This window comes from Lelliottia jeotgali (assembly GCF_016771845.1).
In the GTDB taxonomy this organism is placed as follows: domain Bacteria; phylum Pseudomonadota; class Gammaproteobacteria; order Enterobacterales; family Enterobacteriaceae; genus Enterobacter; species Enterobacter jeotgali.
The window spans coordinates 345,203-402,873 of record NZ_JAENMQ010000001.1; the positions used below are offsets into that span (position 1 = coordinate 345,203).

At 56.0% G+C, this 57,671-nt stretch carries 50 protein-coding genes and 1 pseudogene (2 of these 51 running past the window's edge); 24 read left to right on the forward strand and 27 right to left on the reverse strand.

Translation table 11 applies throughout. The features are described 5' to 3' along the window. The 7 genes in view from JBO43_RS01620 to JBO43_RS01650 are tightly spaced (at most 28 nt apart) and all read left to right on the forward strand, a layout consistent with a single transcriptional unit that may run on beyond the window. Positions 1 to 313: the 3' portion of a branched-chain amino acid ABC transporter permease gene (locus JBO43_RS01620; protein ID WP_202673570.1), read on the forward strand. It extends 638 nt beyond the left edge of the window; the window shows 313 of its 951 coding nt (coding positions 639-951); its start codon lies beyond the left edge, outside the window; the stop codon is at positions 311 to 313. 8 nt (positions 314 to 321) lie between these two features. Then, positions 322 to 1,428, forward strand: a complete 1,107-nt coding sequence (locus JBO43_RS01625; protein ID WP_095282070.1) for a branched-chain amino acid ABC transporter permease — start codon at positions 322 to 324, stop codon at positions 1,426 to 1,428. Then, positions 1,425 to 2,192 carry an ABC transporter ATP-binding protein gene (locus tag JBO43_RS01630; RefSeq protein WP_202673571.1) on the forward strand — a complete coding sequence of 256 codons (768 nt, stop codon included), beginning with the start codon at positions 1,425 to 1,427 and terminating at the stop codon, positions 2,190 to 2,192. Before JBO43_RS01625 ends, JBO43_RS01630 begins: the two co-directional genes overlap by 4 nt. After that, on the forward strand, positions 2,185 to 2,904 hold the full coding sequence (locus JBO43_RS01635) for an ABC transporter ATP-binding protein (RefSeq protein ID WP_095282072.1): 720 nt from the start codon (positions 2,185 to 2,187) through the stop codon (positions 2,902 to 2,904). Before JBO43_RS01630 ends, JBO43_RS01635 begins: the two co-directional genes overlap by 8 nt. A gap of 28 nt (positions 2,905 to 2,932) precedes the next feature. Beyond that, a complete protein-coding gene (locus JBO43_RS01640; protein WP_202673572.1) occupies positions 2,933 to 4,090 on the forward strand; it encodes a branched-chain amino acid ABC transporter substrate-binding protein in 1,158 nt (385 codons plus the stop codon). Between the two features lie 17 nt (positions 4,091 to 4,107). After that, a complete protein-coding gene (locus JBO43_RS01645) occupies positions 4,108 to 4,590 on the forward strand; it encodes an L-2-amino-thiazoline-4-carboxylic acid hydrolase (protein WP_095282074.1) in 483 nt (160 codons plus the stop codon). Next, positions 4,587 to 5,813 carry a Zn-dependent hydrolase gene (locus tag JBO43_RS01650; RefSeq protein WP_202673573.1) on the forward strand — a complete coding sequence of 409 codons (1,227 nt, stop codon included), beginning with the start codon at positions 4,587 to 4,589 and terminating at the stop codon, positions 5,811 to 5,813. Before JBO43_RS01645 ends, JBO43_RS01650 begins: the two co-directional genes overlap by 4 nt. Before the next feature lie 81 nt (positions 5,814 to 5,894). Here the strand turns inward: JBO43_RS01650 and JBO43_RS01655 are convergent, their stop codons facing one another. Continuing rightward, positions 5,895 to 7,382 carry an MFS transporter gene (locus JBO43_RS01655; RefSeq protein WP_202673574.1) on the reverse strand — a complete coding sequence of 496 codons (1,488 nt, stop codon included), beginning with the start codon at positions 7,380 to 7,382 and terminating at the stop codon, positions 5,895 to 5,897. A gap of 115 nt (positions 7,383 to 7,497) precedes the next feature. On the opposite strand from JBO43_RS01655, the gene JBO43_RS01660 reads away from it, so the two are divergent. From JBO43_RS01660 to narI, 6 genes are all read left to right on the forward strand, one after another. After that, complete coding sequence (locus JBO43_RS01660; protein ID WP_202673575.1) at positions 7,498 to 8,073, forward strand: TetR family transcriptional regulator; 576 nt, start codon at positions 7,498 to 7,500, stop codon at positions 8,071 to 8,073. 210 nt (positions 8,074 to 8,283) lie between these two features. After that, positions 8,284 to 9,675: a NarK family nitrate/nitrite MFS transporter gene (locus tag JBO43_RS01665; RefSeq protein WP_095282078.1), complete on the forward strand. Its 1,392-nt coding sequence runs from the start codon at positions 8,284 to 8,286 to the stop codon at positions 9,673 to 9,675. Between the two features lie 69 nt (positions 9,676 to 9,744). Continuing rightward, positions 9,745 to 13,485, forward strand: coding sequence for a nitrate reductase subunit alpha (locus tag JBO43_RS01670; protein ID WP_202673576.1), 3,741 nt, complete (start codon positions 9,745 to 9,747; stop codon positions 13,483 to 13,485). Beyond that, positions 13,482 to 15,026, forward strand: coding sequence for a nitrate reductase subunit beta (narH, locus tag JBO43_RS01675; RefSeq protein ID WP_202673577.1), 1,545 nt, complete (start codon positions 13,482 to 13,484; stop codon positions 15,024 to 15,026). Before JBO43_RS01670 ends, narH begins: the two co-directional genes overlap by 4 nt. Further along, entirely contained in the window at positions 15,026 to 15,721 is a 696-nt protein-coding gene (gene narW, locus JBO43_RS01680) for a nitrate reductase molybdenum cofactor assembly chaperone (RefSeq protein WP_202673578.1), read from the forward strand. The genes narH and narW overlap by 1 nt, the downstream gene beginning before the upstream one ends. Next, complete coding sequence (narI, locus tag JBO43_RS01685; protein ID WP_095282082.1) at positions 15,718 to 16,398, forward strand: respiratory nitrate reductase subunit gamma; 681 nt, start codon at positions 15,718 to 15,720, stop codon at positions 16,396 to 16,398. The genes narW and narI overlap by 4 nt, the downstream gene beginning before the upstream one ends. 108 nt (positions 16,399 to 16,506) lie before the next feature. Here the strand turns inward: narI and nhoA are convergent, their stop codons facing one another. From nhoA to JBO43_RS01705, 4 genes are all read right to left on the reverse strand, one after another. Then, entirely contained in the window at positions 16,507 to 17,352 is an 846-nt protein-coding gene (gene nhoA, locus JBO43_RS01690; RefSeq protein WP_202673579.1) for an N-hydroxyarylamine O-acetyltransferase, read from the reverse strand. A gap of 72 nt (positions 17,353 to 17,424) precedes the next feature. Beyond that, on the reverse strand, positions 17,425 to 19,080 hold the full coding sequence (locus JBO43_RS01695) for an ABC transporter permease (protein ID WP_202673580.1): 1,656 nt from the start codon (positions 19,078 to 19,080) through the stop codon (positions 17,425 to 17,427). 39 nt (positions 19,081 to 19,119) lie between these two features. Then, positions 19,120 to 20,088 carry an ABC transporter substrate-binding protein gene (locus JBO43_RS01700; RefSeq protein WP_202673581.1) on the reverse strand — a complete coding sequence of 323 codons (969 nt, stop codon included), beginning with the start codon at positions 20,086 to 20,088 and terminating at the stop codon, positions 19,120 to 19,122. After that, positions 20,085 to 20,777 carry an ABC transporter ATP-binding protein gene (locus JBO43_RS01705; RefSeq protein WP_202673582.1) on the reverse strand — a complete coding sequence of 231 codons (693 nt, stop codon included), beginning with the start codon at positions 20,775 to 20,777 and terminating at the stop codon, positions 20,085 to 20,087. The genes JBO43_RS01700 and JBO43_RS01705 overlap by 4 nt, the downstream gene beginning before the upstream one ends. 136 nt (positions 20,778 to 20,913) lie before the next feature. Here JBO43_RS01705 and JBO43_RS01710 point away from each other — a divergent pair, with 136 nt between their 5' ends. Further along, positions 20,914 to 21,486: a flavin reductase family protein gene (locus tag JBO43_RS01710; protein ID WP_103945956.1), complete on the forward strand. Its 573-nt coding sequence runs from the start codon at positions 20,914 to 20,916 to the stop codon at positions 21,484 to 21,486. 117 nt (positions 21,487 to 21,603) lie between these two features. On the opposite strand, the gene fusA is transcribed toward JBO43_RS01710, so the two are convergent. After that, on the reverse strand, positions 21,604 to 23,706 hold the full coding sequence (gene fusA, locus JBO43_RS01715; RefSeq protein ID WP_095282090.1) for an elongation factor G: 2,103 nt from the start codon (positions 23,704 to 23,706) through the stop codon (positions 21,604 to 21,606). Positions 23,707 to 23,866: 160 nt separating this feature from the next. Here fusA and JBO43_RS01720 point away from each other — a divergent pair, with 160 nt between their 5' ends. Continuing rightward, on the forward strand, positions 23,867 to 24,166 hold the full coding sequence (locus JBO43_RS01720) for an ArsR/SmtB family transcription factor (RefSeq protein ID WP_103945957.1): 300 nt from the start codon (positions 23,867 to 23,869) through the stop codon (positions 24,164 to 24,166). Positions 24,167 to 24,267: 101 nt separating this feature from the next. Here JBO43_RS01720 and JBO43_RS01725 read toward each other — a convergent pair whose 3' ends face one another. The 10 genes and pseudogenes from JBO43_RS01725 to JBO43_RS01775 form a co-directional block, all read right to left on the reverse strand. Continuing rightward, positions 24,268 to 25,113, reverse strand: coding sequence for an MBL fold metallo-hydrolase (locus JBO43_RS01725; protein ID WP_237729904.1), 846 nt, complete (start codon positions 25,111 to 25,113; stop codon positions 24,268 to 24,270). Positions 25,114 to 25,337: 224 nt separating this feature from the next. After that, positions 25,338 to 25,568 (reverse strand): tautomerase PptA, encoded by a 231-nt coding sequence (pptA, locus tag JBO43_RS01730; protein WP_095282093.1) that lies wholly within the window; start codon positions 25,566 to 25,568, stop codon positions 25,338 to 25,340. A gap of 34 nt (positions 25,569 to 25,602) precedes the next feature. Next, positions 25,603 to 26,220 (reverse strand): glutathione S-transferase family protein, encoded by a 618-nt coding sequence (locus JBO43_RS01735; protein WP_202673584.1) that lies wholly within the window; start codon positions 26,218 to 26,220, stop codon positions 25,603 to 25,605. Positions 26,221 to 26,257: 37 nt separating this feature from the next. Beyond that, positions 26,258 to 27,145, reverse strand: coding sequence for a transporter substrate-binding domain-containing protein (locus tag JBO43_RS01740; protein ID WP_202673585.1), 888 nt, complete (start codon positions 27,143 to 27,145; stop codon positions 26,258 to 26,260). Positions 27,146 to 27,154: 9 nt separating this feature from the next. Continuing rightward, positions 27,155 to 27,928, reverse strand: a complete 774-nt coding sequence (locus tag JBO43_RS01745) for an amino acid ABC transporter ATP-binding protein (RefSeq protein WP_095282096.1) — start codon at positions 27,926 to 27,928, stop codon at positions 27,155 to 27,157. Beyond that, the gene (locus JBO43_RS01750; protein WP_103945962.1) at positions 27,912 to 28,835 is read right to left on the reverse strand and encodes an amino acid ABC transporter permease; all 924 of its coding nucleotides are present in this window, start codon (positions 28,833 to 28,835) and stop codon (positions 27,912 to 27,914) included. Before JBO43_RS01750 ends, JBO43_RS01745 begins: the two co-directional genes overlap by 17 nt. A 9-nt stretch (positions 28,836 to 28,844) precedes the next feature. Continuing rightward, the gene (locus JBO43_RS01755) at positions 28,845 to 29,354 is read right to left on the reverse strand and encodes a GNAT family N-acetyltransferase (protein ID WP_202673586.1); all 510 of its coding nucleotides are present in this window, start codon (positions 29,352 to 29,354) and stop codon (positions 28,845 to 28,847) included. A 9-nt stretch (positions 29,355 to 29,363) separates the two neighbouring features. Further along, positions 29,364 to 31,626 (reverse strand): annotated as a pseudogene (locus JBO43_RS22880) (NtaA/DmoA family FMN-dependent monooxygenase). Positions 31,627 to 31,642: 16 nt separating this feature from the next. Further along, the gene (locus JBO43_RS01770) at positions 31,643 to 32,764 is read right to left on the reverse strand and encodes a M20 peptidase aminoacylase family protein (protein WP_202673589.1); all 1,122 of its coding nucleotides are present in this window, start codon (positions 32,762 to 32,764) and stop codon (positions 31,643 to 31,645) included. Continuing rightward, complete coding sequence (locus JBO43_RS01775; RefSeq protein WP_202673590.1) at positions 32,761 to 33,762, reverse strand: LLM class flavin-dependent oxidoreductase; 1,002 nt, start codon at positions 33,760 to 33,762, stop codon at positions 32,761 to 32,763. The genes JBO43_RS01770 and JBO43_RS01775 overlap by 4 nt, the downstream gene beginning before the upstream one ends. A gap of 457 nt (positions 33,763 to 34,219) precedes the next feature. Here JBO43_RS01775 and JBO43_RS01780 point away from each other — a divergent pair, with 457 nt between their 5' ends. Next, a complete protein-coding gene (locus tag JBO43_RS01780) occupies positions 34,220 to 35,755 on the forward strand; it encodes a methyl-accepting chemotaxis protein (protein ID WP_202673591.1) in 1,536 nt (511 codons plus the stop codon). Here JBO43_RS01780 and JBO43_RS01785 read toward each other — a convergent pair. Next, positions 35,752 to 36,150: a (R)-mandelonitrile lyase gene (locus tag JBO43_RS01785; RefSeq protein ID WP_095282104.1), complete on the reverse strand. Its 399-nt coding sequence runs from the start codon at positions 36,148 to 36,150 to the stop codon at positions 35,752 to 35,754. The genes JBO43_RS01780 and JBO43_RS01785 overlap by 4 nt on opposite strands. Positions 36,151 to 36,261: 111 nt before the next feature. On the opposite strand from JBO43_RS01785, the gene JBO43_RS01790 reads away from it, so the two are divergent. Beyond that, entirely contained in the window at positions 36,262 to 37,152 is an 891-nt protein-coding gene (locus tag JBO43_RS01790; RefSeq protein WP_202673592.1) for a LysR family transcriptional regulator, read from the forward strand. 1 nt (position 37,153) lies between these two features. Here the strand turns inward: JBO43_RS01790 and JBO43_RS01795 are convergent, their stop codons facing one another. Next, positions 37,154 to 38,137, reverse strand: a complete 984-nt coding sequence (locus tag JBO43_RS01795; RefSeq protein WP_202673593.1) for an aldo/keto reductase — start codon at positions 38,135 to 38,137, stop codon at positions 37,154 to 37,156. A 319-nt stretch (positions 38,138 to 38,456) separates the two neighbouring features. On the opposite strand from JBO43_RS01795, the gene ansP reads away from it, so the two are divergent. Beyond that, positions 38,457 to 39,953 (forward strand): L-asparagine permease, encoded by a 1,497-nt coding sequence (gene ansP, locus JBO43_RS01800; RefSeq protein ID WP_103945968.1) that lies wholly within the window; start codon positions 38,457 to 38,459, stop codon positions 39,951 to 39,953. A gap of 131 nt (positions 39,954 to 40,084) precedes the next feature. On the opposite strand, the gene yncE is transcribed toward ansP, so the two are convergent. Further along, positions 40,085 to 41,146, reverse strand: a complete 1,062-nt coding sequence (gene yncE / locus JBO43_RS01805) for a 7-bladed beta-propeller protein YncE (RefSeq protein WP_202673594.1) — start codon at positions 41,144 to 41,146, stop codon at positions 40,085 to 40,087. A gap of 232 nt (positions 41,147 to 41,378) precedes the next feature. On the opposite strand from yncE, the gene pqqU reads away from it, so the two are divergent. Beyond that, positions 41,379 to 43,493, forward strand: a complete 2,115-nt coding sequence (gene pqqU, locus JBO43_RS01810; protein WP_202673595.1) for a TonB-dependent receptor PqqU — start codon at positions 41,379 to 41,381, stop codon at positions 43,491 to 43,493. Between the two features lie 60 nt (positions 43,494 to 43,553). Here pqqU and JBO43_RS01815 read toward each other — a convergent pair whose 3' ends face one another. The 5 genes from JBO43_RS01815 to JBO43_RS01835 all read right to left on the reverse strand — a co-directional run bounded on the left by JBO43_RS01815 (position 43,554) and on the right by JBO43_RS01835 (position 47,182). Continuing rightward, positions 43,554 to 43,901, reverse strand: a complete 348-nt coding sequence (locus JBO43_RS01815; protein ID WP_133159901.1) for a hypothetical protein — start codon at positions 43,899 to 43,901, stop codon at positions 43,554 to 43,556. Further along, entirely contained in the window at positions 43,898 to 44,404 is a 507-nt protein-coding gene (locus JBO43_RS01820) for a hypothetical protein (protein WP_237729905.1), read from the reverse strand. The genes JBO43_RS01815 and JBO43_RS01820 overlap by 4 nt, the downstream gene beginning before the upstream one ends. A 172-nt stretch (positions 44,405 to 44,576) precedes the next feature. Then, positions 44,577 to 45,245 (reverse strand): GntR family transcriptional regulator, encoded by a 669-nt coding sequence (locus JBO43_RS01825; RefSeq protein ID WP_095284281.1) that lies wholly within the window; start codon positions 45,243 to 45,245, stop codon positions 44,577 to 44,579. 257 nt (positions 45,246 to 45,502) lie between these two features. Beyond that, on the reverse strand, positions 45,503 to 46,540 hold the full coding sequence (locus tag JBO43_RS01830; RefSeq protein ID WP_103945973.1) for an NADPH-dependent curcumin/dihydrocurcumin reductase: 1,038 nt from the start codon (positions 46,538 to 46,540) through the stop codon (positions 45,503 to 45,505). A gap of 66 nt (positions 46,541 to 46,606) precedes the next feature. Beyond that, complete coding sequence (locus JBO43_RS01835) at positions 46,607 to 47,182, reverse strand: helix-turn-helix domain-containing protein (RefSeq protein WP_095282113.1); 576 nt, start codon at positions 47,180 to 47,182, stop codon at positions 46,607 to 46,609. Between the two features lie 147 nt (positions 47,183 to 47,329). On the opposite strand from JBO43_RS01835, the gene JBO43_RS01840 reads away from it, so the two are divergent. Then, positions 47,330 to 47,845 (forward strand): GNAT family N-acetyltransferase, encoded by a 516-nt coding sequence (locus JBO43_RS01840; protein WP_202673596.1) that lies wholly within the window; start codon positions 47,330 to 47,332, stop codon positions 47,843 to 47,845. Continuing rightward, a complete protein-coding gene (locus JBO43_RS01845; RefSeq protein ID WP_202673597.1) occupies positions 47,845 to 48,294 on the forward strand; it encodes a DMT family transporter in 450 nt (149 codons plus the stop codon). The genes JBO43_RS01840 and JBO43_RS01845 overlap by 1 nt, the downstream gene beginning before the upstream one ends. Positions 48,295 to 48,297: 3 nt before the next feature. Here the strand turns inward: JBO43_RS01845 and JBO43_RS01850 are convergent, their stop codons facing one another. After that, positions 48,298 to 48,531, reverse strand: coding sequence for a DUF2526 family protein (locus JBO43_RS01850; RefSeq protein WP_095282116.1), 234 nt, complete (start codon positions 48,529 to 48,531; stop codon positions 48,298 to 48,300). 504 nt (positions 48,532 to 49,035) lie between these two features. Next, positions 49,036 to 50,646, reverse strand: a complete 1,611-nt coding sequence (locus JBO43_RS01855) for an ABC transporter substrate-binding protein (RefSeq protein ID WP_095282117.1) — start codon at positions 50,644 to 50,646, stop codon at positions 49,036 to 49,038. A gap of 282 nt (positions 50,647 to 50,928) precedes the next feature. On the opposite strand from JBO43_RS01855, the gene JBO43_RS01860 reads away from it, so the two are divergent. The 3 genes from JBO43_RS01860 to JBO43_RS01870 are packed head-to-tail and all read left to right on the forward strand — an operon-like array spanning position 50,929 to position 57,432. Then, positions 50,929 to 52,275 (forward strand): SrfA family protein, encoded by a 1,347-nt coding sequence (locus tag JBO43_RS01860; RefSeq protein ID WP_202673598.1) that lies wholly within the window; start codon positions 50,929 to 50,931, stop codon positions 52,273 to 52,275. 4 nt (positions 52,276 to 52,279) lie between these two features. Further along, the gene (locus tag JBO43_RS01865; RefSeq protein ID WP_095282119.1) at positions 52,280 to 55,261 is read left to right on the forward strand and encodes a virulence factor SrfB; all 2,982 of its coding nucleotides are present in this window, start codon (positions 52,280 to 52,282) and stop codon (positions 55,259 to 55,261) included. Next, positions 55,258 to 57,432: a virulence factor SrfC family protein gene (locus tag JBO43_RS01870; protein ID WP_202673599.1), complete on the forward strand. Its 2,175-nt coding sequence runs from the start codon at positions 55,258 to 55,260 to the stop codon at positions 57,430 to 57,432. The genes JBO43_RS01865 and JBO43_RS01870 overlap by 4 nt, the downstream gene beginning before the upstream one ends. Positions 57,433 to 57,463: 31 nt before the next feature. Here the strand turns inward: JBO43_RS01870 and JBO43_RS01875 are convergent, their stop codons facing one another. Beyond that, positions 57,464 to 57,671, reverse strand: the final stretch of a protein-coding gene (locus tag JBO43_RS01875) for an alpha/beta fold hydrolase (RefSeq protein ID WP_202673600.1). The gene runs 551 nt beyond the window's last position; only the last 208 of its 759 coding nucleotides appear in the window; the start codon falls outside the window, past its right edge; the stop codon is at positions 57,464 to 57,466.

The window sequence follows — 57,671 nt, forward strand, 5'->3', positions numbered from 1 at the left end:
TATTTTTGCCGCGCTCGCGGGGGTGATGATGGCCAGCAACTACGGCAACGCCAGTTTCTCTATGGGCTTTCTGCCCGGCATTAAAGCCTTTACCGCCGCTGTTTTAGGCGGCATCGGCAATATTCGCGGGGCAATGATCGGCGGGATTTTGCTTGGGATCATTGAAGCGCTGGGCGCGGGGTATCTGGGTGAGCTGACGAACGGCGTGTTCGGGAGTAACTACCAGGACGTCTTCGCGTTCATCGTGCTGATTCTGGTACTGGTGTTCCGTCCGGCAGGTTTGCTGGGTGAACGCGTGGCGCACAGGGCGTAAGGGATACTATGACAACCACATCACTACAGGCTCCTGTTTCTACGCGCCGCTTCTGGCCCGGTATGACGCTATTCGTTATCGCCCTGCTGATTGCGCCGATAGTCGCCAGCCAACTCGGCGGCAACTACTGGGTGCGCGTCATCGATTTCGCACTGCTGTACATCATGCTGGCACTGGGGCTGAACATCGTCGTCGGTTATACCGGCCTGCTGGATATGGGCTTCATCGCCTTTTACGCCGTCGGCGCGTATCTCGCGGCGCTGCTGGCGTCACCGCATCTGCTGGAGGTCTTCCCGATCCTCAGCGTCTGGTTCCCGGACGGGCTGCACACCTCGTATCTGCTGATTATTCCGCTTGCGGCGCTGGTCGCGGCGGTGTGCGGCATTATCCTCGGCGCACCGACGCTGAAACTGCGCGGCGACTATCTGGCGATTGTCACGCTCGGTTTCGGGGAGATCATCCGCATTCTGATGCGCAACCTCGACCGCCCGGTGAATATCACCAACGGCGCGAAAGGCATTACCGGCGTCGACACGCTCAATCTGTTTGGCCTGAAATTTAGCGGCGTGTATCACTGGTTTGGCATGAAGGTCCCGGCCCTGTGGCTGTGGTACTACCTGCTGATGCTGGTGATCGTGCTGATCATTTTCGTCTGTCTGCGCCTGCAACACTCGCGCATTGGCCGGGCGTGGCATGCGATTCGTGAAGATGAAGACGTGGCTCGCGCGATGGGCATCAATATACGCAACTACAAACTGCTGGCCTTTGCGATGGGCGCTTCTTTTGGCGGCGTGGCGGGCGCGCTGTTCGGTGCTTTCCAGGGCTTCGTATCCCCGGAATCCTTCACGTTACAGGAGTCGATTGCGGTGCTGGCAATGGTGGTGCTCGGCGGAATGGGCCACATCCCAGGGGTGATCCTCGGCGCGGTACTGCTAACCGCCCTGCCAGAAATCCTGCGCAGCCAGGCGGCACCTGTTCAGCAAGCGCTGTTTGGCACTGTGCTGATCGACCCGGAAATTCTGCGCCAGCTGTTCTACGGACTGGCCCTGGTACTTGTGATGCTCCTGCGCCCCGCCGGGATCTGGCCAGTACGCCACAAGGAGGTCAACGCATGAGCCTGTTAATCGTGCGCAATATGTCTAAACGCTTTGGCGGTCTGACCGCCGTTGACGATGTTTCGCTCTCGATCAACAAAGGTGAAATCTACGGTCTGATCGGCCCGAACGGCGCAGGCAAAACCACCTGCTTTAACCTGATCACTGGCCTCTACCCGGCAGACAGCGGCGAGTTTTCGATTGCCGATAAGCCCTATTTCCCGAAGCAGATCGACAAAGTCACTGCTGCTGGCATCGCCCGCACCTTCCAGAATGTGCGTCTGTTTAATGAGATGTCGGTGCTGGAAAACGTGATGGTAGGCCGCCACGTGCGCACCCGCAACGGACTCTGGGCAGCATTATCTCGCCATAAACGCGCCCGCGCGGAAGAGGCGCAAACTCGCGAACTGGCCTGGCACTGGCTGGTGTACACCGGCATTGCCAAATTTGCTCACTATCGCGCCTGCGACCTGGCTTACGGCCATCAGCGTCGGCTGGAAATCGCCCGCGCGCTGGCGACCGACCCGCTGCTGTTAGCGCTCGACGAACCGGCTGCAGGCATGAATGCCGCCGAGAAAAATGCGCTCGGTGAACTGCTCACACGTATTCGCGATGACGGCAAAACTCTGCTGATGATTGAACATGACGTCAAACTGGTGATGGGCATTTGCGATCGTCTGACAGTCCTGGATTACGGCAAAACGCTGGCGGTCGGCACGCCCGACACCGTTCGACGTGACCCGGCGGTGATCGCCGCCTGGCTGGGAGGCAACGTCCATGTCTGAATTACTCAAAGTCGATCGTCTGGACGTGCATTACGGCGGCATTCAGGCGGTGCGCGATGTCTCGTTTACCCTGCAAGAAGGCGAACAGGCAACGCTAATCGGCGCTAACGGCGCGGGCAAAAGCTCCACCGTTCGCGCCATTACCGGGCTGGAAAACTTCGGCGGAAATATCGAATTTAACGGTCAACCGGTGCGCAAACGTAAAGCCGAAGCTTTACTGCGCGACGGGCTGGTGATGGTCCCGGAAGGTCGCGGCATCTTCGCGCGCATGACGGTGCTGGAAAACTTACAGATGGGGGCCTGGCTTCGGCGTGACACTGTCACCATTAAAAGCGAAATGGACGAGATTTTCGACCGTTTCCCGCGCCTCGGCGAACGTCAGCATCAGCTCGCCGGGCTGCTTTCCGGCGGCGAACAACAGCTGCTGGCGCTAAACCGCGCCCTGCTCAGCCGCCCGCGTCTGCTGATACTCGACGAGCCATCGATGGGACTGGCCCCGAAAATGGTTGAGAACATTTTTCAGGTGATTAAAGGGCTGCGCGAACGCGGCGTGGCCCTGCTGCTGATCGAACAAAACGCCCGGCTGGCGCTGGAAGTCACGGACCAGGCCTGGGTGATGGACAGCGGCAGCATCGTGCATCACGGCGAATCAAAAGCGCTGCTCGATGACGACCAAATTGCACAGATTTATTTGGGCGAAATGCCCGTTTAACACACCAACCAACACCAGGGAAATTATAATGAAAACCTTAAAAATCAGTGCGCTCAGCGCCGCGTTTCTGCTCAGTGGTTTTGCCTCATCCGCCTCATGGGCCGCGGACAGTGAAACGGTAATTATCGGCCTGGCAGGCCCGCTTACCGGCCCTTCTGCGCGAATCGGCAAAGATCTGGAGAACGGCGCACAGCTGGCGATCGACGACATCAACAAACAACACCCGACCATCGGCGGCAAAGCAGTGACGTTCAAACTGCAGTCCGAAGATGATCAGTCCGATCCGCGCACCGCCGTGGCCGTAGCTCAGCGTCTGGTCGACAGCGGTGTGGCTGGCGTGGTCGGCCACTGGAACACCGGGACCAGCATTCCGGCGGCGCGTGTTTATCACGATGCCGGGATCGCCCAGGTCGCGCCCGTCGCCACCGGTCACGCGTACACCAAACAGGGCTTTGACACCAGTTTCCGCGTGATGGGCCACGACGATGACGGCGGCCAGTTCGCGGGCGAGTATGCGGTGAAAACGCTGAAAGCCAAACGCATCGCCGTGATCGACGACCGTACCGCTTTCGGGCAGGGTCTGGCAGATGAATTTATCAAATCGCTGGAAGCTCAGGGCGTGAAAATCGTCGACCGCCAGTACGTTGACGACAAAACTGTCGACTTTAGCGCCGTACTAACCGCCATTCGCAGCAAAAACGCCGATCTGGTGTTCTTCGGCGGCGTGGACAGCCAGGCTGCTCCGCTGGCGCGTCGTATCAAGCAGCTGAACATGAACGCCACGCTGATGGGCGCGGGCGGCTTCGTCAGCCAGACCTTCCTGCAGCTGGCGCAGAAAGAAGGTGAAGGTGTTGTCGCGCTGGAACCGGGTCTGCCGGTTGATCAAATGCCGGGCGGAAAAGCGTTCGAGCAGGCGTATCAGTCCCGCTACCACACCCATATCGAACTGCACGCGCCGTTCGCCTATGACGCCACCCGCGTGCTGGTCGCGGCGATGGAAAAATCTAACTCCGTCGATCCGTCCGAGTATCTGCCCGCCCTGCGCGCCATCAGTTATTCCGGCGTCACAGGTCAGATAGCCTTTGACGATCAGGGCAACCTGAAATCCCCGTCCTTTACCGTCTATAAAGTTGTCGACGGGAAATGGCAGCCGCAAACCGTTCTGGGCGGCGCAAAAACGAAGTAACGCAGTGAGGCAATGTGATGAGTGATAACAATGAGCTGGGCATTCTCGCCCGCCGAAAAATAGAAGCAGAAATTATTAAACCCATTTACGAGATCCTGGTGCGCGAGATAGGGAAAACCCGCGCCCAGGCGGTGATAGGTGAAGCTATCGAACAGGCGGCGATTGACGCCGGGGCGCATTTTGCCCGTCAGGAGCCGAACGGCGCGGATGTGAAGAGCTTTATCGCCCTGCAATATCTCTGGGAAAAAGACAACGCGCTGGACGTAAAAGTGATCGACGCCGACGACCAGCAGTACAACTACAACGTGACACGCTGTCGCTACGCTGAGATGTATCACGAGATGGGATTGGGCGAGATTGGCCACTTACTGTCGTGCGCACGCGATGAGAAGTTCATCGTCGGCTACGCGCCGGACGTCGAACTGACGCGCACCACCACCATCATGCAGGGCGGAAAATGCTGCGATTTCCGTTATCACACCAAAAAGGACAAAGCATGATTCGTATCGATGCCCCGCGTCTGTGGTCCACGCTTTCGATGATGGCGCAGATCGGCGGCACGCCCGCCGGTGGTGTAACGCGTCTGGCCCTCAGTGAAGAGGATCGGATCGCGCGCAATCTGCTGCGCGACTGGGCGCTGGAAGCAGGTTTCACCTGTGACGTCGACAGCATGGGCAATATGTTTATCCGCCGCGCCGGGAAAAACCGCGCCCTGCCGCCGGTGATGACCGGATCGCACGTTGACTCTCAGCCGCTCGGCGGTAATTACGACGGGATCTACGGCGTGCTGGCCGGGCTAGAAGTGTTGCGCACGCTCAACGACAACAGCGTTGAAACCGAGCGCGATATCGTGCTGGTAAACTGGACCAATGAAGAAGGCGCACGCTTCGCGCCTGCGATGCTGGCCTCCGGCGTCTGGTCCGGGCAGTTTAGCGAAGAGTACGCCCTCGCGCGCGCCGATAACGCAGGCGTAACGGTAGGTGAAGCGCTGGATGCCATCGGCTATCGCGGCACGCTGCCTGCTCGCGCATTTCCCGTTCACGCCTGCTATGAGCTGCATATCGAGCAAGGCCCGATTCTGGAAGATGAGGCTATCGACATCGGACTGGTTCGTGCCGCAATGGGCCAGCGTTGGTTCACCCTGACAATTGACGGTTTTGCCGCCCACGCCGGAACCACGCCGATGCACAGTCGCCGCGACGCCTTAACCGCTTTCGCCGAACTGGCGCTGATGGTGGAAGAAATTGGCTATCAGCACCAACCTGACGGACGCGCGACCATCGGCATGGCGCAAATCACACCTAACTCGCGCAATGTCGTGCCCTCGCGCGTGGTGTGCAGCGTGGAGTTTCGTCATCCACAAAGTGAGGTGCTGGAAGCAATGGAAATCGCGCTGCGTGAAGCCGCTGAAGGGCTTTCTACGCGCGGCGTTATGGCAAACGTGGAGCGGGTTTTTGATTACGCGCCGATTGTTTTTGATGATGCCTGCCTGGCGCGCAGTGAAAAAGCCGTTAAAGCGCTGGGCTACTCGTCTAAGCCGATGGTTTCCGGCGCTGGCCACGACACCTGCTATATCAGCAAAATCGCCCCGGCAAGCATGATCTTTATTCCGTGCGAAAAAGGCATCAGCCACAATGAGGCAGAAAATATTCTGCCCGAGTGGTCAGAGAAAGGGGCAAATGTGCTGCTGCACAGCGTGTTGAGTGCGGCACTCGAAAAATAAGCCGGATGCGCTGCGCTTATCCGGCCTACGGGTTGGGTGCACTTTGTAGGCCTGGTAAGCGCAGCGCCACCAGGCTTTCTGTTACCTCTGCTCCACCTTCGCCAGACTAAACCAAATTCCGGTCGCCAGTATCAGCAGCATCGCACCCGCGCTGCCGAGCGCGACGCTGTGCGAAGTGGTGAATGCTGTTTTCGCGGCCTGAATGGTTGCTTCTGCCAGCGCTGGCGAGAGATCCTGCGCAACCTTCACCGCTTCACCAATCGACGACGAGGCTTTGTCGGCAAGCGTCGCATTCAACCCCTGCGGCAATTCGATGGACGCCGAAAAACTGCGGGTGAGCAGCAGTCCGAAAATGGCGATCCCAAGCCCAGCGCCTAATTCGTAGGACATCGTTTCGATAGCCCCTGCCGCCGCCGCTTTTTCTTTCGGAGCCGCCGCCATAATCGCAGCGGTTGAGGCCAGCAATGCGCTTGCGGCGCTGAACCCAAGCAGAACCATCAGGCTCCACGCCTGCCACTGCTGGGTGCTGAAATCGAGCATCGACAGCCCGATAAAACTCACCGCGCTCAATCCCATACCGCCCGCCGCGACCAGTCGCAATCCGAGTTTCCCCACCAGCACACCGGCAATCGGCCCGCTGAATCCGCTGGCGACCATCAGCGGCAGCATAAACATGCCCGCCTCAAACGGCGTAAAGCCGTGCACAAACTGCAGCTCCTGCGCCATCAGCAGTTCGAATCCGACCAGGGCGATCATCGCGGTCATGGCCATCACTACACCGCTCAAAATAATGCGGTGGCAGAACAGGCGCATGTCGATCATCGGCTCGCGCGCTCGCAGCTGGATGCGCACGAAGATAAACAGCAGCACTGCGCCGGTTACCAGTGTTCCCGCTACGATCGCAGGCGAAAGCGTGCCTTTGAGTGCCGTTTTGGCGCTATACACCAGCAGCAAAATCGCCACGATCAGCATCAGGGCATGAGAAATATTCAGCGTTTGTTCCGGGCGTCCCTGCTGTTTCGGTACAAAGCGCGCGGCCAGGGCGACTACCACGACAACGATCGGCACGTTGATCAAAAACACCGAACCCCAGTAGAAATGCTCCAGCAGCAAACCACCGACCAGCGGGCCAAATGCCGCCCCGCCTGAGCCCACAGCCGCCCAAACGCCTAATGCGATATTGCGGTGTCGCGCCTCGACAAACAGCGTGCGAATGCCCGCCAGCGTCGCCGGGATGATCATCGCCGCGCCAATCGCCAGCGACGCGCGTGCGGCAATCAGCCAGGCAGCGGACGGCGCAAACGCCGCGGCCAGGGACGACAGGCCAAATAAAAAGCTGCCGAGCATCAGAAGCTTTTTAAAGCCAATGCGATCCCCGAGCGCGCCCATCGGCAGCACCATACCCGCCATCACCAGCGAGTAAATATCAATAATCCACAGCAATTCGTTACCACTGGCACCGAGCGTCATACTCAGCGTCGGTGCGGCGACATGCAGTACCGTTGCGTCAATCGCGACTGGGATATAGACCAGCACGATAATCACTAACGCTAACCACCTTTGAAACATAAATTTCCCTTTCACCTTAATCTGGACACGTGTCCAGAATGCGATCCTACGGAAAGTTGAACGCGTGTCCAGCTTTTTGTTACACTCGTTGCATTGTCATTAAGAGTGAACAGAAATGAGCTATTTGAGCAAGGACGAACGGCGGGAAGATATCCTGCAGGCTGCAATGCGCGTCGCATTAAGCGAAGGTTTTAACACCATGACGGTCCGGCGCATTGCCAGCGAAGCTGGAGTCGCCACCGGGCAGGTGCATCACCATTTTGCCAGCGCCGGTGAGCTTAAATCACTGGCGTTCGTACGTCTGATTCGTGATTTACTCGATGCAGAAGTGGTGGGCGAAAATGCAGACTGGCGACAGCGCCTGCATGCGATCCTCGGCAGCGATGACGGCGCGTTTGAGCCTTACATTCGTCTGTGGCGTGAAGCGCAAATTTTGGCAAGTCGTGACCCTGATATTAAAAGTGCCTATATCCTGACGATGGAAATGTGGCATCTGGAAACCGTCTCCATCATTAACGCAGGTGTAGCGGCTAAGGCATTTACCCTCTCCGATCGCGCAGAAAATATTGCCTGGAGATTGATTGGTTTAGTCTGCGGACTTGATGGTATCTACGTGTTAAATATGCCAGAAATGGATGATGCTGCGTTTAATAAACATCTTGATAAATTAATCTCACTGGAATTGTTTTAATACTCCTTACTGAGTATTTAAAACCGATTTTTTTACAATTAGTAACACATAAAGCGGATCATATTCCCCCTCTCAAACTCAGGGATTCGCTTTCTTATCTATCCTTTCAGAAGCATCTGAAAAATTCCAAAAATCTTAATCGCATAACGTCAGCCATCTGACTGTTTTCACTTCTCTTTTCTGTATTTTACGGGTAAGTACGAGGGCGATATGTCACCAAAAAGTGAGAAGAATAATCATTATCTTTTAAATAACTGGAAACCTGAAAACGCGGCATTTTGGGAGAATAAAGGCAAACACATCGCGCGACGGAATCTTTGTATATCTGTTGCATGTCTGCTACTGGCCTTTTGCGTGTGGATGTTATTTAGCGCTATTGCGGTCAATCTTAATAAAGTCGGGTTTAATTTCACAACAGATCAGCTTTTCATGTTAACCGCTTTACCTTCCCTCTCTGGTGCAATATTACGCGTCCCCTATTCCTTTATGGTGCCGATATTTGGTGGCCGTTACTGGACAATATTCAGCACCGTGATATTGATTGTTCCCTGCGTGTGGCTGGGGATTGCGGTGCAAAACAGTGCCACGCCGTACTGGGTGTTTATCACCATAGCCCTGCTGTGCGGATTTGCCGGAGCAAACTTTGCATCCAGCATGGGCAACATCAGTTTCTTCTTCCCGAAAGCCAAACAAGGCAGCGCACTCGGGATTAACGGCGGGCTGGGCAATCTGGGCGTCAGCGTGATGCAGATGGTCGCCCCGGCGGTGATTTTCCTGCCGATGTTTGCGTTTCTCGGCGTCCACGGCGTACCGCAGGAGGACGGCTCGGTGCTGTCGCTTGCCAATGCCGCGTGGATTTGGGCGCCTCTGTTGCTGATTGCGACTCTCGCCGCCTTTTTCGGCATGAACGATATTGCCAGTTCGAAAGCGTCCATTGCCAGCCAGTTGCCGGTACTGAAACAGCCACACCTGTGGCTGCTGAGCCTGCTCTATCTGGCGACATTCGGCTCGTTTATCGGCTTTTCGGCGGGCTTTGCCATGCTCGCCAAAACGCAGTTTCCGGATGTGAACATTCTCCACCTCGCCTTCTTCGGTCCGTTAATTGGCGCGCTGGCGCGCTCGGCGGGTGGCGTGGTGTCGGACAAACTCGGCGGCGTGCGCGTGACGCTGGTCAACTTTATCCTGATGGCTGTCTTCAGCGCCCTGCTGTTTCTGACACTTCCTGGCTCTGGTTCCGGGAACTTTACCGCCTTTTATCTGGTATTTATGGGCCTGTTCCTGACGGCCGGTTTAGGCAGCGGCTCGACCTTCCAGATGATTGCCGTCATCTTCCGCCAGATAACCATCTACAAGGTGAAACTGCACGGCGGCACCGAAGAACAAGCCCAGCAGGAAGCCGTTTCCGATACCGCTGCGGCGCTTGGATTTATCTCCGCCATCGGTGCCGTAGGCGGCTTCTTCATTCCAAAAGCGTTCGGCACCTCGCTGGCGTTGACCGGTTCGCCCGTCGGCGCAATGAAAGTATTCCTCGTGTTTTATATCGTCTGCGTGTTTGTCACCTGGCTGGTCTATGGCCGCCGTCAAAAACACGTCAAATCATAACTATTCAGATCGACACATTTGTGAGCAGTGTAACCACGGGGTGGGCGTCGCCCCGTCAGGAGAAACGTCATGAGTAAATTGTTGGATCGCTTCCGTTATTTCAAACAAAAAGGCGAAACCTTCGCCGACGGGCACGGTCAGGTGATGCACACCAACCGCGACTGGGAAGACAGCTATCGCCAGCGCTGGCAGTACGACAAAATTGTGCGATCCACCCACGGCGTGAACTGTACCGGCTCGTGTAGCTGGAAGATTTACGTCAAAAACGGCCTCGTGACCTGGGAAACGCAGCAGACCGACTATCCCCGCACCCGCCCCGACTTGCCCAACCATGAACCGCGTGGCTGCCCACGCGGGGCGAGCTACTCCTGGTATCTGTACAGCGCCAACCGCCTAAAATATCCCCTGGTGCGACGCAAATTAATCGAACTGTGGCGCGAAGCGCTGGGCCAGCACAGCGATCCGGTACTGGCGTGGAACGCCATCATGAGCGATCCGCAAAAAACCAACAGCTACAAAAAAGCGCGTGGTCACGGCGGATTTATTCGCTCGAACTGGAAAGAGCTGAATCAGCTGATTGCCGCCGCCAACGTCTGGACGATAAAAAATTATGGCCCGGACCGCGTCGCCGGATTCTCGCCAATCCCCGCGATGTCGATGGTCTCTTACGCCGCCGGGACGCGTTATCTGTCGCTGCTCGGCGGAACCTGTCTGAGTTTTTATGACTGGTACTGCGACCTGCCGCCCGCCTCGCCGATGACCTGGGGCGAGCAGACCGACGTGCCGGAATCCGCCGACTGGTACAACTCCAGCTACATCATCGCCTGGGGCTCGAACGTGCCACAAACGCGGACCCCGGACGCGCATTTCTTCACTGAAGTGCGCTACAAAGGCACCAAAACCATCGCCATCACCCCGGACTTTTCGGAAGTCGCCAAACTGAGCGATCAGTGGCTGGCGCCGAAGCAAGGCACCGACAGCGCGCTGGCGATGGCGATGGGCCACGTAATCCTCAAAGAATTTCACCTCGATAAACCCAGTGAATACTTCCTCAACTATTGCCGCCGCTACACCGACATGCCGATGCTGGTGATGCTCGATGCGCGTGAAGACGGCAGCCTGGTACCTGGCCGGATGCTGCGCGCCTCGGATCTGGCCGACGGGCTGGGCGAGGAAAATAATCCTGAATGGAAAACCGTGGCGTTTGATATCGCCGGTGGCCTGGTCGCGCCAAACGGTTCGATTGGTTTCCGTTGGGGCGAAAAAGGCAAATGGAACCTTGAACCGCTGGCGGCAGGCCAGGAAACTGAGCTGACGCTCTCCCTGCTCATCACCCACGATCAGGTGGCGAATGTCGCATTCCCCTATTTCGGCGGCAACGAAAACCCGCATTTTCGCAGCGTGAAGCAAGACCCGGTGCTTATCCGCAAAGTGCCGTCCAAAACCCTCACCCTGGCCGATGGCCGTCAGCAGCAGGTCGCCAGCGTGTACGATCTGATTCTGGCGAACTACGGTTTAGATCGCGGGCTGAATGATGAAAATGCCGTTCAGGATTATGCCGAAATCAAAGCCTACTCTCCGGCCTGGGGCGAGCAGATCACCGGTGTGCCGCGGCGTCACATCGAACAAATCGCCCGTGAGTTTGCGGATACCGCCAATAAAACTCACGGCCGTTCGATGATCATTCTGGGTGCGGGTGTGAACCACTGGTATCACATGGACATGAACTACCGTGGAATGATCAACATGCTGGTGTTCTGCGGCTGCGTCGGTAAAAGTGGCGGCGGCTGGTCGCACTATGTCGGCCAGGAAAAGCTGCGCCCACAAACCGGCTGGCTACCGCTGGCGTTTGCCCTCGACTGGAACCGCCCGCCGCGCCAGATGAACAGCACCTCGTTCTTCTACAACCACGCCAGCCAGTGGCGCTACGAGAAACTCACCGCGCAGGAGCTGCTCTCCCCGCTGGCGGATTCGTCGAAATTCACCGGCCATCTGATCGACTTTAATGTGCGTGCCGAACGCATGGGCTGGCTGCCGTCCGCCCCACAATTGTCGCTCAACCCGCTGCACATCAAAGCCCGCGCCGATGCCGCAGGGATGTCGCCGCAGGAATATACCGTACAGGCGCTGAAATCAGGCGATCTGCGTTTTGCCTGCGAACAGCCGGATAACGGCAAAAACCACCCGCGTAATCTCTTCGTCTGGCGCTCGAACCTGCTCGGTTCGTCCGGGAAAGGCCACGAGTACATGCTCAAATATCTGCTCGGGACGGAAAACGGTATTCAGGGCGACGATCTCGGTTCAACCGACGACGTCAAACCGGAAGAGGTGGAATGGCAAACCGCCGCCATCGAAGGCAAGCTCGACCTGCTGGTAACGCTTGATTTCCGCATGTCCAGCACCTGTCTGTTCTCGGATATCGTTCTGCCAACCGCCACCTGGTACGAGAAAGACGATATGAATACCTCGGATATGCATCCGTTTATTCACCCGCTCTCGGCCGCCGTCGACCCCGCCTGGGAATCGCGCAGCGACTGGGATATCTACAAAGGCATCGCCAAAGTGTTTTCTGAAGTGTGCGTTGGCCATCTGGGTACGGAAACAGACGTGGTGCTGCAACCGTTGCAGCACGACTCCCCGGCGGAACTGTCGCAGCCGTTTGATATTCAGGACTGGCGCAAAGGGGAATGCGATTTGATCCCCGGCAAAACCGCGCCGAATATCGCCGTCATCGAGCGCAATTATCCAGAAACGTACGAGCGTTTTACCTCGCTCGGCCCGCTGATGGACAAGCTCGGCAACGGCGGGAAAGGTATTTCCTGGAACACTCAGGAAGAGATCGATTTCCTCGGCAAGCTGAATTACGTCAAGCTCGACGGGCCGTGTAAAGGACGCCCGCTGATTGATACGGCGATCGACGCCTCAGAGGTGATCCTGTCGCTTGCCCCGGAAACCAACGGCCATGTGGCGGTCAAAGCCTGGAAAGCCCTCGGCGAGTTTACCGGGCGCGACCATACCCATCTGGCGATCAACAAAGAAGACGAGAAGATTCGTTTCCGCGATATCCAGGCCCAGCCGCGCAAGATCATCTCCAGCCCAACCTGGTCCGGCATTGAGAGCGAGCATGTTTCCTATAACGCCGGCTACACCAACGTTCACGAGCTGATCCCGTGGCGCACCCTGTCGGGCCGTCAGCAGTTGTATCAGGATCACCAGTGGATGCGTGCCTTCGGTGAAAGTCTGGTGGCCTATCGTCCGCCGATCGACACCCGCAGCGTGACGCACATGCGCGAAATTCCGCCGAACGGCTTCCCGGAAAAAGCGCTGAACTTCCTCACGCCGCACCAGAAATGGGGCATTCACTCCACTTACAGCGAAAACCTGCTGATGCAGACCCTGTCGCGCGGCGGCCCGATTGTGTGGGTAAGCGAAGCGGACGCCAAAGAGCTGGAAATTGAGGATAACGACTGGATCGAAGCGTTCAACGCTAACGGCGCCCTCACCGCACGCGCGGTTGTCAGCCAGCGCGTGCCGCCGGGCATGACCATGATGTATCACGCTCAGGAGCGCATTCTGAACATACCGGGATCGGAAGTGACCGGACGGCGCGGCGGCATTCACAACTCCGTCACCCGCGTTTGTCCAAAACCGACGCACATGATTGGCGGCTACGCGCAGTTGGCCTACAGCTTTAACTATTACGGCACCGTCGGCTCGAACCGCGACGAGTTCATCATGATCCGCAAGATGAAAAACATTAACTGGCTGGATGGCGAAGGTCGGGATCAGGTACAGGAGGCGAAAAAATGAAAATACGCTCACAGGTCGGCATGGTACTGAATCTCGATAAATGCATTGGATGTCACACCTGCTCGGTGACGTGCAAAAACGTCTGGACCGGGCGCGAAGGCATGGAATATGCGTGGTTTAACAACGTCGAAACCAAGCCGGGCATCGGCTACCCGAAAAACTGGGAAGATCAGGAAGAAGGACAAGGCGGCTGGGTGCGCAGTATCACCGGGAAACTTACGCCACGCCTCGGTGGACGTGTGGGCGTGCTGTCCAAAATCTTCGCCAACCCGTCGCTGCCGGGCATTGATGACTATTACGAACCCTTCACCTTTGACTATCAGGATCTGCACCGTGCGCCAGAGGGCGATCACCTGCCGACAGCACGCCCGCGATCGCTTATCAGCGGCAAACGGATGGATAAAATTGTCGGCGGTCCCAACTGGGACGAACTGCTCGGCGGCGAATTCGAAAAACGCGCCCGCGACCGTAACTTCGACAAGATGCAAAAGGAGATGTACGGCCAGTTCGAAAACACCTTCATGATGTATCTCCCGCGACTGTGCGAACACTGCCTGAACCCAAGCTGCGTCGCCACCTGCCCAAGCGGGGCTATCTACAAACGTGAAGAAGACGGCATCGTGCTGATCGACCAGGACAAATGCCGCGGCTGGCGCATGTGCATCAGCGGCTGTCCGTACAAAAAAATCTACTTCAACTGGAAGAGCGGCAAGTCGGAAAAATGCATCTTCTGCTATCCGCGCATTGAATCCGGCCAGCCCACCGTGTGCTCAGAAACCTGCGTCGGACGCATTCGCTATCTTGGCGTGCTGCTCTACGACGCAGATCGCATTGAAGAAGCAGCAAGTACCGAGCATGAAACGGATCTGTACGAGCGTCAGTGCGACGTGTTCCTGAATCCGAACGATCCGGCGGTAATTGAGGAAGCGCTGAAACAGGGAATTGCGCAGAACGTGATCGACGCGGCCCAGCGTTCTCCGGTCTACAAAATGGCGATGGACTGGAAGTTAGCCCTGCCGCTGCACCCGGAATACCGCACCCTGCCGATGGTCTGGTATGTTCCGCCATTGTCGCCGATTCAGTCTTACGCCGACGCCGGTGGTCTGCCGCAGACCGACAGCATTCTGCCTGCTGTCGAAAGCCTGCGCATTCCGGTGCAGTATCTGGCGAATATGCTCAGCGCGGGCGATACCGGCCCGGTGTTGCGTGCCCTGAAACGCATGATGGCGATGCGCCACTACAAACGCTCGCAAACCGTGGAAGGCGTGACCGATACCCGCGCTATCGACGAAGTCGGCCTGACCGTGGAACAGGTGGAAGAGATGTACCGCTACCTGGCGATCGCCAACTACGAAGACCGCTTCGTGATCCCAACCAGCCACCGTGAAATGGCTGCCGATGCCTTCCCGGAGAAAAACGGCTGCGGCTTTACCTTCGGCGACGGTTGCCACGGTTCGGACACCAAATTCAATCTGTTTAACAGCCAGCGCATTGACGCCATCAATATTTCCGAGGTGCGTGAACACGGGGAGGGAGAGTAATGCGAATTTTGAAAATTATCGCCCTGCTCATTGAATATCCCGACGAGGCGCTGTGGGAAAGCCGCGATGAAGCCCTTTCCCTGATTGCCCAGGATGCTCCGCAGTTGCTGCCCTTTGCGCAGCAGTATCTTGACGCGGCGCTGCTGGATCAACAGGCGCAATGGTGTGAAGTATTTGAGCGCGGGCGAGCGACGTCGCTGCTGCTGTTCGAGCATGTTCACGCTGAGTCCCGCGATCGCGGCCAGGCGATGGTGGATTTAATGGGCCAGTACGAGAAAGCCGGTTTAGCCCTCGACTGCCGCGAGCTGCCGGACTATCTGCCGCTGTATCTGGAATATTTGAGCCTCGTAACGGACGCCGAGGCACGCGAAGGCTTACAAAACGTCGCGCCGATTCTGGCGCTGATCGGCGGACGACTCAAACAGCGCAGTGTCCCGCAGTATCAGCTGTTCGACGCCCTGCTGGCGCTTGCGGCCAGTAAGCTAACAAGTGACAGCGTCACCAAGCAGGTCGCGACTGAACAGCGGGATGACACTCGTCAGGCACTGGATGCCGTCTGGGAAGAGGAACAGGTGAAGTTTATCGAGGACAACGCCACGGCCTGCGACAGCTCGCCGATGCAGCAATATCAACGACGCTTTAGTCAGGACGTCGCGCCGCAGTACGTGGACGTCAGCGCCGGAGGCCCGAAATGATGCACTATCTGAACGTCTTCTTTTACGATATCTACCCGTATCTGTGCGGGACGGTGTTCCTGCTGGGAAGCTGGTTGCGCTACGATTACGGGCAGTACACCTGGCGGGCGTCGTCCAGCCAGATGCTGGATAAACGCGGCATGGTGCTGTGGTCGAATTTGTTTCACATCGGCATTCTGGGGATCTTTTTCGGCCACGCCTTCGGGATGCTGACACCGCACTGGGTCTATTCATGGTTCCTGCCAATGTCGCAAAAACAGCTGATGGCGATGATCCTCGGCGGGGTGTGCGGCGTGCTGACGCTGGTCGGTGGCGCGGGGCTGCTGGTGCGACGTCTAACCAATCCGCGCATCCGCGCGACCTCTTCGACGGCGGATATTCTGATCCTCTGCGTGCTGCTCATCCAGTGTATTCTCGGTCTGGCGACGATTCCGTTCTCCGCGCAACATCCGGATGGGAGTGAAATGTTGAAACTGGTCGACTGGGCGCAGGCGGTGGTGACGTTCCACGGCGGGGCGTCGGCACATCTCGATGGCGTGGCCTACATTTTCCGCGTACATCTGGTGCTCGGCATGACCATCTTCCTGCTGTTCCCGTTCACCCGTCTGGTGCATGTGTGGAGTGCGCCGGTGGAGTATTTGACGCGCAGATATCAGGTGGTGAGATCGCGGCGTTGATTGCGCCGGATGGCGCTGCGCTTATCCGGCCTACGGTTTAGGTTTTATCGGGTTTGGTTTGTTGGGTTTTGTAGGCCCGGTAAGCGCAGCGCCACCGGGCGTTACAGGCTATTTTCCCGCTTCCGGATGGGTATCAAACCCAGCCATCACCGCCGTTAATTCTGTCAGCGAAAACCCGTGTTTCGGATCATCCACACCCAGCCCAAAACGCGCCTGCATCACGGCATACAACGCATTGGCATCCGGCAGATTGACCGTTTCCACGGCGCGAGCGCCTTGCCAGTGTGTGAAGTGGTAGTTAGTTAACGTCAGTTTTCCGCCGTCCGGCAGGTGTCGACACATCAACAGATGGTGGCGGAAATGCGACTGCGGCCAGTGGGCGGACCAGAAATTGCCCATCACGTAATCGGTGAAATACTGTGTCGCCAGGTCAAAATGGTACATCGACTGCCAGTGCTCGTGATGGCGGAACTGCAGCACCCAGTCGTTATTTTCGTTCATCAGGCGATAAACACCGTGCGGCGTGGCCTGCTCTTCACCGGCAACCAGGCGAATCGGCGCAGTTAGCGTCTGGCCGCCAAATCCGACATCCGCAATCCAGCGCTCGCCGTTGAGTTCCACCAACAGCAAACGATGCGTGCGCGGCGGCATTTGCGGCGGATTCGCCAGAATCACACGGCCCAGCACGCTACGCACCTCAAAGCCCACTTCACGCAGCACGCGTTCGAATAATCCATTTTGCTCAAAGCAGTAGCCGCCGCGACGGGCGGAGACCAGTTTGTCAGCAACGCACTGATCGTCGAGCTGGATTTCGCGCGTCATGACCACGTCAATATTCTCAAACGGGATCGCGCAGTTGTGGCTTAAATGCAGCGCTCGCAGGGTGTCGATGTCAACGGAGACCGGCTGTTGCCAGCCGATACGTGAAAAATAAGCACTCAAAAATGTGGACATGTTTCGCTTCCTTGGAGAGATATTCCCTGTTTATAAACTATTTTTACGATCCCACTGGCGCAAAAGTGCTTTTTAGCGACGCGCGCCACGCTGCATGATGTGCAACGCGGTAAGCATCAGCGTCAGCCCGGTGATTAACGTCAGCGTCGCCATCGCCATACCTTGCCCGACCGAACCCTGTTCAAACTGCCGCCAGATAAAGACCGACACCGTTTGTGTTCCGGCGGGCGCGAGTAATAGTGATGTCACCAGTTCCCGCGAGGCAATGGCAAACACCATCAGCATCGCCGCCAGCAGCGCCGGGAAGACTAACGGCAGCACGATAAAGCGCAGCGCCTGAAATGCCGATGCGCCGTGTACCCGCGCGGCAGGTTCGAGATTGCCGCCCAGCTGACGTAATGCGCTACCGACATAACGCACCGGCCACGGCAGGAGCAAACAGCAGTACGACAACAGCAGGATTGCCCAGCTGTTATAAGGGGAAATTACCCAGAACGGCTGGTTCCACAGCAGGATCAATCCGACGCCGACCACTACGCCGGGCAGCGCAGCGGGCATCAGAGAAAGTGCGTCGATAAATCCGCGCCCTTTTATCTTTTGCACCACCACCAGCCACGAAGCCAGCAGGCCGAGCATTCCGGTGATACAGGCCGCACCCAGCGCCAGTGAAAGACTGGTGCCCAGTGCAGCAAGCGCATCACCCTGCTGGCTAAACAGCGCCGCGTAGTGTGACAACGTCACGTTAGACAGCGTAACACCGCCGGATAAGGTGCCTAACATCCCGGACATCACCATCGACGCGCCGGGTAAAACCACCGCGACAATCCCGACCGACGCCATCACGGCCACCACGGGCAGCGTCCAGACGCCCGCCTCCGCACCCATGTTTTCAGTGGGTTTGCCGGTGATACTGGTGACATCATGATTGCCGGTCAGCTTTTTCTGCACGCCCCAGGCGCACAGCGCAATGGCAACTAACACCACAGAGAGCATCGACGCGCCCGACAGATCGATCGGCCAGTCGGCGAGTTTCTTCTCGATATTGGTCGTCAGCATCACCACGCCTGCGCGGGTTCCCAGCGCCGCCGGAACGCCAAACTCTTCGATCGCCAGCGTAAAGGCCAGCAGCATTCCGGCAGCCAGAGACGGTGAAAGCATCGGCAACGTAATGTGCCAGAATGCCCTGCCCGCGCTGGCCCCGTGAACGCGCGCTACCAGCGCCAGACGCTGCCCGCTGGCAAGTAAACTGCGCGAAACCGCGAAATAAACCACTGGGAAAATATTCAGCGCCATCACCAGTACAATGCCCGTTTTGCTGAACAAAAGGGAGTTTAACGAAATGCCGGTTAGCTGCTGCAAATAGCCGTTAGTCTGAAGCACCAGCATCCACGACAGCGCGGCAATGTACGGCGGCGTTAGAAACGGGATCAGAAACAGCAGATCCCACAGACGTGGCAGCGGCAAATTAAACAGCCCGCGTGCCACGCCGAGCGGAAAGCCAATCAGCGCGCTGACTAACGCCACGCCGAGCGCGATTTGCAGCGTCCCACTCAGCATTCCAGGCAACTGCGGCTCATCAATGAGCGCAGTCACGCCGCCAAAAGCACCCGCAAGCGAGCCTGCGCTAAACTGCGGAAACACCGCTTGCAACACGATAAACGCCAGCGGAAACGCCACCAGAATCACCAGCAGCGCCAGCGTCATGACGGATAAAAGTCGTTGATTCACGAGGAAATCCTGAAGACGGGGTCGCCCCCGTCAGATGAATTACAGAGAGAAAAGCGTGTTGAAGCGCTTAAGAATATCGCTGCGCTCGCGGGTGCCATCGCTTTTGGTTGGCAGGATTTTCAGCTCGTTGAGCAGTGGGCGTTTGGCCTGAACATCGTCACGCGCGGGCATCAGCCAGGCATCGGCAACCATTGTCTGGCCTTCCGGCGACAGCACGTAATCGACGAAGGCTTTGGCATCATCCGCATGCTGCGTGGATTTGAGGATCATCATCGGGCGCGGCGCGATCACCGTGCCGCTGGCCGGGAAAATCACTTTCAGGGATTCGCCCTGATTGATGTTGCCGTAGGAGACATAATCTACCGCGCCAAACACTGCCGCTTTAGCCCCCTGCATCACCGGCGTTACCGCCTGCGCATTCGGGCCGCTGACAACCATGCCGTTCTTTTTCAGCTCATCAAACAGCGCCCAGGCTTTATCACCCATGCCGTTTTGCAGACCGATCAGCAAATCGAGCGACGCGCCGGACAGCGCCGGATCGGGCGTCGTGACTTTATCTTTAAACGCATCGGTGGTCAGATCCTGCCACTCTTTTGGCTCCGGGGTACCGCTTTTGGTATTCCATACAATGCCGAGCGCCGACACGCCCTGAGCGACGTAATCCGCCGATTTCAGCTCCGCCGGGACTTTTTCAGCGTTGACGCTAACGTAGGGCAACAGCCAGCCGCGCTGATGTAAATCCTCCGCCGTATCCCATGACGCGGAGATCAGAATATCGGCCTGCGGATTAGCCTGCTCGGCCTCCAGTCTGGCCATCACTTTGCCGGTGGTCGCCTGGAAGATATCGACTTTGACCCCGGTTTTCTTTTCAAACCCGGTCGCCAGATTTTTAGCCAGCGACCCCGGCCCTGCGGTGTAGACGGTCAGCGCATGGGCGCTGGACATCATGACGGAAGATAGTGCCACGGCGAGCAAAACTCCTTTATTGAAGGCAAATGACTTTTTCATGCGAACTCCCCTGAGGATGAAATCAAACGATCGGCAGCGACGCTGCCCGCAGACAAATGCACGATGCGATCGGCCAGGATTTCAGCCTCCCGGCGGTCGTGCGTAACATAAACGGCGGTGGTCCCGAGCTGGCGCAGCAGTGCAGCCATCTCCAGGCACAGTGATTCGCGAAGTTCGCTGTCAAGATTGGAGAGCGGTTCGTCAAACAGCAGCACGCGCGGTTCGGCAACGATGGCACGCGCCAGCGCCACACGCTGTTGCTGACCGCCGGATAATCCGGCAGGTTTTCGTTCGGAGAAATCGCGTAAGCCAACACGGGAGAGCGCCTGCGACACACGAGCTTCGCACTCCCGGCGCGGGAGGTTGCGCATTTTCAAGGGGAACGCCACGTTTTGTGCCACCGTCATGTGCGGCCACAGAGCGTAATCCTGGAAGACCATGCCGATGTCGCGGGCTTCCGGCGCCAAAGACCAGCCCGCTCTTGCGACCTGTCGTCCACCAAAGAAGATTTCTCCCGCAGCCGGTTGCGTTAACCCGGCGAGCAATCGCAGAAGCGTACTTTTCCCGCAGCCTGACGGACCGAGCAGCGCGACTACGCTACCCGCATCAATGTGCAGATCGATGTGATTTAATACGGTGTTCGCACCAAAGGCGTACGACACGCCGTTGAGCGTGATATCGCTGACCATCTTGTTATCCTCTTTGGGATTTAGTGTCCGCCACTGTAGGCAGGCTGTATGACGAAGGCATGACACGCAGGTTGCAGCTTGATTTCATCCGCGTTTCAGTCGTTTAATGCCCTATCCCACCGATTAAGGAATGCTCATGACCCCTTTCCGTCCCGTTGAGTTAAAACATGCGAGCCGCCTTCTGAATCACGGTCCTACGGTGCTTATCACCAGCCGCGATGAGACTATCGACCGGCGCAACGTGATGGCTGCCGCCTGGTCGATGCCCGTCGAATTTGAACCGCCGCGCATTGCGATCGTGGTCGACAAAAGCGCGTGGTCCCGCGAGCTGATTGAACGCAGTGGGATGTTCGGGATAGTCATTCCGGGCGTCGCCGCCGCCAACTGGACCTACGCCGTCGGCAGCATCAGCGGTCGCGATGAAGATAAATTCAACGCTTATGGAATCCCGGCGATTAACGGCCCAGTGCTGGGCCTGCCGGTGATTGAAGAGAAATGCCTGGCATGGATGGAGTGCCGCTTATTACCGCCGACCTCCGCCGCCGAAAAATACGATACGTTATTTGGCGAAGTGGTGGCCGCTGCAGCCGATGAACGCGCATTTGTCGCCGGACGCTGGCAGTTTGATGCGGATAAATTGAATACATTGCATCACCTGGGCGCGGGAACGTTTGTGACGAGTGGGAAGATGGTGAAAGCGCCGGAGTAAACTCCGACGCCTGGTGTTGTAGGCCCGGTAAGCGCAGCGCCACCGGGCTTTGTTACAGAATGGTGCGGTTTGGTTCCCTCACCCCGACCCTCTCCCAAAGAGAGAGGGAGCAACCATTTACGCTTTCGCGCGGCTGGCAATAATATCCTCTGCCACGTTGCGTGGAGCCTCGGCGTAATGGTGGAATTCCATGCTGTAGGTTGCGCGGCCCTGCGACATGGATCGCAACGTGGTCGCATAACCAAACATCTCCGCCAGCGGAACGTCAGCGCGAATAATCTGGCTGCCGAACCGTTCGTCCATGCCCTGCACCATCCCGCGACGAGAAGAGAGATCGCCCATAATATTCCCGGCGTACTCTTCCGGCGTTTCCACCTCGACGTGCATCACCGGTTCCAGAATCGCCGGATCGGCTTTGCGCGCGCCGTCTTTAAAACCGAAGATTGCCGCCATACGGAAGGCCATTTCCGAGGAGTCGACGTCGTGATACGAACCAAACGTCAGGGTCGCTTTCACGTCCACCACCGGATAACCCGCCAGCACGCCGCTGTTCATGGCTTCACGCAAACCTTTTTCCACCGATGGAATGTATTCGCGCGGCACCACGCCGCCTTTGGTGGCATCTTCAAACTTAAAGCCGCTGCCCGGCTCGAGCGGCTCCAGGCTCAGGACCACGTGACCATACTGCCCTTTACCGCCGGACTGGCGCACAAATTTGCCTTCGATCTCTTTCACCGCTTTGCGCAACGTCTCGCGGTAGGTCACCTGCGGGCGACCTATATTGGCTTCGACGCCAAACTCACGCTTCATACGGTCGACGATAATTTCCAGATGCAACTCGCCCATTCCGGAGATAATCGTCTGGCCGGACTCTTCGTCCGTGTGCAGACGGAACGACGGATCTTCTGCCGCCAGCCGCTGCAACGCGATGCCCATTCTCTCCTGATCGGCCTTGGTTTTCGGCTCGATCGCCAGCGAAATTACCGGTTCCGGGAATTCCATGCGCTCAAGCGTGATCACATGATCCGGATCGGTCAGGGTGTCGCCTGTAGTGACATCTTTTAACCCGACGCAGGCGGCAATATCTCCCGCGCGCAGCTCATCGACTTCATGACGATCGTTGGCATGCATCAGCACAATACGTCCAATACGCTCTTTTTTCCCTTTAACCGGGTTGTACACCGCGTCGCCTTTTTTCAGCACGCCGGAATAGACGCGGATAAAGGTCAACTGGCCGACGTACGGGTCGGTCATCAGCTTGAACGCTAACGCCGAGAACGGTTCGTCGTCGCTTGGGTGGCGCTCTGCGGGCTGGCCTTTTTCATCCACGCCATCAATAGCCGGAACGTCGAGGGGCGACGGCATCAGTTCGACAACCGCATCGAGCATGCGCTGCACGCCTTTGTTTTTGAACGCGCTGCCGCACAGCATCGGCTGGATCTCACCTTTAATAGTGCGCTGGCGTAGCCCGTCGATGATTTCGGCTTCATCCAAATCGCCCGTTTCCAGGTATTTATCCATCAGCGCATCAGTGGCTTCCGCCGCCGCAGAGACCATTTTCTCACGCCAGATTTTCGCGGTACTGAGCAAATCATCCGGAACCGGCCCGTAGCTGAAGGTCATACCCTGGGTGGCATCGTCCCACAAAATGGCGCGCATTTTGATGAGATCGACCACGCCAGTAAAGTGTTCTTCGGCACCGACGGGAATGACAATCGGCACCGGATTGGCTTTAAGGCGGTCAATCATCATCTGCACCACGCGGAAGAAATCAGCCCCCTGGCGGTCCATTTTATTGACGAAAGCCAGGCGTGGCACGTGGTACTTGTTAGCCTGTCGCCAGACCGTTTCCGACTGCGGCTGTACGCCACCGACGGAGTCATACACCATCACTGCGCCATCGAGGACGCGCATTGAACGTTCCACCTCAATGGTGAAATCCACGTGCCCTGGGGTGTCGATAATATTGATCCGGTGCGGTTCAAAATTTCGGTCCATACCGGGCCAGAAAGCGCTCACGGCTGCGGAAGTAATCGTGATTCCGCGCTCTTGCTCCTGCGCCATCCAGTCAGTTGTTGCCGCGCCATCGTGGACTTCACCCATTTTGTGGCTCATCCCGGTGTAAAACAGAATGCGCTCGGTGGTGGTCGTTTTACCGGCATCGATATGCGCGGAGATACCGATGTTGCGATAACGTTCGAGGGGGACGGGTCGGGGCATGATAAATCCTTAGTCAGTTTGACTTGAGTAGTACAACCGGAATGGTTGTCTGTGTGTTCGTCTGCTATAATAGTCCTATTGTACGAGTATATACGAACTATTTTTTAAGGGTGTGCCTATCATTAAGATAGCTCAACCTGTCCGCTAACCCAGGAAGTCTATGATCGCTAACCACCCCGAACCTGAACAAATCACGCTGGAAAATGTGCTGTTAGCCCTCGGCAACCCGCTGCGACTGGAGATCCTCCGCCTGCTCGCTGACGGCAGCGAACTCAGCTGCAACGCCCTGCGCCCGGAAGAAATCGCCAAATCGACGATGACCCACCACTGGCGAGTATTGCGCGACAGCGGTGTGATCTGGCAGCGCCCACAGGGACGCGAGAATATGATTTCGTTGCGAAGAGAAGATTTGGACGCCCGCTTTCCGGGGCTGTTGGATACGTTGTTGCGGGTGATGTAGTCGTTTTTATGCCGGGTGGCGCTGACGCTTACCCGGCCTACGGTTTGCAGTGATTTGTAGGCCGGGTAAGGCGCAGCCGCCACCCGGCTTAAATTACTGCTTTAGACCTCCGGTGACCACCCGTCATACTGCAACGAGAACCGCGCATCATTCCCTTTCACGCGGGCTGTTACCGGTGAATTAAAATGCATGCCTGTTACGCTGATTTTATCTGAAACCACCCGTTCCAGCAGACGTTTGCGAGCCCCCGCCGCCGCTACCGGATCGGTATCAAACGCAATCGTCACTTCTGGATGCTCAACCTGAATATGCGGGAAATGGACAATATCCCCCCAGATGAGCAAGGACTCCTGATCGTTACCGATCAGATATCCAGTATGGCCAGGCGTATGGCCGGGTAACGGCACAGCCTGAATTCCAGACACAATGTCCTCCTGACTGAAGGGAACCAGTTTCTGCTCGTAGGCCGCAAAAGCATTTTGCGCGAGTAAAAAAGACGGATTAAATACCCCAGGCGCACTCGCATGAATTGTTTTATTGCGCCAGAAAGACAACTCTTTCTCGTGAACATACACCCTTTCAACGTTACGAAAGAGGGGTGTATTCAGTGGACCCGCGATACCGCCAATATGATCGGGATGTGCATGTGTCAGCAGGATGGTGTCAATTTGTAAAGGATCTATCCCTGCCGCCGCCAGCGCGACCGGCAAACGTCCGCCCCAGCCTTTAAAATTCCCCGCTCCGCTATCCACGAGGATAGTCTGATTACCGGTCTGGATAACGTACACGTTGATGTTCATTCGCGGTAGCGAAGAGACACCGCGCTGTTGAAGGAGTGCTTCGGCTTTTGAGCCATCGATCCCCGACAGCAGTTCAAATGAAGCATCCAGATACCCATCGCTGAGCATGGTAACCAGCATATTGCCGATTTTTTTACGGTTAATCATGGGTGCCTGAAATGTCTGCAGTAACGTCATGTTGTGACCTCGAAAATGTGAGTTAGATCAGCATAACCCTCTGACGAGACGATAAAAAGTGGCAAATGTGTTTCAGGCTATTATCGAGCTACGCAGATTTGAAAACCTTGCCGGGTGGCGGCTGCGCCTTATCCGGCCTACAAAATCTTCGGACCCGTAGGCCGGGTAAGCGTCAGCGCCACCCGGCAAAAATCTTACATCGAATACCCAGGCTTCTTAATCAGCTCATCCAGTTTCGGGCCAATCTCCGTATCCCAGACCTGCGCCTTCCAGTCTTCCTGTTGCACCTGATTCAGAGCAACGGACACGGAAGCGTCTTTACTGTTGAAATGGCGAATAATCACTTCGGCGATGTCCGCTGCCAGTGCGGTTTTTTGTTCTTCGTTCAGATCGCGGGGAAAACATTTGATATCGACGTGTGGCATGTGCAGGCTCCTGTGTTGTGAGCGTTTCAACTTATCAGATTATTTCGTTTGCTTTTAACACCTTGTGCAGTTCTGGCAGCTGACAGACGGAATCTGCGATCGCGGTAATATGCGGCGTGTTGGCAGCAAACCATTCATGGCGCGGGCCCCAGGTGCGCATCACCGCGATATAGACGTCAATCAGCGTAAGCTGTTCGCCGAACGCCCAGGGCGCGGCTTTGAGATGATTATCCAGCCACAGATAGAGCGATTGACGATACGCCAGGCAATTTTCCCGCAGCTGTTCCGGCGCGTCGGGTGCCCAACGTTCCGGATAATCGGCGTAGGTAAAAGTGGGATAGACATTGGCGACAAGCCAGACAAGCAGACGCTGAAACTGCGCCCGATCCGGATGGCCGACAGGCGGCGCCAGATCCGGACAGCGGTCGAGAATCATCATCCCGATGGCCGCCGTTTCGCTCATCACCGCGCCGTTTTCCATTTCTAGCGTCGGGACCTGACACAGCGGATTGAGTTTCTCGAGAAGGACGCGCTGTGGGCCAGGCGAGTCAAACCCGGCGACATTGATAAACTGATAAGGAATATCGGCCAGGGTCAGCATCACTTCGCTGATGGCCGATCCCCAGCCGGGTACGCCGTACACCTTGATCATACTGCCCCCACTCAGGAGAAATCCTAAGTGTAGAACATCAATAGGTAATACCCGGCGGATTGACTTCGGACTGCGCCACGCCCTCGCCCTGCTCACCCCAGCGAGCCAGCACCTGTTGATATTCACCGCGCTGAATAGCCCCGTCCAGCGCGGCCTGCAGTGCATACACCAGCTCGTTGCCTTTTTTGGTGGTTGTCGCGACGTAGGCTTTTTTCGGCCCCAACCCCACCACTCGGGATTTTCCGGTCAGCGCCGCTTTATAGGCAGAAACCGACTGTGGCCCGAAGAACACATCCGCGCGTCCGGACTGGATATACAAATTCCCAGAGGCGTCATCCGTCAGATAAATCGGCAGCGCAGGCTCGCGCCCGGCCTGTTTGTTCTCTTCGTTCCAGCCGAGCAGGATGCGCTCCTGATTGGTGCCAGAGCCGACGATCACTTTTTTGCCCGCCAGATCTTCAGCGTTTTTGATCGACTGCACGTCGCTGGTGGATTTCACCGAAAACGCCAGGGAATCGACGCGATAGGTCGCAAAATCGAACTTCTGTTTACGCTGCTCGGTCACCGCGATATTCACCAGCGCCACGTCGTAGCGCCCGGAGCTGATCCCCAGCGGCCAGTCTTCCCATGCGGTTGGCACCAGTTTCAGTTTTAATCCGAGACTGCCCGCCAGCAGACGAGCAATATCTGGGTCACTGCCAATGCGGGTACGGTTGTCGCTGGCCAGCAGCGCCAGCGGCGGTGAATTGAGCGCGGAAATGGCGACCGTCAGCGTGCCTGGCTCAACAAATTTATAATTTTGCGGGATCTTCGCGATCGCGGCTTGATCGACTGTTACCGGCAACGGCTGCTCGTTGGCTTTTAAATCGATGCTCGCCTGGCTCACCGATACGACGCCCAACAGCGCCAGAAATCCATATTTCATACCCACTCCTTACAACACTTTTGACAGGAACTGACGCGTTCGCGCATGGGATGGACGGTTTAACACCTCGTCGCTGCTGCCCTGCTCGACTATTTTGCCATCAACCATAAACACCACCTGGTCGGCTACCTCGCGGGCAAAGCCGATCTCGTGCGTCACCACCACCAGCGTGGTGCCGGATCGGGCGAGCTTTTTGATGACATCCAGCACTTCACCCACCAGCTCCGGGTCAAGCGCCGACGTCGGTTCATCAAACAACATCACGCGCGGTCGCAGCGCGAGAGCGCGAGCAATGGCTATGCGCTGCTGTTGCCCGCCGGACAGATGGCGCGACCAGGCATCGGCTTTTTCGCGCAAACCGACCACATCCAACAGGCCATAAGCTCGCTCGACCGCCTCTTTGCGGCTCAATTGTTTGTGCGCAATCGGCGCTTCGATCAGGTTCTCCAGCACCGTGAGATGTGGAAACAAATTGAAGTTTTGAAACACGTATCCGACGTTGACGCGCTGTTTGAGGATCTCTTTCTCTTTCAATTCATACAGCTTATCGCCCTGGCGGCGATAGCCGATGTAATCCCCGTCGATCTGAATAAAGCCTTCGTCAACGCGCTCCAGGTGGTTAATGGTACGCAGCAGCGTCGATTTACCGGAACCGGATGGGCCGAGGATCACCGTCACCGATCCAGGCGGAATTTCAAGCGACACGTTATCCAGCGCCTTGTGGCGGCCAAAGAACTTACTGACGCCGGTGATTGAGATATGTCCTTCAGGAGAGGCTGGCATGGATAGGCTCCTGTGCTGGGGTAACGGAACGGGTGCGTTGGCTTGTTCGAGACTGATTCACCGCCGAGCGGCGTTCACTGCGGGCCAGGCCGCGTTCGACGACATGCTGAATCACGGATAAGACGGTGGTAATCACCAGATACCAGGCGGCACCGACCATCAGCAGCGGGATCACTTCCTGGGTGCGGTTGTAAATCATCTGAATGGTGTAGAACAGCTCCGGCATCGCCAGGACGTACACCATCGCGGTGCCTTTCGCGAGGCTGATAATTTCGTTAAACCCGGACGGTAAAATGGTGCGCAGCGCCTGAGGCAGGATAATTCGCAGCGTGCGACGCCAGGCCGGTAAACCCAGCGCGGCGGCCGCTTCGTACTGACCGTGATCGACGCCCAAAAAACCGCCGCGAATGATCTCGGCGGTATAGGCACTCTGCACCAGTGTCAGCCCCACTACGGCAGTGGAAAACTGCCCGAGTACGTTGATGGTTTCAAATTTCCCCCAGGTGATGCTGGTGAACGGCACGCCGAGTGAGAGCGTGTCGTACAGATACGAAAAGTTATAGAGGATGATCAGCACCACGATCAGCGGCAGCGAGCGGAACAGCCAAATGTAGCCAAACGCGAGGCTGCTCAACAGCCATGACGAGGACAACCGCGCCAGGGCTAACATGCCCCCCAGCACCACGCTCAGTGCCGTGCCGATCAGGGTCAACAGCAGAGTTTGTCCGACCCCTTCCAGAATCACCGGATCGAAGAACCAGCGCGCGAACACGCTCCATTCCCAGCGCGGATTAAAGGCTACCGACTGAACGACGACGGCCAGTACAAAAAGCGCGGCAATCGCCCCGACGGTGCGCCACGGATAACGCGCCGGGACCACTTTGATGGTTTCAACGTTGTTGTTCATCGTCGTTCCTCATGCGGATTTACTGAACGCTTCGCGAACCAGCGTTTTGGTGAAACGCAGACGCCCGTCGAACGGCGGCTGGCTGTACTCTTCCGGATCGCGGTCGAGGTCGAACTGCGGCGCGTAGCCCTGGCTCAGATACAGTTTCACCGCTTCCGGCTGACGAAAACCGGTAGTGAGATAGATACCGCTGTACCCCGCCAGCACCGCCCGACGCTCCAGCTCCTGCACCACGCGTGCGGCCAGCCCCTGCTGGCGCAGCGTTTTGTTAGTCCAGATGCGTTTGATTTCCGCCGTGTGCTCATCGAAAGGTTTATACGCCCCGGTGGCGATGATCTCGCCGTCGCGCTCCAGCACGATGAACAGCCCTTGAGGCGTGAGATACCACTCGGTCAGCTCGATTTCGGCATCTTTGGAAAAGTAGTCGCCATAGCGCGCCGCGTACTCTGCGAACAGCCCATCAATGATGGGCTGAAGATCGGCGTCTTCAGGCGTTACGTCGCGAAAAAGATCGCTCATGTGGCCTCCTTAATCGCCGAGTCCGGCCGGGTTCACTTCAGAATTCGGGATACGCTCGACGCCTTCACCCCAGCGGTTCAGCACTTTGTCGTAATCGCCGTTTTTGATAACGCCGTTGAGCGCAGTCTGTACCGGTTCAACCAGTCCGGAGTCTTTTTTCAGCGTCACGGCGATGTGCGCCGCTTTCGGCCAGCCGCCGTCCACGCTGCCCACCAGTTTGGTTTTTCCGTTCAGCGCCGCTTTCCACGCGCCAATCACGTTCGGACCAAAGTATGCATCAGCGCGCCCGGATTGCAGCGCCAGGGTTTGCGCCGCATCGTCTTTGGTATAAACAGGGGTAAATGGTTTAAGGCCTTTTTTGAGGTTTTCCGCGTTCCACGCCAGCAGAATCGCTTCCTGATTGGTTCCAGACCCGACAATAATTTTCAGCCCGGCGATATCTTCAGCTGTCTTAAGCGATGTGATCGGGCTGGTCGATTTGACGTAGAAACCGAGGGAATCCTTACGGTAAGTGGCGAAATCGAACTTCTCTTTGCGCTCTTTGGTCACGGTGATGTTGCTGATCGCCGCGTCATATTTGCCGGAGGCCACGCCGAGCGGCCAGTCTTCCCAGGAGGTTGGGACCACATTCAGCTCAAGTCCAAGGCTATCCGCCACCAGACGGGCGACGTCCACTTCGCTGCCAAGCAGGGTTTTGTTGTCATCCGAAAACACGGTCAGCGGCGGCTGGTTCAGCCCCGCCACGGCGACGGTGAATTTCCCCGGCACCGCAAAGCGATAATCCTTCGGCAACTGAGCCACGGCATCGCCGTTTTTAGGCGTGTTAACCGGGGTTTTGTTGGCCTCGATGCTCACACCGGTGCCGTTAATGTTCACATTCTCTGCCCAGACCGCAGGGGTAAAGGCCAGCGCGAGCGCCAGAACGAGCGATGATTTCTGCATAGCGTGTTTTCTCTTATTGTTGTGCGAACTGGTTTTTTGGCAGGTCTAAACCCAGGCTTTCGCGCAGGGTGGTGCCCGGATATTCCGTGCGGAACAGGCCGCGAGCCTGCAATACCGGAACAACGGTGTCGACAAAGCGCGGGAAAGTGTCCGGCGTACCGCCCTGAATGATGAAACCGTCTGCGGCGTGAGCGTCAAACCACTGTTGCAGCCCATCGGCCACCTCTTGTGCCGTGCCGGAAAAACGTGGGCGCGGAGAAGCCGCTTCCAGCGCCACCTGGCGCAGAGTCAGGTTCCGTTCACGGGCGTTGCGTTTGATCTCATCGGTGGTGCTGCGGAAACTGTTTTGCCCTAAATCGCCGATATCCGGGAAGGGTTCGTCGAGGGGATACTGGCTAAAATCATGGTGCTCGAAATAGCGTCCGAGATAATTCAACGCATCGTTAATCGACACCAGCGCGGCGGTGGTTTGATACTGATCTTCAACATCCGCCGCATCTTTTCCGACAATCACGCTGACGCCCTGGAAAATATGCAGTTCCTCGGCACGACGGCCATTTAATTCCAGCTGAGTTTTCACGTCACGATAAAAGATTTGAGCTTCTTCTAATGTATCGTGATGGGTGAAAATGGCGTCCGCATGTTTTGCCGCCAGTTTTTTACCGTCTTCCGATGCACCCGCCTGGAATACAATCGGACGTCCCTGCGGAGTGCGGCCAATATTCAGCGGCCCAGCGACCTGGAAGAAATCACCGTGATGATCCAGAGTATGTAATTTCTCTGGATTAAAGAATTGTCCGCTCGCTTTGTTACGCACAAAAGCATCTTCTTCCCAGGAATCCCACAGTCCTTTCACCACGTCGAGATATTCATCAGCAATGCGATAACGCAGGGCGTGCTCCGGGTGTTTCTCGCGGGAAAAGTTCTTTGCCGAACCTTCCAGCGGGGAGGTCACTACGTTCCAGCCCGCGCGGCCATTGCTTAAATGATCGAGACTGGCAAACTGACGCGCAACGCTAAACGGCTCGCTATAGGAAGTCGATAACGTACCGACCAGGCCGAGACGCGACGTCAAACTCGCCAGCGCGGATAAGACGGTCAACGGCTCAAAGCGATTGAGAAAATGCGGGATGGATTTCTCATTGATATACAGTCCGTCAGCGACGAATAAAAAATCCAGTTTCCCCTCTTCCGCTTTTAACGCCGTCTCTTTGACGAAATCAAAATTAATACTCGCATCAGCGATAGCCGCCGGATGACGCCAGGCTGACATATTCCCTGATGCGCCATGTAATATCGTTCCCAGACGCAATTTTCGTGTTGCAGACATATTCACCCCTTAATCATTAAATTTGATGTAATGCTTTTTCTGCAAGCTGCGAGAAATAGTGTGCGGCGGGTTCGATTAATGCTTCGTCAGGATTAAAACCCGGATGGTGCAAACCGAATGGACTATTACTGCCGATACTGACAAACGCGCCGGGAATATGCTGTAAATAGACGGCAAAATCTTCGCCGCCCATATGCAACTCTGCGTGCTGCGTTTCGTATCCGGTTTCGCGCGCCACCGAAGTGGCAAAATCGGCCCAACGCTCGTCATTCACCAGCGCAGTCGGCCCGGCGTACCAGATGATATCGATTTGAGCGTTAAAAGCACTGGCAAATCCGGCGGCGATTTCGCCAACGCGCGCTTTGACATTCTGTTGTACTTCAATGCGATGGGTGCGTAGCGTTCCTTCCAGCTCCACGCTTTCTGGCAGCACGTTCCAGGTATTGCCGCCTTCGATGCGCGTCACGCTCAGCACCACGGAGTCGAGCGTGTTGACGTTCCGGCTGGCAACGCTTTGCAGCGCGGTGACCAGCTGGCTGGCGAGCAGGATCGCATCAGATCCTTCATGCGGACGCGCAGCGTGAGCGCCCTTGCCCGTCACGCGGATCACAAACCTGTCGACGTTGGCATAAAACGGTCCGCCGCGCGTGGCGAATGCACCCACCGGCAGACCCGGCTCGTTGTGCATGCCGAAAATAGCGTTCACATCGTGCAGCGCCCCGGCCCGAACCAGACTTTTCGCGCCACCAAAATTCTCTTCAGCGGGCTGAAACAGAATGCGTACGCGACCGGGAAGTGACGCTTCGCGGGCTTTGAGCTGTAACGCTGCACCCAAAATGACGCTGGTGTGAATATCGTGCCCGCAGGCGTGCATCACGCCGGGATTTTGCGAGCTAAATTCCACGCCGCTGCGCTCTTCAATGGGCAGCGCATCGATATCCGCGCGCAGGGCAATTTGTTTAGCGCCTTTGCCAATTTCAGCCACTACGCCGGTCTGGATATCATAGGGCAGCACGGTGATCCCGGCGTCCGACAACCACTGGCGCAGCCGCGCGGTCGTTTCGACTTCCTGACCTGACAGTTCGGGATGGCGATGCAGTTCACGACGCCAGTCGATCAGCTGTTGTCCGAGGCTCATGCCAGCACCTCCCCGGCGAATTTCGCCTGTGCCAGCAGGCGCAAGGATTGCGTGCGGGCCAGACCGTCAGCGACCGGAGTATCAATGATGAACTCGTCAATTCCCCACTTCTGATGCAGGGTTTCAAGCGCTTCAAGCACCGATTCTGCCGTGCCTTTGATAAGTGACTGAGCGCGACGGGCGATGCGCAGCGGCTCGCTTTGCGCCTGACGCGCGAAGGCATAAGCTTGTTCTTCGCTGGCGACCGTCACTCGCTGGCCGTTCGCCAGTTCAACGCCCCAGACTTCAACTTTTTCGGCCAGCGCATCGGCCTGAGCCTGAGTCGGCGCGACGATGACTTGTACGGCCACAATGGCATTGAGCGCGCTGCTGGCGTGCCAGGTTTCGAGGACGTCGCGCAGGAGATTTGCATCCCCATTAAGATGCGCGGCAAAGACAAAATTCCAGCCGAGCTTCGCGGCAAGCTGTGCACTTTCGACGCTGGCACCGAGCAGGAATTTCTCCGCCGGAGCGGCGGGAAGCGGCGTCGCGTTGACGCTGTCGTCTTGAACGTCTGCTCCCGGAGAGAGCCAGCCATCGAGCTGCGTCAGTTGATCGGCGAAATCCCCCTTCTCCTCCTGATGCAAGCCACGTTGCAGAGCGCGGGTGGAAAGCGGCAAACCGCCTGGCGCTTTGCCGACACCCAAATCAACGCGCCCAGGCGCAATTGACGCCAGCACGTTGAAATTCTCCGCCACTTTATACGGGCTGTAATGTTGCAGCATCACACCGCCGGAACCGACGCGAATGTGTTTTGTTTGTCCCAGAATCCAGGCAATGAGCAGCTCAGGCGATGGGCTGGCAAGCTGAGCAGTATTGTGGTGCTCGGCAATCCAGAAGCGATGAAACCCCAGCGCTTCTGCCTGTTTCGCCAGACTTAAGGTGCGCGCCAGCGCATCGGCTGCCGTTTCGTTCACCGCGACAGGGCTTTTATCCAGAATGCTGATTCGCCAGGACATGTTGTGTTCTCGTTTGACTTAACATGTCGTCATTATTAAAGGGCGATTTCACCTCTGAGAAACAATTAATTTACATTTGGTTTCCCGGAAATCAGAAATGGGATGTCACCCGGCGGCACTTCGTTTGCGCGAGCCTACAGGTTTTGTAGGCCGGGTAAGCGAAGCGCCACCCGGCAATAACGGCACGAGTTTCAGTTTTCGCATTCATATTTCACTTAATATTTAGCTTAAAGTGAGAATTTAATTCGCCATTAAAAATAGCGTTTCCGTTTGTTTGCAATTTCATTACATAAGCAAAGTTTAATAGATAAAATTTATTTAATTTAGGTGCTTTCTTGTTCACCCCTTTTTGTGGAAGAATGCGCAGGCCGTAATAAACACAACAATAAATTCTGTCTTGCCTGAATAATTTTTCGGGCGGCTTCTCTGTTTTTTTGACATCACCACGGAGTTTTTCATGAGAAATAACACTCCTGTTACACAAAGCGAGTATTTGCTTAACGAAGAGTCGACGCTGATGTCGACCACCGACATCCACAGCCATATTACTTATGCCAACTCGACCTTTATTGAGGCCAGCGGCTATAAAGAAGAACATCTTATCGGCGAGCCGCACAATATGATTCGCCATCCTGATATGCCGCCAGAGGCGTTTGGGGATATGTGGTTTACCCTCCAGCAAGGCCAGAGCTGGACCGGGATTGTCAAGAACCGCCGCCACAATGGCGATCATTACTGGGTGCGGGCTAACGTCACGCCGGTATACCAGAACGACACCCTGACCGGTTATATTTCGGTCCGAAATATTCCACCGCGCGCAGAGATTGAAGCCAGCGAAAATCTTTACGAGAGAGTTCGAAATAACCAGGTCACTCGCTATCGTTTTTATAAAGGTTTATTGGTTCGCCGAGGTTTATTTTCTTTTCTTTCGCTTTTTAAAAAAATCAGCATTGCGAAAAGAGTCAATTTCGCCATTGCGTTCACCGCGATCCTGACGTTGCTCGCCACTATTTTATTACCCCAGGGGATCGTGCAAACCGGTGCATTTGTGGCAATTTTTATTATGTTAGCATTTTATCTTAATGCGCAGATTTGCCGTCCACTAAAAACCATTGTTCATCATATGCAGCACGTCGTTTCTGGACGAAAACCGGCCTATTTCCATTTCGATCGCGTCGATGAAGTGGGAATGATGATGCGTCTGGTTAATCAGTCAGGTCTGAATCTAAATTCTCTGGTGGATGATGTCGGGGCCCAAATATCAGGGATCAGTACCATTAGCCAGCAGGTGGAAAAGGAAGGCGCGGCGTTGCAGGCGCGTTCAGAAGAAACAGCGGATGATTTGCAGCAAACGGCAGCTGCCGTGGAAGAAATTGCCAGCGCCGTACAGCAAACCGCACAAACCGCCGGGGAAGCGATTCATATGGCGGATCGCACCAGCAGCAGCGCCCACAGCGGCGAAACGGCGATGAAACAGACCATCGGCATGATGCAGTCGGTGTCGAAAGATAACAGTCAGATCGTCGATATCATCGCCGTGATCGACCGTATCGCCTTCCAGACCAATATTCTGGCGCTCAACGCGGCGGTGGAAGCCGCACGCGCGGGTGAAGCAGGACGCGGTTTTGCAGTCGTGGCGGCGGAAGTCCGTAATCTGGCCCAGCACTCGGCCTCGGCGGCCAAAGAGATCAAAACGCTGATTGAGAAAAACGTCGCCAGCGTTAACGCGGGCGTGGCAATGGTTGAACAGACCGAAACGCACCTTACTGCAATGATCGGCAACGTATTGCAGGTGACATCCCTGATTAAAGAGATCGGCCATGCGACTCAGGAGCAAACTCTGGCCCTGACGCTGATTAACGAATCGATTTCCCGCATCGGCGTGATGACCCACAACAATACGGGCATGGTCGATAATGTCACCAGCGCCGCCAGACACCTGACGCAGCGCACCACACGGCTGCAACAGGCGATTGCGGTATTTGGCGGTTAACGGCCCTGATATTGCTCGTCAGTCACTTTTTCCAGCCAGTCAACCGGGCTGCCGTTCACGGATTCGGCGATGGCGATATGCGTCATCGCGGTTTGTGAACTGGCGCCATGCCAGTGTTTTACGCCGGGCGGTATCCACGCGATATCGCCCTGATTAAGCACTTCTGCCTCTTTACCCCACTCCTGCAACCACCCGCGCCCCTGCGTCACAATCAGAGTCTGCCCCAGCGGATGAGTATGCCACGCGGTACGTGCGCCGGGTTCAAACGTTACCGTTGCCCCGCCGACGGCTGCCGGTTCCGTCGCCTGAAATGGCGCATCGATACGCACGGTGCCGCTAAACCACGCTTCCGGGCCGCGAACGGACGGTAGCGAACCACTACGGATAATTTTCATGTTGCCTCCTGTTTTGCTGATGCGTTAACAGTAGCGCAAAGCCAGGCGCAGCATTAGACTGCATAATCAGAAAGGAACTATGAACTCAACTCATAAATCGGGAACTGCGCCATGCTGAAAGATAATTTCAACGATCTGCTGTCTTTTATGGTGGTTGCCCGCGAGCGCAGTTTTACCCGCGCTGCCGCCCAGCTTGGTGTTTCGCAATCGGCGTTAAGCCACGCGATGCGCAATCTTGAAGCCCGTCTGGATATGCGCTTGCTCACCCGAACCACCCGCAGCGTAGCCCCGACCGAGGCAGGCGAGCAACTTTTTACGCGCCTCAGCCCGCACCTGCTGGAAATCGAACAGGAGCTAACTACTCTGCGTGATATGCGCGACAAACCCGCAGGCAACATTCGTATTACCGCCGGAGAACACGCCATGTCATCGGTGCTGTGGCCGGTGCTAAAACCGTTTATGGCGCAGTACCCCGACATTCACATCGAAGTTACCGTGGACAATGGCCTGACGGATATTGTTGATGGTCGCTTTGACGCAGGCGTGCGGCTCGGCGAGCAAGTTGCCAAAGATATGATTGCGGTACGCATCGCGCCTGATATGCGCATGGTAGTGGTGGGATCGGCGGATTATTTAGCGCGTTTCGGCATCCCGGAATCCCCCGAACAGCTGGCGAACCATCGTTGCATTAATATGCGTCTGCCGACGCTCGGCGGGCTGTACGCCTGGGAATTTGAACAGGATGGGCGTGAACTGCGGGTACGAGTGGACGGACAGTTGACGCTAAACAGCCTGCCCCAGCGCATTGATGCCGCCGTGGCAGGCCTGGGACTGGCGTATGTGCCGGAAGATACGGTGCAGCACGCTATTGCTGGCGGACAACTTATCCAGGTGCTTGATTCATGGTGTCCGTATTTTGACGGTTACCACCTTTACTACCCGAGTCGTCGTCAACACACCACCGCCTTCTCACTGCTCGTCGATGCGCTGCGTAAAGCGTAAATTACTTCCCGACGCGCGCCTGAAGATGTTGAGGATAGCGATCGCCGACCACATCGATGCTCGCCAGCGCCTGGTTGATTCGACCGAGCGCTTCAGGTGACAACGTCACGCTGACTCCGCCCAGATTCTCTTCCAGACGATGCAGTTTAGTGGTGCCCGGAATGGGCACAATCCACGGCGCTTTGGCCAGCAGCCATGCCAGCGCGATTTGCGCCGGTGTCACGCCCTGCTCAGCCGCCAGACGCTGCACCAGATCCACCAGCTGTTGGTTGGCCTGACGCGAGGCTTCACTAAAGCGCGGCACCTGGTTGCGGAAATCACTGCTGTCGAAGGTAGTTTGTGCGTTGATCGCCCCGGTCAGGAAGCCTTTTCCCAATGGGCTGAACGGCACAAAACCGATATTCAGCTCCTCGAGCAGCGGTAAAATGGCCTGTTCCGGTTCGCGCCACCACAGGGAATATTCGCTTTGTAGCGCAGCCACCGGGCACACCGCATGGGCGCGACGAATCGTCTCGACGCCCGCTTCTGACAGTCCGAAATGTTTCACTTTGCCTTCGGCGATCAGGTCAGCAACGGTTCCGGCAACATCTTCTACCGGAACATCAGGATCAACCCGATGCTGGTAATAGAGGTCAATTACCTCCGTTTTCAGGCGTTTTAACGAGCCTTCTATCGCCGCGCGAATATGTTCCGGACGGCTGTTAAGCACCTGGCCAGGTTGAGCGCAGTCGAAACCAAATTTGGTCGCAATCACCACCTTATCGCGCACTGGGGCCAGCGCTTCCCCCACCACCTCTTCGTTGATGTACGGACCGTAGACTTCGGCGGTGTCGAAGAATGTGACGCCGCGATCAACCGCCGCACGGATGAGGGCAATGGCCTGCGCTTTGTCCGTCGCCGGGCCGTAACCGAAGCTTAACCCCATACATCCCAGCCCCAGGGCGGAAACTGTTAAACCATTTTGTCCGAGTTGTCGCTGTTGCATCTGTTGACCTTATGCGTTGTGTTTTGAACAACACCACTCTAAGGGGCATTTCTTATGAGCACTACAGCGCATAACTGCTTGTGCTTATGAAATTGGCTCATCAATTGTGATAAGTCCCTCTCAATTCGTATTATTTCAGGCCGGTTATATTTTGCGTCGCTTATGGATTGCGGGTAGGATGCTTCGCCATGTTTTGCCTTATCCATACGCAGAATGACTGGAAAGGCGGCATCTGGCCGCACAGAAGCAATCGATTGGTCTGCTGACGGCCATGTACGGGCATCCCTAAGATGATTCAGACAGGTAAACAGGTATCTCAATGAAAACAAGCAATAAAAGCGCAGCCGATCATCACGCTGCGAAACGTCGCTGGTTGAACTCTCACGAAGAGGGCTATCACAAGGCGATGGGCAACCGTCAGGTGCAGATGATCGCCATCGGTGGCGCCATTGGTACAGGGTTGTTTTTAGGTGCGGGCGCACGACTGCAAATGGCGGGCCCGGCGCTGGCACTGGTCTATCTGGTGTGCGGTATTTTCTCCTTCTTTATTCTGCGTGCGCTTGGCGAGCTGGTATTACACCGCCCGTCCAGCGGCAGTTTTGTCTCTTACGCCCGTGAGTTTCTCGGCGAAAAAGCCGCCTATGTGGCGGGCTGGATGTATTTCGTCAACTGGGCAATGACCGGGATTGTCGATATCACCGCTGTCGCGCTGTATATGCACTACTGGGGCGCGTTCGGTGATGTTCCGCAGTGGGTGTTTGCCCTTGGTGCGCTGGCGATTGTCGGCACCATGAATATGATCGGCGTGAAGTGGTTCGCCGAGATGGAGTTCTGGTTTGCACTTATTAAAGTGCTGGCAATTGTGATTTTCCTGGTCGTCGGAACCGTGGTTCTCGGCAGCGGAAAACCGCTCGACGGCGGCGCGACCGGCTTCCATCTGATAACCGATAACGGCGGCATCTTCCCGCACGGCCTGCTGCCTGCGCTGGTGCTGGTTCAGGGTGTGGTTTTTGCCTTCGCCTCGATTGAACTGGTCGGGACCGCAGCGGGTGAATGTAAAGACCCGCAGACGATGGTGCCAAAAGCGATTAACAGCGTTATCTGGCGTATCGGCCTGTTCTACGTTGGCTCGGTGGTGCTGTTAGTGCTGCTGCTGCCGTGGAATGCCTATCAGGCGGGACAAAGTCCGTTCGTGACCTTCTTCTCTAAGCTCGGCGTGCCTTACGTTGGCAGCATTATGAATATCGTGGTGCTGACCGCTGCGCTCTCCAGCCTGAACTCCGGTTTGTACTGCACAGGCCGTATCCTGCGCTCGATGTCGATGGGCGGTTCCGCACCAAAATTCATGTCGAAAATGAGCAAACAGCAGGTTCCGTACGCGGGGATTCTTGCGACGCTGGTGATTTACGTCTTTGGCGTGTTCCTGAACTATCTGGTGCCGTCTCAGGTGTTTGAGATCGTGCTAAACGTAGCGGCTATCGGCATTATCGCCTCATGGGCGTTTATCGTGGTGTGCCAGATGCGCCTGCGTAAAGCGATCAAAGAAGGTAAAGCAGCGGATGTGAGCTTCAAAATGCCGGGCGCACCGGTAACATCGTGGCTGACTCTGCTATTCCTGTTCAGCGTACTGGCATTGATGGCGTTTGACTATCCGAACGGCACCTACACCATCGCCACGATCCCACTGCTGGCTATCCTGCTGGTGATTGGCTGGTTTGGTGTGCGTAAGCGCGTGAACGAGATCCACAGCACCGCGCCGGTGCTGGCGGAAGACGCGCAGCACGACGGTCCATTGGTTGAAGAGACTTCGCGTTAACAGACGCGGATGAAACCCCGTAGGCCCGCGCAAGCGCAGCGACGACGGGCAAAAAAAGGGAAGGCATTTTTGCCTTCCCTTTTTCTTTTCGCCGGGTGGCGGCTTCGCCTTACCCGGCCTACAAGAGCCGTTTACAACGCGATACGGATCACGTCGTCCGGCTGGGTCGCTTCCTGCTGACGGGTGGATTTCTGTTTCACCGTCACGTACAGGGTTTTACCGTCCGCGGACAGCGCCAGACTGTTCGGGAAGGTTGGCGTATCAAAGGTTTTCGTCACTTTGTAGGTTTTCGCGTCAATCACGCTGACTTTACCCGCTTCGCGATGGGTCACGTACGCTTCGTTGCGCGTCGGGTTAAACAGCACCGCCAGCGATTCAGGTGCGGCGATCTTCTCGATAACCTTTCCGTCTTTCAGATTCACTACCAGCACTTCAGGCTGTTTAGAATCGGTCAGGAATGCGCGCTGGCCTTTAGTGTCCAGGCTCAGGTTCAGATAGAAGTGTTCTTTCCCATCATCCTGCACTTTTTGACGGCTCAGCACCTTGTGGGTGGCCGTATCAATGGTAATCAGTTCACCGTCCGCATTGGTGCTGTACAGGCGTTTGGCCTGCGCATCCAGCGCCAGACCCGTGCTGAAGGTGCCTGTGTCCTTGATGGTCTCTTTCAGTTTCAGCGTTTCGCCATCCACCACCCAGATAACGCTCTCTTTGCCGATACCGGTGATATACACGGTGTTGGTGGTGTCATCAGCCACCAGTTCGCGCGGCTGCAGCGGCTTAACGGTATCGCTACGTTTGCGATCGTCCAGTACCAGGCGCCCTTTCACGTCGCCGGTTTTAGCGTCGATAGCGGTCACGGCGCTGTTAGTGGTGTTACCAAACCACAGGGTTTGCGTGGCGCTGTTGATGGTAGCCCCGAACGGTTTTAAATCGTTATGAATGGCCTGTGTCACTTCCAGCGTGACCGGATCGAGACGGTAAACCACGCCACCTTTATCCGTTTTACGGCTTTGCGTGGTTGCCACCCACAGGGCATTTTCCTGCTGGCTGACGGCCATTTCGTAAGCGCCCTTGCCGACCGCTTTTCGCAGCATCTCTTCTGCAGCATGAACATTAAACGAACCCGCTACCAGCAGTGAACCCAGCAGTAAAGAACCACGCAGACGCGGCGAGCACAGATGACGTAATGACATGACGACTCCCTTTGATAAAAAATGTAGTAATGCCGACATTGCTTCCCTGAGACGAAGTCATGGCTTCGTCATATTTATTGTTGAGAATAGTAATCATTATTCCAGTAAATGTGGAGACTTTGTTTCCCGTTAACCTAATGTGCTGTTAAAGTTTTCAAATTATTTACAAAAGATTTACCATACGCACATGTGTTCCATTTGGTTCGTTTCTTCCATCTACTGGCTTCTATTCATGAAAATCATTTCTGCCCGTCAGGCCACGCTCTCCCTTTTGTGGATGCCGACGATCTTCGCCTCCGCATCCGTTCTGGCTGCACAAGAACAAACGATGATCGTCAGCGCTACGCCGCAGACCGTTTCTGAACTCGATACCCCTGCTGCTGTCAGCGTGGTTAACGGGGACGATATGCGTCAGGCCGCGCCGCGCATCAACCTTTCAGAATCGCTCGGCAGCGTTCCGGGTTTACAAATCCAGAACCGTCAGAACTATGCCCAGGATTTGCAGCTCTCCATGCGTGGATTTGGCGCACGCTCGACCTTCGGCGTGCGCGGCATTCGCATGTACGTCGACGGCATTCCGGCCACAATGCCCGACGGTCAGGGGCAGACCTCGAATATCGACCTCTCCAGTATTGATAGCGTTGAAGTGCTGCGCGGCCCGTTTTCCGCCCTGTACGGCAACGCCTCCGGTGGGGTGATCAATATCGCCAGCCAGACGGGACAGCAGCCGCCGACTATTGAGGCGAGCAGCTATTACGGCAGCTACGGAACCTGGCGCTACGGGATGAAAGCCACCGGTGCGATGGGCGATGGGACCCACGCGGGCGACGTGGATTACACTGTTTCCACCACCCGCTTCACCACCCAGGGCTATCGTGATCACAGCGGCGCACGTAAAAATCTCGCCAACGCCAAACTCGGCGTGCGTATTGACGATGCCAGCAAACTGACGCTGATTTTTAACAGCGTCGATATGAAAGCCAACGATCCGGGCGGACTGGATTATCAGGAGTGGCGCGACAATCCGCGTCAGTCGCCACGCGCCGATCAGTACAACACCCGCAAAACCATCAAACAGACCCAGGCGGGCCTGCGCTATGAGCGTCAGCTGACGGAGCAGGACGATCTCAGCGTGATGATGTACGCCGGTGAGCGCGAAATGACGCAGTACCAGTCAATTCCGTATCAGGCGCAACTTAAAGAGACCCACTCCGGCGGCGTTATCGACATGCAGCGCCACTATCAGGGCGTGGACACCCGCTGGACGCATCGCGGCGAACTGCTGGTGCCGGTCACTTTCACCACGGGTTTGAACTACGAAAACATGAGCGAAGATCGTCGCGGTTATGAAAACTTCGTCATGAATAATGGCGTGCCGGAATATGGCGTCAAAGGCGATAAACGCCGCGACGAACGCAACCTGATGTGGAACGTTGACCCGTATCTGCAAACGAGCTGGCAGCTGACGCAAAAACTGTCCCTGGATGCGGGCGTGCGCTACAGCTCCGTGTGGTTTGATTCCAACGATCATTACGTGCAGGGCACCAACGGGGATGACAGCGGTGACGCGAGCTATCACAAATGGCTGCCTGCCAGCGCGTTAAAATACGCCATCACCGACGCGTGGAATGTCTATGCCGCCGCTGGTCGCGGATTTGAAACGCCGACCATTAACGAGCTGTCTTACCGCTCCGGGAATCAAAGCGGGCTGAACTTCGGCCTGAAACCGTCCACCAACAATACCTACGAAGTGGGCAGTAAAACCCGCATCGGCAATGGTCTGTTGACGGCGGCGCTGTTCCGCACCGATACGGATGATGAGATCGTCGTGGACGCCAGTTCCGGCGGTCGCACCAGCTATAAAAACGCCGGGAAAACCCGTCGTCAGGGCGTGGAACTGTCTCTCGATCAGCAGTTTGCCGAGAACTGGAAGCTGAAAATGGCGTGGACGTATCTGGATGCGACCTACCGCACTAACGTCTGCTCTGACGCCGACTGTAATGGTAACCGTATGCCGGGCATCGCGCGCAATATGGGCTATGCGTCGTTCGGCTGGCAGCCGGAAGAAGGCTGGTACGCAGGTTCGGATGTGCGCTACATGAGCGACATTATGGCGGACGATGAAAACACCGCCAAAGCCCCTTCCTACACCGTGGTCGGCCTGAATACGGGCTACAAATTTAACTACGGCAACTGGGGAATGGACGTCTTCGGGCGCGTCGATAACCTGTTCGACAAAGAGTATGTCGGATCGGTCATCGTTAACGAATCCAACGGCCGCTACTACGAACCGGCTCCGGGGCGTAATTACGGCGTGGGAATGTCAGTTTCGTATCGTTTCGAATAACGATTAATAGACGCTACGCATCATAAACCCCGCCTGACGAAGGCGGGGTTTCGGGGCCTTTCATTCCTCAACGTAACGGTACGCGGTCACAATCCCTTTATCAGAGAAATCAACCGACAGATATTGTTTCCTGTCGAGGATCACCGGAATGATAAGATAGATGCGACGATCGACGATTTTTGAGGTATATACCCAGTGGTTCACTTTGTTGTAATCCGGCGTATTGGCGGGCACGCCGAAGGCAATCAGAACATCTTTGCGGGTGGTCACCTCAGGAGTGATTTTCTGTTTGATCTCTTTTTCAGAATACTGCGCTAAGCTGGTTGCGCCCGTTTTATCGTAATTTGACGCGCATGACGCGCTCATTAAGACAAGTAAAACAATTCCTAACGCCTTCGCCGCTCTCATTGCTTAACATCCTTTTCCACATAGATGCCATTGGTAGTATCTAATGCGACTTCCTTCATATACAGCACGCAGTAGCCCGTCTTGTCTGCGTAGCTGATGTGCCCTTCGTAGATTTTTTGCTTTTCAGGTACGAATGAAAGGGATACGTGGCAGCCCTGATACAATGAATGCTCAATGGTGGTTTTTTGATTCGGTATTAGCAGCGTTTCAAAATAATCATCTTTGTAACTCTTTCCGGTTATTTTGGGTAAACCAATATCCTTTGTTGAACCCAAGAAAGGATTGAGGTAACGATTATGCTTTAAAACCCAGCCACCCGTTTGTTTACCAGAAGGGTCGTATTGATAAATCCCGTAGCTCATCGGAGGCCCGATAAGACGGATTTTTGCGACATCAGCACTGTTTGTCGGAGGGGTGTACAGTTTTGGCTCTGGGAATAACGTGCTGCAGCCTGATACGCTCAGGGCAACAGGAATCAAAATCCAGCTCAGATATTTCATCATCTATCCTTGTCTAACAAAGTAGAGTGAATATCGGCATGCCTCCTCAAAACTTGATGGTGACTTTTTACATCAATAAACATGAAATAATATTCCCGGAAGAGCAATTCCTCCGGGTAATAGTTAAGTAGGGCAATAGTTTTAATGGAGAAGTAAAAAGGAATTAAACTATTCCTTAACTAAAATATTGCTGCAATAAAAGCGCCGTCGAGCCTTCAATCAGTTTATCTATCGCTTTATCACAGGCCTGGACATCCCCGCGTTCGAGAGCATCGAGCAGCTCATCGTAGCGATAGGAATACTGTGTAATGTCGTGAACATCTTCATACAGATAATTGAAGCATGGGCCAATACGCACCCAAAGTTGTTCAATCATTGCCGTTAATGTCGGCATTTTCGCGTGTTCATACAGCCTGAAACGAAACGCACGATTGGCGTGTAAGGCGCGTTGCGCCTCGCCGTTACGCATCGCTGTGTGGAATTTTTCAGCCAGATCCCGTAATTCCAGCATCTTATTATCAGTCATATTTTCGCAGGCGGCAGCGACAGCCATTGTTTCCAATTGCTTTCGAATGGCGCTAATTTCTGTATAACGCTCGAGGGTTATTTCCGGCACCAGAAAGGCCTGTGCAGGGGTAGCGTGCAGTGCCCCGGCGGAAACCAGTCGCAAAAGTGCTTCGCGAACGGGAGTAATGCTGGTGCCTAATTTATCCGCAATTTCTTTGGTAATGAGCCTTGCGCCAGGTTTGAGCGCTCCGGCAATCAACGCCCCTTTTAAACTTACCTCAACTTGCATCGTAAGGCTCAAACGTTGGGCTTTTTCCAAATTTTCCAATTCCAGCATGTTCATTTCCTTCAGCTTAAAATAAGCGCTATTCACCGCCCCCGCCTTGACCATGACGGGGCCTGTTAAATATATCCTGTATCTTCATGCCTGGTATTGGGGGTAACGCTAAAATGACGAACTAAAAATTATGTTTCTTTTATGCATCCAGCTAACACGTTCCAGCAGGAACGATCGCTATGCTGGTATTATTAAAGACATTATAGTCAAACTTTAAGAATATATTATGGCGGGGATTCCCGCCATATTTAGTACCATTAGTTATCCTTCGCCACGCGAATCACGACTTTGCCGAAATTTTTTCCTTCCAGCATGCCAATGAAGGTCTGAGGCGCATTTTCAAGTCCGTCGGTAACCTGTTCGCGATACTGAATTTTGCCCTCTTTGATCCAGCGCCCCATCTCTTCCTGGAACTCGTGAATGCGATGGCTGTAATCAAGGCTGATGATAAAGCCCTGCATACGGATGCGTTTTTTGAGCAACGTCCCCATCAGCAGCGGTAAACGGTCTGGCCCGTCGGGCAGTGACGTGGCGTTGTATCCGCTCACCAGTCCACAGACCGGCACGCGCGCCGAGGTGTTGAGAAGCGGGAGTACCGCATCAAAGACCTTACCGCCGACGTTTTCGTAATAAACATCGATGCCTTTCGGGCAGGCTTGCGCCAGTTGTTCGGCAAAATCATCCGCGTGGTGATCCAGACACTGGTCAAATCCCAGCACGTCGACCGCATGACGACATTTTTCCACACCGCCCGCGATGCCTACCACATGACAGCCTTTAATCTTGCCGATCTGCCCGACGGTTGCCCCGACTGGCCCGGTGGCCGCAGCGACTACCAGCGTCTCGCCCGCCTTCGGCTGGCCGATATCCAGCAGCCCCATATACGCGGTGAAACCCGGCATCCCCAGCACACCCAGCGCCCAGGACGGATTTTCAACCTCTTCGCCCAGCTTGACGAGGCCCGCGCCGTCAGAGAGTTCATACTCCTGCCAGCCGCTATAACCCAGTACCCACTCGCCCGCTTTAAATTTCGGATGGTTCGACTGCTCTACGCGACTGACCGTGCCGCCCACCATTACCGCGCCAACGTCGACCGGCGGTGAATAGGAGGGCGCATCGCTCATGCGGCCACGCATATAAGGATCAAGTGAAAGCCAGACGGTTCGCAGCAGCAGTTGCCCGTCCGCAGGCGTCGGCACCGGCTGCTCTTCCAGGCGAAAATTGTCCGCCACCGGCGCACCGTGCGGGCGAGAGGCCAGCACCAGACGGCGGTTTGTTTTTGCAGATTGACTCATGGGTAGCTCCTTTGTTGCGCAAATGTCCTTAGAGACTAGCGCCTGTTGCCGACAACTGCCTTATCATTACGAGCCAGACTGATTCAGGCGCACCACCAGATAGACGCAGGGTTGCTGCGTCTCATTGATGAAGCGACAGTCGTTCGGCGGCCCCAGTTCCAGACAATCTCCGGCCTGCATTTCATGCCGGGTATCGCCCTCCTGGAATACCAGCTCACCGGACTGTAGCCAGATAAGCTGGCGCGCCAGGGCATAGGACGAAGCAGGCATCGGCACATCACTGCCACCAGGAAGCTCAACCTGAACCAGGTCAATCGGCAAATCAGTGCGGGGAGAAACGTGGCGACGCAGATAGTGACTTTGCGGATCGCGCCACACTGGCTGATTAGCCAATCGTAGCAATTTACCCTCCTGCATCTCAGCGCGGGCAATCAGCGTGGACATGCTGATGCCAAACGCACCCGAAAGCCGTGCCAGAAGTGTGGCGGTTGGGCTACTTTCGCTGCGTTCAATTTTGTGGATCATGGCGCGCGAGACGCCTGCCCGTTCAGCAAGCTCGCTCAGAGACCAGCCGCGCGACTCGCGTTCTACCCGAATACGCGCGCTAATCCGTTGATTCATATCGTCTGGCATAGTGTTCATATCGTCATACTATAGTGTATAGACCCGATTTCAATGGCGTTGTCATAACAAAAAAATATGTCTTATGCCGTAGCAGTATGGCCGCGCGCTTGTGTAATATTGTGTGAATAATGTCTACTATAGTGAACAACACATTTCGAGGTTCCGATGATGATTCGTCACGCCAGCAAAGAAGATTGCGCCGCCATCGGCGAGATTTACAACCATGCGGTACTCCACACCGCCGCCATCTGGAACGACACCACCGTCGATACTGATAACCGCATTGCCTGGTTTGAAGCGCGAACACTGATGGGCTATCCGGTATTAGTGACGGAAGAAAACGGCGTGGTGACGGGCTATGCTTCATTTGGCGACTGGCGCGCCTTTGACGGTTTTCGTCATACCGTCGAACACTCGGTTTACGTTCATCCCGATCACCAGGGTAAAGGCATTGGCCGCGAACTGATGAAAAAGCTGATCGTTGAGGCCCGCGCTATTGGCAAACACGTGATGGTCGCGGGTATCGAGTCGCAAAATCAGGTTTCTGTTCACCTGCACGAAACGCTGGGCTTTGTCGTCACCGGGCAGATGCCGCAAGTGGGGACCAAATTTGGCCGCTGGTTGGATTTGACCTTTATGCAGCTCCAGCTCGACGATCGAAACGAACCGGACGCTATCTGATGAATCAGTCCCTGACGCTGGTCTTTCTGGTGGCAGCCGGGATCGGCCTGGTGGTGCAAAACACGCTGATGGTACGCATCACTCAATCGTCTTCGACGATTTTAATCGCTATGCTGCTGAACTCGCTGGTTGGTATTGTGCTGTTTGTCAGTATCTTGCTGATTAAAAACGGCGTGGCGGGCTTTAGCGAGCTGGCATCGACGATCCGCTGGTGGACGCTGATTCCGGGCCTGCTGGGGTCGTTCTTTGTTTTCGCCAGTATTAGCGGCTATCAGTACGTCGGCGCGGCGACCACTATTGCAGTGCTGGTCGCCAGCCAGTTGATTGGTGGAATGGTGATGGACATCGTGAAAAGCCAGGGCATTCCGCTGCGCGCGCTAATTGGCCCAGTTTGCGGCGCAGTGCTGTTGGTGGTGGGCGCCTGGCTTGTGGCGAGACGCCAGTTCTGAACCTTAAATAATCGAGCCGCCCTGGGTCAGGTGCTCATGGCGGGCTTCTGCTTCTTCTTTGTGCTGTTTGCCGTGGTGGGCGATGGTGTTGCGCAGTCGCTGCTGCTGAGCGTAACGATCTTCGCGGGTCAGCTCGGTGTCTTCGCTGAGCTCGACCAGCAGTTCGTTCATATGGGTGATAACACTCTCTTCCACCGCCGCATCCACGCGGGCAATCACTTCATCTAAATGTGACATCGTCACTCCTTGTTAACTGAGTTTGCCGGGTGGCGGCTACGCCTTACCCGGCCTACGGGTTCTGTGCGGTCTTTTTGTCGGGTGGCGGCTACGCCTTACCCGGCCTACGGGCTCTTTGCGGTCTTTTTACCGGGTGGCGGCTACGCCTTACCCGGCCTACGGGTTCTTTGCGGTCTTTTTGCCGGGTGGCGGCTGCGCCTTACCCGGCCTACGGGTTCTGTGCGGTCTTTTTGTCGGGTGGCGGCTGCGCCTTACCCGGCCTACGGGTTCTTTGCGGTCTTTTTACCGGGTGGCGGCTACGCCTTACCCGGCCTACGGTTCTGTGCTGTCTTTTTGTCGGGTGGCGGCTACGCCTTACCCGGCCTACGGGTTCTGTGCGGTCTTTTTGTCGGGTGGCGGCTGCGCCTTACCCGACCTACGGGTTCTGTGCGGTGTTTTGTAGGCCCGGTAAGCGCAGCGCCACCGGGCGTTTTAAGCCGCACCGCCCCTACAAATACTGAAATGTTAATTCAGCTTCGCTTTTGAGAAATCGCTTCCCATCAGGCTAACGCTATAACCCGTGACATTGCTGCGGGTGGCGTAGAACGTTTTGCCATTCGCCAGCGCAATCCACGGAGCCTGCTGGTAGAAAATCTCCTGCGCCTGACCGTAGAGCTCTGCACGTTTCGCTGGTTCACTGGTCAGTTTCGCTTTCTGTACGAGGTCATTATACCCTTTGTCACACCAGCGCGCGGCATTGGAACCGGTCTTGATACTGTTACAGCCCAACAGCACATCGGCGAAGTTGTCCGGGTCGCCGTTATCGGACATCCAGCCAAACAGCGCGGCGTCGTGCTCGCCTTTACGCATGCCGGACAGATATTCGCCCCACTCATAAGATACAATTTTCGCCTTCACGCCGACCTTCGCCCAGTCGTTCTGGATCATCTCTGCGATGCGTTTGGAGTTCGGGTTATACGGGCGCTGAACCGGCATCGACCACAGCGTCACTTCTGCGCCCTTCTCCAGCCCAGCCTGCTTCAGCAGCGCTTTCGCTTTTTCCGGGTCGTAGCTGTAATCTTTCAGATCTTTGTTATAGCCAAGCATATTTGGCGGAATTGGTGATTTAGCGACCGTACCGGAGCCCATAAACACCGCATTCACGATGGCCGTTTTATCGGTCGCATAGTTCAGCGCCTGGCGCACCAGCACGTTATCAAACGGTTTTTTCTCCGTATTAAACGCCAGATAGCCGACGTTCAGCGCATCAACGGAGTGCAGCGTCAGATCTTTGTTGTTCTTAATCACATCAAACTGCACCGGCGAAGGCGCAGGAATAATCTGGCACTCGTTGGTTTGCAGCTTCGCCAGACGTGTTTCGACGTTAGGCGTGATAGAGAAAATCAGGTGTTTAGTCGGGACCGCACCGTCCCAGTAATTTGGGTTGGCGAGATAGCGGATCTGCGAATCAACTTTATATTGTTGCAACACATACGGACCGGTGCCGATAGGCCAGGTGTCGACGTTTTCCGGCGTGCCTTTTTTAAGCATCACGTCGGCATATTCGGCTGACAAAATGGAGGCGAAATCCATTCCCCAGTCGGCCAGGAACGCCGCATTCGGCTCGGTCAGCACAAACTGCACATGATAATCATCGACTTTTTTCACGTCCTGAATCAGTTTGTCCAGACCGACGTCATTAAAGTATTCGTAATTGCCCTGCGAAACGTTGTGGTACGGATGTTTAGGGTCTTTCTGGCGCAGCACCGAGAAGATAACGTCATCAGCGTTAAAATCACGCGTCGGTTTGAAGAATTTATTGCTATTAAACTTCACGCCCTTACGCAGCGTAAATGTATAGGTTTTGCCGTCAGGCGAAATGGTCCACGACTCCGCCAGTGACGGAACGGGGGTATTCTTGACCGGATCAAAATTGATCAAACGGTTATAAAGCACCTGAGAACTGGCAACGAATGACGGGCCAGAACTGGCGATTTGCGGGTTGAACGATTCCGGTGACGCCTCGGAACAGTAAATAATCGTATCTGTGTTTGCCGCCCAAGCGGCGCTTGCCGGTAAAAGTGTGCTCAGCGCCAGCGCGAGCAGCGTTTTCCCTGTCTTTTTACCTGTGGACATGGTTATAAGCCTTTTCGTTTTATTATATAGAAGGTTAATAACAGCACAGCCCTGAGCGAGTGGCAAATAACGAAACACTATCAGGTTATTCTAAAGCAGCGTATTTCGCTGGTTTAACAAACAGCCCTCGCCGGTTGATTTGCCTTAAGTCAGCTACGTCGTCAAGCAATACCGCCACGTTCTATGCCGTAAGAAATCGCCGCTTTTAGCGTCTCCTCGTCCGTTTGCTTGTATCTCGATTTCGTTAAAGTAATGGTGTGAAGAAGTCTACAGGACCAAATCGTGGCAAAAACACTTTTACGCAGCGGTAATCTCGATGATTTTCAGGCCGTTGGCGGCGGCGGACAGGCCGTATTTGAATCAGCATTACAAATCCGAGAAGCACTTCGTCTGCGCAAACAGCAGGCTATTGTCGATTGTCTGGCCATCCCGCAGGTCAACGACGGCGGTGACCGCGTTGACTGGTATTCGCCGATAGATGGCGACGTTTCCAGCTGGAATGCAACCGATGAAGACGCACGTTTTCGCGCCTTGCGCTATCTGGAAAATACCCTTTCCAGCGTCGAGTCGCTGAGTAAAAAGAGCCTTCAGTCACCCAAAACTGCTCAGCAGCTGTTTGGTTCCCTGCTCTCAAAAGCATTCCAGTTCCCTGGTGAAAATTTCCTGTTCCTCGTCGACGGCAAGCCCGTCATTACGTTCTGGGGGTTTGTGAACCTCAACGAAAATGCGCGCGAGGATGTTCTGGATTGCCTGCGCGAATCGCTCAAACCAGAACCGATGCCTGCGCCGGTAGAAGAACCTGAGCCAGAAGAGCCCGCCCCGACGATTGTTTTTGAACAAGCCGACGCGCCGCTCGTCGCGCCACCGCCTGTCGTGCGGGTAACCGAGGACGATTTGTATTCGGCTGAGCCTGCCACTGTGCGAATGCCCGAAGTGGCAACGCCTGTTGAACCGGCGCCTGCCGTTATCGGCAAGAAGCGCCGCGTTCCGCTCTGGTCCCTGCCTGTAGCCGCCGTGATTATCGCCGCTGTTGCCGCGCCGCTGCTGTGGCCGAAACAGGCCCCTTCCGCAGAACCGACCCCAGTGTCAGCCCCTGCACCATTAGCCATCGCACCGAGACCGGTGAAACCGGCAGTGGAAATGACGATGAATTTACCGCTGCATCAAGCCGAAGTCCTGCCAGTAAAAGCAGCAGAACCCGCGCCCGCACCTGTGGAGCAAGCCGTTGTCATCACCGCCATACCTAAAGATGCGATGGTCATGGACGCAGTTCAGGTGAAAACCGGTTCGACCAAGTTCCTCAACGGCACCTGGCGCGCGATGCTGGACGTGAAAGATCCGATTACCGGAAAACCACCCTCACTGCGTTACCAAATTCAGAACAACAAAGGTATTGCCAGAGTGGTTCACGGTGACAATGTGGTTTGTCGAAGCGACATCTTCTCCGGGCTGCACAGCAACGGCGAACTGATGATTAAGAGCCGCGGCAATGCTCGCTGCACTGACGGTTCGCGCTACCCGATGCCGGAGATCGCCTGTAAAGCCGGGACTAACGACGTGGCAGAATGCACTGCCCGTTATGATGCCAAAACCGTCGTTCCGCTGACGTTCAAGAAAGCAGGTGCCTGATCCTATGCTGGTTAATCTTTGCGACTACAAACAAAGCGTGACGCTGATTGCGAACAGCGGCGTACAGTTTCTTGATTTTGGCCTGACGCCACAGGACTCGGCAAGTCTGGGCCGTTTCGTACGTAAAACCGCCAATGGCCCGTTGCTGCGCCTCAATTATGATCTGGTGAACAGCCGCTATACCTTACCCGCGGGTCGCGGCGGGCAGCCTGAAGTGGTGAAACCAGAAAGTACCTACACCTTGCATCAGTCTCTGGCGGTGCTGGATGGCGTCTGGTTCCCCATTCCTTTTTTACGCTTTAATCCTCCACGTACCTTCGTCGACGGCCCGGATAACTGGGCGCGGGCGCAGGTACGCAAGCTTGAGACGCCGGACAGCGCAGGCAATACCCATCGTGTAACCTTTGCGCTCGACAGCCAGATTGCCGATCACGCCACACCGGGCCTGTCGCCGGTCGAAAATGACATCCTGAACGGCACCCGTTTTGCGCTGGCCTGGCGCGACGATGAAGTGCTGAGTTTCCTCGATCAAACCTGGATTGATGGCTGGCTGCGCGAAGCCTTTACGGGCTACGCTACCGGCGTGGAAAACCGCTCCGAGCGCGACCTGCATCAGGCGCTGCGCGGGTTTGAATACCAGGCGCACTGGCTCAATCTGATGACCATGCTTGGCGAGCAGATCACCGTCCCGGAAGTCAAATTTGTTACCCATACCCTGAGTACCCCGGCGATTCCAGTCGATCTGATTCTGGATGTCGGCAACACTCACACCTGCGGCGTGATCATTGAAGATCATGGCGATGCCAACGACGGCCTGCGCCAGACCGCAGAGCTGCAGGTACGCTCCTTAAGCGAACCGCAGTTCCTGAACGAGCCGCTGTTTACCAGCCGCCTGGAATTCTCTGAAGCCCGCTTTGGCAAACAACACTTCTCGGTCGAAAGTGGACGCGAAGATGCCTTTGTCTGGCCATCTATCGTTCGCGTGGGCGATGAAGCACGCAAACTGGCAATGCAGCGCCTCGGCACCGAAGGCAACAGCGGGATCTCCAGCCCGCGTCGCTATCTGTGGGACGAAACCCCGACAGTTCAGGACTGGCGATTTAGCCAGATGAACGCCAAAACCCAGCGCGAACCCCTGGCGACGGCTTTCCCGCTGATGAATCTGATGAATGATGACGGCCAGCCGCTGTTCACCCTGCCACAGGATGAGCGTCTGCCGGTCTTCTCACCGCAGTACAGTCGCAGCACGCTGATGACTCACATGCTGTGCGAACTACTCGCACAGGCGCTGGGCCAGATTAACAGCGTCGCCACGCGTCTGCGTTTAGGCTTCCCGGCTTCACCGCGTCAGCTGCGTACTCTGATCCTGACCCTGCCCTCGGCGATGCCTAAACAGGAGCGCGAGATTTTCCGCCGCCGGATGTTTGAAGCTATCGCCATCGTCTGGAAAGCGATGGGATGGCACCCGCAGGATGAAGATTTTGCCAGCCGTAAACAGCAGGATAAGAGCGTGATCCCGGTCCCGACCATCCAGATGGAATGGGACGAAGCCAGCTGCGGTCAGCTGGTGTGGCTGTATAACGAAGCCATTTCCCACTTCGGCGGCCAGACGGAAGCGTTTTTCGCCTCCCTCGCCCGCCCCGATCGCGAAGTCGAACCCGGCGCCCAGCCTGGACGCTCACTGCGCGTGGCCTCGATTGATATTGGCGGCGGCACGACAGATATGGCGATCACCCATTATCAACTGGATGATGGTTCGGGGAATAACGTCAAAATCACGCCACAGCTGCTGTTCCGCGAAGGTTTTAAAGTCGCAGGAGACGATACGCTGTTGGACGTTATCCAGCGCTACGTTTTGCCAGCTTTGCAAACACAGCTGCAAAAATCCGGTATCGCCGACGCCTCACTGCTGATGGCGTCTCTGTTTGGTGATTCCGGGCGCATTGATACCCAGGCAGTCCTGCGACAGCAGACGGCTCTGCAGCTGTTTATGCCAATAGGCCACGCCATTCTGGCGGCATGGGAAAACAGCGATATCGACGATCCGCTGGCTGGATTGCACGCCACCTTCGGCGATCTGCTCAAACAGCAGCCGACCCGCAATGTGATGAACTATTTGCAGCAGGCGGTCGACCATGCACTGCCAGCCGGTTCCGCCCCGTTCGACCTGTTTGCAGTACCGCTGCATGTAAACTTCCACGAAATGCAGGACGCAATGCTGACAGGCCAGTTTACGCTGGCCGCCCCGCTGCACGCCGTTTGTGAAGCCATTTCGCATTATGCCTGCGACATTTTGCTGATCACCGGGCGTCCGGGCTGCCTGCCTGGCGTGCAGGCGCTGATTCGCCACCTGCAACCAGTGCCCGTCAACCGTATCGTCTGGCTGGATAAATATCGCGTGCACGAATGGTATCCGTTTAGCCAGCAGGGCCGCATCGGTAATCCAAAATCTACCGCCGCCGTTGGGGCGATGCTGTGCAGCCTTGCGCTGGATCTGCGTTTACCGCGCTTTAATTTTAAAGCCGCCGATATTGGTGCTTATTCAACCGTGCGTTATCTGGGCGTGCTCGACAATACAGTCAACACGCTGCGCGAAGAGAACGTCTGGTATCAGGACATCGACCTCGATAAACCGGGCGCAAAACTGGATGCAAAACTGCACTTCCCGCTGCGCGGTAACGTCACGCTGGGATTCCGTCAGCTGGCAAACACCCGCTGGCCGGCAACTCCGCTCTATACCCTGAGCATCAACTCCGCAGAACTGGCAAAATCCATCGCCGGTGACGGTGTGTTGAACGTGCGTTTACAGCTGCGCGGCGGCACAAAACATGAAGGGCCAGAGTCGTTTGAACTGAGCGACGCCTGGCTCCAGGACGGAACGCCAGTTCCGCCTGACGCCTTAACATTTAAACTGAATACCCTGGCCGATCGCCGTCACAGCGGAAGCCATTACTGGATCGACAGCGGGAGTGTATATCTCAAATGACAGCGATGACTGCCACCACTCAGGCCCTGATCGAGTGGATCAATGAAACGCGTCTGCACGCCCCAATGCTGGATAACGATGCCGACGCCCTGCTGGCCCAACTGACCTGTGCACAGGCGCGGGGACAGGCCATAGACCGTGCTCTTTCAGGACGTAGCAGCATTGGTCTTTACGGCCACTCCCAGGCAGCCAAGGCGCACCTGCTGGCGTCATTGTGCGGCAGCGGAAATAGTCGTCTGGATGTGTCTCCCGGCCAGCGTACTTTTGACTATTTTTCACATATCAACCCCGGTCATGCCCTGACCAACATGGCGGTACGTTTTACGCCGCGTGCGAGTGATGTCAGCGATGATGCTTTCCCTCTGCGCCTGAGCCTGGTAACAGAGGCCGAGTTGGTCCAGCTGTTTATCGCCCGAACCACGCTCCACACGCTGATTCGCCCGGTGGAAAAATCAGTCATCGAAGCGCGTGTTGAAAAGTGGCGCGCACTGCGACAGCCGCAGGCCGTTCCGGGGATCACCGCACAGGAAGTGGCGACCATTGGCCGCTACTGGCGCAGCGCCGTGCCAGGTTTTGAACAACAGATGGACGATGTGCTTTGGCACCAGTTCGCTCAACTGATTCCTTCGCTGGATTTAAGCACCCGAGCCAGCGCCTGGTCGCTATTGTGGGGTGAGCAGCAGGAAATTACCCAGCAGTGGCTGAAACTGGCGCACGTGCTGCATCAGACCAGTCACGCCCGTGAACTGGCGGCACCGCTGAGCTTGCTGGTCGATAATTTTGGCCTGCCGAGCGAAGGATTCCTGACCCGCGCGGAATTTACCGCTCCTGATGCCCAAGAAGCGGTACTTCACCCGCTGAACGACGGTGAGATGCTGAATGCCATCAGTATTCCCGTCGACGTGTTGGCGTTTCTGACTCGCGAGCTGGTTTTGCCTGCTGAAAATGGTGTGCTCGACAGCGTCGATATTATTGATATCCCCGCGCCATCTGATGCAAATTTATCACCTCTGGCAGAAGCGAAATGCACGTGGCTGCTCGAACATTATCGCCAGCAGATGCAGCCCGATGTGCTGGTTATCTGCAATGCGACCGCTCGACACGAGCAGACGGCAAAAACCGCCAAAACCTTGCTGAACTGGGTGAAAGAGACCCAAACGGCGGAAGAGTCAGCGTTGCCAGGCCTGGTATGGGCGATTACTCCTCACGACGCGCGTTTCCACACTAAGCAAAATCTGGACGAGGCCGTGCAGCACCTGCTTGGCAAGCCCGGCCAGCGCTGGGGAACCTTGCAGGCGCTGGACACGCACAGCATGCAGCGCGTGGTGGAGTGGCTGTCTCAGGCGACGCTTTCCACGCAGCGACAGTCTCGCCTGCTGGCCTTAAAAACCGCGCAAAAGCGAGAGCTTCACGCACTGATGAACAGCTATCTGGCACCGATCGCCGTCGAGCCAGGAACACAACGCACTCAGGCCGAAGCGATGGTGCGTTCACTTCAATCCAGCGCTGCTCGTCACGGCGAACTGCTGGAAGGACTGTTGCCTCCACTGAAAGCCTTCGAAACGCTGCTCGCCGTCCAACAACCGCGCGAAGAGCAGGTTAATGGCCTGTTCACCGACGTTATTGATCTCTTTGCTGATAACGCCAGCGAAGGTCATGAGACATTCCAGACCAAAGACAAAGCGCGTCTGGCGCATCGCGTCTGGCTCAATCATCTGCGCCAGTGGAGCCGGAATGAAGCGACAGCCCACAGGCTGGGGCTGGACATCTCCGTGCTGCCACAGATTGCCGATGCGCTGGCAATCAGCAGCTATCGCCTGAATCTCCCGCAACAATTGCAGCGCATTGTAGAAGCCGATAAAAGCAGTGCAGCGCAGTTACATGCTGCCATCGGTAACTTCATCGGCTGGCTGGGTTACGCCGAAACACCGGTAGCCTCGCGTCCGGCAAGCCGCGTGCGCAAAGGACAGGCCATTTTCGTGACGCCAGTGGTCAGCAGCACAACGCCGAGACTGACCCGCCTGGGTGAGCAACCGGTGCATGCCGCCACCGTCTATGTTTACGACTGGCTGGTTGCGCTTTACACTCGCGCGATTGAGAACATGGATTTTCAGCATCCACACGATATTCAGCCAGCAGCACGTCAGGCGTTACAGACGATTCTGCGCTAGTCACTTTGACAGCCCGCGAATGTGCGGGCTGTTATCCTGCGAAGAGACAGCCCGAGATCGCACCCGCCAGCGCCGAAGGGTTTTCCCACGACATCGAATGCCCCGCCCTGGGGATAACGATCGTCTTTACGCCTCGTTGCTTTATCTCTTCCGCCTCAGGATCAGGGAGCGACATCTCGCCGAACAGCAACGTCACCGGGCATTTCAGCGCCAGAAATTGTGCGGCCCAGTCTGGCTGA

Coding starts and splice junctions, on each gene's coding strand:
- JBO43_RS01840 (WP_202673596.1), top strand. CDS start 47,330: ATGATGATTCGTCACGCCAGCAAAGAAGATTGCGCCGCCATCGGCGAG.
- JBO43_RS01630 (WP_202673571.1), top strand. CDS start 1,425: ATGAGCCTGTTAATCGTGCGCAATATGTCTAAACGCTTTGGCGGTCTG.
- nhoA (WP_202673579.1), bottom strand. CDS start 17,352: ATGTCCACATTTTTGAGTGCTTATTTTTCACGTATCGGCTGGCAACAG.
- pqqU (WP_202673595.1), top strand. CDS start 41,379: ATGAAAATCATTTCTGCCCGTCAGGCCACGCTCTCCCTTTTGTGGATG.
- JBO43_RS01740 (WP_202673585.1), bottom strand. CDS start 27,145: ATGAAATATGGATTTCTGGCGCTGTTGGGCGTCGTATCGGTGAGCCAG.
- JBO43_RS01815 (WP_133159901.1), bottom strand. CDS start 43,901: ATGAGAGCGGCGAAGGCGTTAGGAATTGTTTTACTTGTCTTAATGAGC.
- yncE (WP_202673594.1), bottom strand. CDS start 41,146: ATGTCATTACGTCATCTGTGCTCGCCGCGTCTGCGTGGTTCTTTACTG.
- JBO43_RS01785 (WP_095282104.1), bottom strand. CDS start 36,150: ATGAAAATTATCCGTAGTGGTTCGCTACCGTCCGTTCGCGGCCCGGAA.
- JBO43_RS01650 (WP_202673573.1), top strand. CDS start 4,587: ATGATTCGTATCGATGCCCCGCGTCTGTGGTCCACGCTTTCGATGATG.
- JBO43_RS01770 (WP_202673589.1), bottom strand. CDS start 32,764: ATGAGCCTCGGACAACAGCTGATCGACTGGCGTCGTGAACTGCATCGC.
- JBO43_RS01835 (WP_095282113.1), bottom strand. CDS start 47,182: ATGAACACTATGCCAGACGATATGAATCAACGGATTAGCGCGCGTATT.
- JBO43_RS01670 (WP_202673576.1), top strand. CDS start 9,745: ATGAGTAAATTGTTGGATCGCTTCCGTTATTTCAAACAAAAAGGCGAA.
- JBO43_RS01710 (WP_103945956.1), top strand. CDS start 20,914: ATGACCCCTTTCCGTCCCGTTGAGTTAAAACATGCGAGCCGCCTTCTG.
- JBO43_RS01640 (WP_202673572.1), top strand. CDS start 2,933: ATGAAAACCTTAAAAATCAGTGCGCTCAGCGCCGCGTTTCTGCTCAGT.
- JBO43_RS01655 (WP_202673574.1), bottom strand. CDS start 7,382: ATGTTTCAAAGGTGGTTAGCGTTAGTGATTATCGTGCTGGTCTATATC.
- JBO43_RS01705 (WP_202673582.1), bottom strand. CDS start 20,777: ATGGTCAGCGATATCACGCTCAACGGCGTGTCGTACGCCTTTGGTGCG.
- JBO43_RS01775 (WP_202673590.1), bottom strand. CDS start 33,762: ATGTCCTGGCGAATCAGCATTCTGGATAAAAGCCCTGTCGCGGTGAAC.
- JBO43_RS01845 (WP_202673597.1), top strand. CDS start 47,845: ATGAATCAGTCCCTGACGCTGGTCTTTCTGGTGGCAGCCGGGATCGGC.
- JBO43_RS01870 (WP_202673599.1), top strand. CDS start 55,258: ATGACAGCGATGACTGCCACCACTCAGGCCCTGATCGAGTGGATCAAT.
- JBO43_RS01745 (WP_095282096.1), bottom strand. CDS start 27,928: ATGCCAGCCTCTCCTGAAGGACATATCTCAATCACCGGCGTCAGTAAG.
- JBO43_RS01795 (WP_202673593.1), bottom strand. CDS start 38,137: ATGCAACAGCGACAACTCGGACAAAATGGTTTAACAGTTTCCGCCCTG.
- JBO43_RS01725 (WP_237729904.1), bottom strand. CDS start 25,113: ATGATTAACCGTAAAAAAATCGGCAATATGCTGGTTACCATGCTCAGC.
- JBO43_RS01625 (WP_095282070.1), top strand. CDS start 322: ATGACAACCACATCACTACAGGCTCCTGTTTCTACGCGCCGCTTCTGG.
- JBO43_RS01830 (WP_103945973.1), bottom strand. CDS start 46,540: ATGAGTCAATCTGCAAAAACAAACCGCCGTCTGGTGCTGGCCTCTCGC.
- JBO43_RS01755 (WP_202673586.1), bottom strand. CDS start 29,354: ATGAGCGATCTTTTTCGCGACGTAACGCCTGAAGACGCCGATCTTCAG.
- narI (WP_095282082.1), top strand. CDS start 15,718: ATGATGCACTATCTGAACGTCTTCTTTTACGATATCTACCCGTATCTG.
- ansP (WP_103945968.1), top strand. CDS start 38,457: ATGAAAACAAGCAATAAAAGCGCAGCCGATCATCACGCTGCGAAACGT.
- JBO43_RS01790 (WP_202673592.1), top strand. CDS start 36,262: ATGCTGAAAGATAATTTCAACGATCTGCTGTCTTTTATGGTGGTTGCC.
- fusA (WP_095282090.1), bottom strand. CDS start 23,706: ATGCCCCGACCCGTCCCCCTCGAACGTTATCGCAACATCGGTATCTCC.
- JBO43_RS01660 (WP_202673575.1), top strand. CDS start 7,498: ATGAGCTATTTGAGCAAGGACGAACGGCGGGAAGATATCCTGCAGGCT.
- JBO43_RS01720 (WP_103945957.1), top strand. CDS start 23,867: ATGATCGCTAACCACCCCGAACCTGAACAAATCACGCTGGAAAATGTG.
- narW (WP_202673578.1), top strand. CDS start 15,026: ATGCGAATTTTGAAAATTATCGCCCTGCTCATTGAATATCCCGACGAG.
- narH (WP_202673577.1), top strand. CDS start 13,482: ATGAAAATACGCTCACAGGTCGGCATGGTACTGAATCTCGATAAATGC.
- JBO43_RS01665 (WP_095282078.1), top strand. CDS start 8,284: ATGTCACCAAAAAGTGAGAAGAATAATCATTATCTTTTAAATAACTGG.
- JBO43_RS01855 (WP_095282117.1), bottom strand. CDS start 50,646: ATGTCCACAGGTAAAAAGACAGGGAAAACGCTGCTCGCGCTGGCGCTG.
- JBO43_RS01865 (WP_095282119.1), top strand. CDS start 52,280: ATGCTGGTTAATCTTTGCGACTACAAACAAAGCGTGACGCTGATTGCG.
- JBO43_RS01825 (WP_095284281.1), bottom strand. CDS start 45,245: ATGCTGGAATTGGAAAATTTGGAAAAAGCCCAACGTTTGAGCCTTACG.
- JBO43_RS01635 (WP_095282072.1), top strand. CDS start 2,185: ATGTCTGAATTACTCAAAGTCGATCGTCTGGACGTGCATTACGGCGGC.
- JBO43_RS01645 (WP_095282074.1), top strand. CDS start 4,108: ATGAGTGATAACAATGAGCTGGGCATTCTCGCCCGCCGAAAAATAGAA.
- JBO43_RS01735 (WP_202673584.1), bottom strand. CDS start 26,220: ATGATCAAGGTGTACGGCGTACCCGGCTGGGGATCGGCCATCAGCGAA.
- JBO43_RS01750 (WP_103945962.1), bottom strand. CDS start 28,835: ATGAACAACAACGTTGAAACCATCAAAGTGGTCCCGGCGCGTTATCCG.
- JBO43_RS01700 (WP_202673581.1), bottom strand. CDS start 20,088: ATGAAAAAGTCATTTGCCTTCAATAAAGGAGTTTTGCTCGCCGTGGCA.
- JBO43_RS01780 (WP_202673591.1), top strand. CDS start 34,220: ATGAGAAATAACACTCCTGTTACACAAAGCGAGTATTTGCTTAACGAA.
- pptA (WP_095282093.1), bottom strand. CDS start 25,568: ATGCCACACGTCGATATCAAATGTTTTCCCCGCGATCTGAACGAAGAA.
- JBO43_RS01820 (WP_237729905.1), bottom strand. CDS start 44,404: ATGATGAAATATCTGAGCTGGATTTTGATTCCTGTTGCCCTGAGCGTA.
- JBO43_RS01850 (WP_095282116.1), bottom strand. CDS start 48,531: ATGTCACATTTAGATGAAGTGATTGCCCGCGTGGATGCGGCGGTGGAA.